Source organism: Amycolatopsis sp. NPDC102522, assembly GCF_055584485.1.
Genome location: NZ_JBVJLY010000012.1, coordinates 188,530 through 241,273 on the forward strand (window position 1 = coordinate 188,530; position 52,744 = coordinate 241,273).

The 52,744-nt window shown below is 69.7% G+C and carries 23 protein-coding genes; 16 read left to right on the forward strand and 7 right to left on the reverse strand.

Translation table 11 applies throughout. The annotated features are described in order from the left end of the window. Nucleotides 1-437 precede the first annotated feature (437 nt). Nucleotides 438-4,358 (reverse strand): type VII secretion protein EccCa, encoded by a 3,921-nt coding sequence (eccCa, locus tag ACZ6YV_RS26915; protein WP_465512245.1) that lies wholly within the window; start codon nucleotides 4,356-4,358, stop codon nucleotides 438-440. A 170-nt stretch (nucleotides 4,359-4,528) separates the two neighbouring features. Between eccCa and eccD the strand changes: the two genes are divergently transcribed. The 13 genes from eccD (at nucleotide 4,529) to ACZ6YV_RS26980 (ending at nucleotide 39,916) form a co-directional block, all read left to right on the forward strand. After that, on the forward strand, nucleotides 4,529-5,902 hold the full coding sequence (gene eccD, locus ACZ6YV_RS26920) for a type VII secretion integral membrane protein EccD (protein ID WP_465512246.1): 1,374 nt from the start codon (nucleotides 4,529-4,531) through the stop codon (nucleotides 5,900-5,902). Between the two features lie 5 nt (nucleotides 5,903-5,907). Further along, on the forward strand, nucleotides 5,908-7,314 hold the full coding sequence (gene eccB, locus ACZ6YV_RS26925; protein WP_465512247.1) for a type VII secretion protein EccB: 1,407 nt from the start codon (nucleotides 5,908-5,910) through the stop codon (nucleotides 7,312-7,314). Nucleotides 7,315-7,436: 122 nt separating this feature from the next. After that, nucleotides 7,437-7,775: a WXG100 family type VII secretion target gene (locus ACZ6YV_RS26930; protein WP_378240941.1), complete on the forward strand. Its 339-nt coding sequence runs from the start codon at nucleotides 7,437-7,439 to the stop codon at nucleotides 7,773-7,775. A gap of 32 nt (nucleotides 7,776-7,807) precedes the next feature. Continuing rightward, complete coding sequence (locus tag ACZ6YV_RS26935) at nucleotides 7,808-8,107, forward strand: WXG100 family type VII secretion target (protein ID WP_465512248.1); 300 nt, start codon at nucleotides 7,808-7,810, stop codon at nucleotides 8,105-8,107. Between the two features lie 33 nt (nucleotides 8,108-8,140). Further along, nucleotides 8,141-8,578, forward strand: a complete 438-nt coding sequence (locus ACZ6YV_RS26940; RefSeq protein WP_465512249.1) for a hypothetical protein — start codon at nucleotides 8,141-8,143, stop codon at nucleotides 8,576-8,578. Nucleotides 8,579-8,584: 6 nt separating this feature from the next. Then, on the forward strand, nucleotides 8,585-10,669 hold the full coding sequence (locus tag ACZ6YV_RS26945; protein WP_465512250.1) for a hypothetical protein: 2,085 nt from the start codon (nucleotides 8,585-8,587) through the stop codon (nucleotides 10,667-10,669). Further along, a complete protein-coding gene (locus tag ACZ6YV_RS26950; RefSeq protein ID WP_465512251.1) occupies nucleotides 10,644-11,018 on the forward strand; it encodes a YbaB/EbfC family nucleoid-associated protein in 375 nt (124 codons plus the stop codon). The genes ACZ6YV_RS26945 and ACZ6YV_RS26950 overlap by 26 nt, the downstream gene beginning before the upstream one ends. A gap of 6 nt (nucleotides 11,019-11,024) precedes the next feature. After that, nucleotides 11,025-13,004 carry a hypothetical protein gene (locus ACZ6YV_RS26955; protein WP_465512252.1) on the forward strand — a complete coding sequence of 660 codons (1,980 nt, stop codon included), beginning with the start codon at nucleotides 11,025-11,027 and terminating at the stop codon, nucleotides 13,002-13,004. Between the two features lie 10 nt (nucleotides 13,005-13,014). Further along, nucleotides 13,015-13,332, forward strand: a complete 318-nt coding sequence (locus tag ACZ6YV_RS26960; RefSeq protein ID WP_465512253.1) for a hypothetical protein — start codon at nucleotides 13,015-13,017, stop codon at nucleotides 13,330-13,332. 66 nt (nucleotides 13,333-13,398) lie between these two features. Beyond that, entirely contained in the window at nucleotides 13,399-14,511 is a 1,113-nt protein-coding gene (locus tag ACZ6YV_RS26965; RefSeq protein ID WP_465512254.1) for a hypothetical protein, read from the forward strand. A gap of 318 nt (nucleotides 14,512-14,829) precedes the next feature. Continuing rightward, nucleotides 14,830-39,030, forward strand: coding sequence for a WXG100-like domain-containing protein (locus ACZ6YV_RS26970; protein ID WP_465512255.1), 24,201 nt, complete (start codon nucleotides 14,830-14,832; stop codon nucleotides 39,028-39,030). A 97-nt stretch (nucleotides 39,031-39,127) separates the two neighbouring features. Continuing rightward, nucleotides 39,128-39,547: a hypothetical protein gene (locus ACZ6YV_RS26975; RefSeq protein ID WP_465512256.1), complete on the forward strand. Its 420-nt coding sequence runs from the start codon at nucleotides 39,128-39,130 to the stop codon at nucleotides 39,545-39,547. A gap of 114 nt (nucleotides 39,548-39,661) precedes the next feature. After that, on the forward strand, nucleotides 39,662-39,916 hold the full coding sequence (locus ACZ6YV_RS26980; protein ID WP_378246078.1) for a hypothetical protein: 255 nt from the start codon (nucleotides 39,662-39,664) through the stop codon (nucleotides 39,914-39,916). 6 nt (nucleotides 39,917-39,922) lie between these two features. Here the strand turns inward: ACZ6YV_RS26980 and ACZ6YV_RS26985 are convergent, their stop codons facing one another. Together ACZ6YV_RS26985 and ACZ6YV_RS26990 are read right to left on the reverse strand one after the other, a co-directional pair. Further along, nucleotides 39,923-42,361, reverse strand: coding sequence for an ATP-binding protein (locus ACZ6YV_RS26985; RefSeq protein WP_465512257.1), 2,439 nt, complete (start codon nucleotides 42,359-42,361; stop codon nucleotides 39,923-39,925). 274 nt (nucleotides 42,362-42,635) lie between these two features. Next, nucleotides 42,636-43,613 carry a helix-turn-helix transcriptional regulator gene (locus tag ACZ6YV_RS26990; RefSeq protein WP_465512258.1) on the reverse strand — a complete coding sequence of 326 codons (978 nt, stop codon included), beginning with the start codon at nucleotides 43,611-43,613 and terminating at the stop codon, nucleotides 42,636-42,638. Nucleotides 43,614-43,690: 77 nt separating this feature from the next. Here ACZ6YV_RS26990 and ACZ6YV_RS26995 point away from each other — a divergent pair, with 77 nt between their 5' ends. Next, on the forward strand, nucleotides 43,691-44,029 hold the full coding sequence (locus tag ACZ6YV_RS26995) for a YybH family protein (RefSeq protein ID WP_465512274.1): 339 nt from the start codon (nucleotides 43,691-43,693) through the stop codon (nucleotides 44,027-44,029). A gap of 49 nt (nucleotides 44,030-44,078) precedes the next feature. Here ACZ6YV_RS26995 and ACZ6YV_RS27000 read toward each other — a convergent pair whose 3' ends face one another. The 4 genes from ACZ6YV_RS27000 to ACZ6YV_RS27015 form a co-directional block, all read right to left on the reverse strand. Further along, on the reverse strand, nucleotides 44,079-44,831 hold the full coding sequence (locus ACZ6YV_RS27000) for a hypothetical protein (protein WP_465512259.1): 753 nt from the start codon (nucleotides 44,829-44,831) through the stop codon (nucleotides 44,079-44,081). Between the two features lie 279 nt (nucleotides 44,832-45,110). Then, the gene (locus tag ACZ6YV_RS27005; RefSeq protein WP_465512260.1) at nucleotides 45,111-46,535 is read right to left on the reverse strand and encodes an amino acid permease; all 1,425 of its coding nucleotides are present in this window, start codon (nucleotides 46,533-46,535) and stop codon (nucleotides 45,111-45,113) included. Between the two features lie 312 nt (nucleotides 46,536-46,847). After that, nucleotides 46,848-47,627: an isocitrate lyase/PEP mutase family protein gene (locus ACZ6YV_RS27010; RefSeq protein WP_465512261.1), complete on the reverse strand. Its 780-nt coding sequence runs from the start codon at nucleotides 47,625-47,627 to the stop codon at nucleotides 46,848-46,850. A gap of 45 nt (nucleotides 47,628-47,672) precedes the next feature. After that, the gene (locus ACZ6YV_RS27015; RefSeq protein ID WP_465512262.1) at nucleotides 47,673-49,490 is read right to left on the reverse strand and encodes a glycoside hydrolase family 76 protein; all 1,818 of its coding nucleotides are present in this window, start codon (nucleotides 49,488-49,490) and stop codon (nucleotides 47,673-47,675) included. A gap of 172 nt (nucleotides 49,491-49,662) precedes the next feature. On the opposite strand from ACZ6YV_RS27015, the gene ACZ6YV_RS27020 reads away from it, so the two are divergent. Both ACZ6YV_RS27020 and ACZ6YV_RS27025 read left to right on the forward strand, forming a co-directional pair. After that, nucleotides 49,663-49,995, forward strand: a complete 333-nt coding sequence (locus ACZ6YV_RS27020; protein ID WP_465512263.1) for an effector-associated constant component EACC1 — start codon at nucleotides 49,663-49,665, stop codon at nucleotides 49,993-49,995. After that, nucleotides 49,992-52,604, forward strand: coding sequence for a caspase, EACC1-associated type (locus tag ACZ6YV_RS27025; protein ID WP_465512264.1), 2,613 nt, complete (start codon nucleotides 49,992-49,994; stop codon nucleotides 52,602-52,604). The genes ACZ6YV_RS27020 and ACZ6YV_RS27025 overlap by 4 nt, the downstream gene beginning before the upstream one ends. The last annotated feature ends 140 nt before the right edge of the window (nucleotides 52,605-52,744 follow it).

Below are 52,744 nucleotides of genomic sequence, written 5' to 3' on the forward strand. Positions count from 1 at the left end.
GGGGGGGGGGGGGTGGTGGGCGGGGTTGTGTGTGTATTTGTGTAAAAAAACAAAACCCCCACCCCCCCACCACCCCAACCCACTCGCCACCGCCGCCCTGGTCGCCTGAGTACGTGAAGGCCCCCTTCATTGCGCTAGGCGCAATGAAGGGGGCCTTCACGTACCTCGGCAAGGGTGAAGGAGGCCTTCACGGACTTCAAGCGAGGCAAGGGGCCCGGACTGCCGTCCCTGGCCGTAGGCCGTGTCGCGAAAGCCACTTTCGGGACATCGGATGTCCCGAAAGTGGCTTTCGCGACATCCGGACTCGGTGCGTGGGCGGAGAAAAGGCGGAGCCCCGGACCTCGCAGCAGGTCCGGGGCTCCGTGGCGGCCTGGGGAGCCGCCGGGTAAGCCCTTCCGCCGCCGATGGGGGGAGCGACGGCGGAAGGGCGGGTCCGGTCATTTCGCGACGAGCGCCGCTTCGTGGGCCGAGAGCGCGGTCTGCACGACGGTCGTGCCGCGCCGCGTGGCGTACTGCGCCCGCCCGGGGATCAGGACGCGCGGCCGCACCTCGCCGAACACGATGCCTTCGGAAAGCGGGCACGAGAGCAGCATCATCGGGGTGTTGACCTCGACGAGCCGCCGCAGCAGCGGATCGTTCGCCCCGCGCCCGATCCCGTTGGCGCCGCGTGCGACGACCAGGTGCAGACCGAGCGCGTTGCCCTGCGCCAGCGGGTCGAACAGTTGCTGGAACAAGGAATTCGACGACGACGCCACCATGTCGTAGTCGTCGATGAGCACGAACACCTGCGGTCCGGTCCACCAGTCGCGCAACCGCAGGCGCGCCGGCGTGATGTCCGGGCCGGGCATCCGGGTCTGGACCGCCCGCGCGACACCATCGATCATGTCGTGCACCGAGTCCCCGGACACCGCGTAGCCCAGCTGGTACTCCTTGGGCACCGCGTCGTACAGGCCACGGCGGTAGTCGACGGTGATGATCCGGGCCTCCTGCGGGGTGTACCGCCGGGTGATGCCGTCGATCACCAGCCGCAGCAGGTTCGTCTTCCCGGATTCGACGTCGCCGACGACCATCAGGTGCGGGTTGTCCTCGAAGTCGTGCCACAGCGGTTCGAGACGCTGGTCGTCCAGGCCGAGGGCGACCCGCATGTCCGCGTCCGGATCGGGGAGTTCGAGCCGGTCCAGTACCGGCGGCAGCATCCGCACCGGGGGAGCGGACGGGCCGTGCCACGCCGCGACGATCCGGTCCACCAGAGCTTCGACGTGTTCGGCGACGTCGCGGTCCACCCCGTCGATGGACGGCAGCGCGGTGAGGAAGTGCAGTTCCTTGTCGGTGAGGCCGCGGCCGGGGAGTTTCGGCACGGTCGCCGCCGCGCGCATGTTGATCACCGAGTCCACCGGGTCGCCGAGCCGCAGTTCGAGCTGGGTGCCGACCAGGTCGCGGACGGCGCTGATGATCTCGCTCCACCGGCTCGACGCCACCATCAGGTGGATGCCGTAGTTGAGGCCGCGTGAAGCCAGCTCGACGAACGTCGGCAGCAGGTCCATGAAGTCCTGCCGGATAGTGGACCAGCCGTCCACCACCAGGAAGACGTCCCCGTGCCGCTGGTCGGCGAATTCGCCCGCCGCCCGCTTGCGCCGGTACGTGGCCATCGAGTCGATGTCGTTGTCGGTGAAGAACCGTTCCCGGCGGGTCAGCAGCGCGGTGATCTCGCCGATGGTGCGGTGGATGCGTTCGACGTCCAGCCGTCCGGTCACCCCGCCGACGTGCGGGAGTTTCCGCAGGCTGGTCAGCGTGCCGCCGCCGAAGTCGAGGCAGTAGAACTGGACCTCGGCCGGCGTGTGGGTCAGCGCCAGCGCGGTGATGAGCGTCCGCAGCGCCGTGCTCTTGCCGCTCTGCGGACCGCCGACGATCGCGACGTGCCCGTCGCTGCCCGCCAGGTCGACGAGCAGCGGATCCCTTGTCTGCTCGAACGGCCGGTCGATCAGTCCGATCGGGACGGTCAGCGCGCCGCGGCCGTGCCAGTCCCGAGCGGTGAGGCCGTGTTCCGCGGTTTCCTCCAGTGGCGGCAGCAGTTCGTCGAGGGAGCTGGGCGCGTCCAGCGGCGGCAGCCAGACCTGGTGCGCGGGCGGACCGGCGTCGCGGAGCCTGTCGACGGCGAGCTCCAGCAGGCTCGGCAACGAACCTTCGGGCTCGGGTTCGGCCGCGACAGGTTCGGGCACCGGTTCGGCGCGGGCGGCGAACTTCGAGGTGAACGGCACGATCTGCTGCGCCACCACCGCCTGTTCGACGTTGCGGCGGGTCACCCGGTGCGGGCCGGAGACGTAGGCCGCCTTGAACCGGTCCAGCGCGGCGGTGCCGCTCTTGAGGAAACCGTTCCCCGGGTCGGACGGCAGCTGGTAGGCGTCCGGCACGCCGAGCACACCGCGGCTTTCCATCGCCGAGAAGGTGCGCAGGCCGACCCGGTAGGACAGATGCGATTCCAGCTGGTGGATCCGGCTTTCGTCGAGCCGCTGCGAGGCGAGCAGCAGATGGACACCCAGCGAACGGCCCAGCCGTCCGATCATGATGAACAGGTCCATGAAGTCGCGATGCGCCGAAAGCAGCTCGCTGAACTCGTCCACCACCAGGAACAGCGTCGGCAGCGGAGCGAGCGGGGTCCCGTTCGCCCGCGCCCGTTCGTAGTCCAGCGCGGAACTGTAGTTGCCCGCCTTGCGCAGGAGTTCCTGACGCCGCACCAGTTCCCCGTTGAGCGCCTCGCGCATCCGGCCGACCAGCGCGGCCTCGTCGGCGAGGTTCGTGATCACCGCCGAGGTGTGCGGCAGCCCGTCCAGGCCGAGGAACGTCGCGCCGCCCTTGAAGTCCACCAGGACGAAGTTGAGGATCTCCGACGAATGCGTGAGCGCGAGCGCCAGCACGAGGGTGCGCAGCAGCTCCGACTTCCCGGAACCGGTCGCCCCGATCAGCATGCCGTGCGGGCCCATGCCGGACTGGGCGGATTCCTTGATGTCGAGATCGACCTTCTGGCCGCCCGGGCCGATGCCGAGCGGTACCCGGAGCCTGCCGCCGGGCCGTTTCGCCGCCCAGCCCGCAGCCACGTCGTAGGTCTGGATGTCGTTGATGCCCAGCATGGCCGTCAGATCGAAGTTCACGGCCATCGGTTCGGCCGACTTCCGCCGCGCGCCGACCCGATAGGGCGCCAGCCGCATCGCCAGCGCGGTCGCGGTGTTGAGGCCGATCCCGTCGGGGCGGCCGAGGTCGCCCGCGACCTCCTTGTTGTGCTGATCGACCGTGATCAGCTTCAGCATCCTGTTCTCGAGCCGGAGCCGCAGCGTCAGCGGATCGTCCTGAACGGACAGTGCCGTGGAGAGGTCCACGAGCGTCGTGTTGCGGTAGCCCTCACCGGCGAGCCGGGAGGTGGGCGGAAGGGTGACCCCGTCCACGAACAGCATCACGCAGGGCTCGTGGACATCGGGCAGGGCGTCCGGATCGAAGCCGGGCCGGATGGCGAATTCGTCGCCCATCGCGGTCTCCAGCTCCGCGATGGACTCCACCACCAGCCTGGCTTCCCCGGCGCCGTCGGTCTCGCTGGGGTGGAGGTTGTGCGGCAGCCACTTCACCCATTCCCAGGCCGTCCGGCGTTCCGGCGCGGCGAGGACGACGATCCGCAGTTCGGCGGGGGAGTGGAACACCGCGATATGCGCGATCATCGACCGCGCGAGCGCCCGGATCCGTTCGCCTTCCTCGGTTTCGGCCTGGATCAGGATCCGCGCGAACGACGGCAGGAACACCGCGACAGGCTGATCGGTCACCGTGCCGTAGGCGTGGATGAACCGGCGCAGCGCGTGCGCGGACAGCGGTTCGAGGTCGTCGACGGGCTTGGTGGACAACGGGTTCAGCCGCCACGCCAGGCGTTGCGGCCCCCGTGCGACGCGGATCTCGCCGAAGTCGTCGTCGTGGGCCTCCCGTTCCCACATCCGGGTCGTGCCGGGCAGCGACCACAGCGACGTCGGGTCGGGATGCCGCCAGGCCAGCGCCTGCCGCTGGCTGGTCACCACTTCCCGGACCTTGCGCCGAGACTGTGCCAGGTAACGGAGATAGTCGCGCCTGGCGTCGTTGGTCTTCTGTTTGCGTTCGCCCGCGCTGCGGCCGAGTTGCCCGACCAGCATGGCCATCGACGACACCGTCATCAGCCCGGCGGCCAGGTAGCTGAACGCGCCGTTCTCACCCGGCCGGACGAACAGCAGCACGGTCGCCGTCGACGACAGCGCCATCGGCAGGTACATCATGACCGCGCCGGCGCTGCGCTGGACTTCGGGCAGCGTGGGCGGTTCTTGGATACTCAGCTCGCCCTCGGGCATTTCCGGTCCTGGCCGTCGCGGCCCCTTGCGGAATGTGATTACACTCAAGCCCGGATTCCTTCCCTCTCGGACGCGCTGTGGTGGCGGCTCCACTAGAGGTGACGAAATCCGACCACGCGACGGTTCACTCACGATTCCGCGCGTCGGTCGCCCGATCGAAGGCGTGTGCCATGGCGACCACTTCAGGACTGTGCAAGCTCAGAGTCCGTGCTCCGGCGACCAGTTTCGCGCTGGCCGTCCCGGTGGACATCCCGTTGATCGACCTGATGCCGACGATCCTCGGCCACGCGGGTCAGGACCTGGCGGAAGACGGGGTGGACCACGACGGCTGGATCCTGCAACGGCTCGGCGATCCACCGTTGGACCAGGAGTCCACCGTCGACGTTCTCGAACTGCGTGACGGCGAGACCCTGCACCTGCGGCCGCGGCGGGAGCAACTGCCCGCCGTCCACTTCGACGACATCATCGACGGGCTGTCCACCGAGGCCCGCGCCCGGCCGGATTCGTGGAGCGCGCAGGCGACCCGGTGGACGATGCTCGGCGGCGTGCTGGCCGCGGTGGCGCTCGCGTTCTCGCTGCTGGTGACAGCGCCCGCCACCTGGCCGACGCTGCTTTCCGCCGGCGTGGCCGCCTTCTTCCTGCTGGTGTGCGCCGCCACCGCGGCCCGCGCGCTCGGTGACAGCGCGGCGGCCTTGGCGCTGGCGCTGGCCGCGGTCCCGTTCGTCGGACTGGCCGGTTCGCTCATCCCGCACGGACCCGAAGGCCCGGTGCTGACCGGCGCGCGGCTGCTGGCGGCCTGTGTCGCGGGTGCGGGGGCCGCCGCGCTCGGGATGGCGGCGGTGGCGGGTTCGGCGCCCGTGTTCATCTCGGTCGCGACGTTCGGGCTGCTGTGCGCGACAGGGGGCCTGGTGCTGATGCTCGGCGCCGAGTCCGTGTCCGCTTCGGCGACGATCATCGCGGTGATCGCCGTCCTGCTCGGCGCCTTCGTGCCGAGGATCGCCTTCCGGCTGTCCGGGCTGCGGCTGCCCGGCCTGCCCACCACCGCCCGGGAACTGCAGGAGGAACTCGATCCGCATCCCGGTGACGAGGTCGTCGGCAAGGGCCTGATCGCGGACGCCTTCGTGACCGCGCTGTTCGCCGCGATCGGCCTGGCCTGCCTGGTCACGCTCGAATTCGTGGTCCGCGACCGGTCTTGGCAGGCCGTCACGTTCGCCGCCGTGCTGAGTGTCCTGCTGCTGGTGCACGGCCGTGCGCTGGGCAGCGTGTGGCAGCGGCTGTCGGTGATCGTGCCGGGCGTGTACGGCGTGTTGCGGCTGCTGCTGGCTTCGCAGCTGGACTCGGCCACGCCGCTGCCGATGGTGGCGGGGGTGTTCGCGCTGGCCGCCGTGGTGCTGGTGGCGCGCTGGACGCTGCCAGGACGCCGGATGCTGCCGCAGTGGGGCAGGCTCGCGGACCTCGCGGAGACCCTCGCCGCCGTTTCGCTGCTGCCGCTCGCGCTGTGGCTGATCGGCGTGTTCGCGTTCGTGCGCGGATTCGGGGGCTGACGGCGATGAACGCCAAAACCGATCAGGTCCAGGCACACAAGTTCATGCTGGGCCGGTTGACCTCGGCGCTGCTGCGGGTCGATCCCGACGCGTCGGAGAGCCCGTTGCAGCGGACCTACCGGGGCAGTCTGATCGGCGTGCTGGTGGCCGTTCTCGCCTGCCTCGGCTTGCTGGTGTTCGGGCTGGTCTCCCCGGGCGGGAACAAGTCCTGGCGGGTCGAGGGCGCGCTGGTCGTGGCCGACTCGTCGGGGGCGCGGTTCCTCTACGCGGGCGGGAAGCTGTTGCCGGTGCTGAACTTCGCCTCGGCCAAACTGGTCGCGGGGAACCAGCTCGTGCTCAAGCACGTTTCCGAGGCCTCGCTGAAGGACGTGCCGCGCGGCGAACCGCTCGGGATCATCGGCGCGCCGGACTCGCTCCCGGCGCTCGCCGCCGATCCGTGGGAGGTGTGCGCCGGGGTGGGCCGCGATCAGGCCGGGCCGACGGCGCTGCGCGTCGGCGGCGTGACCTCGGATCCCCTCGGCGACGACGCCGCGGCCGTCGCGGTCACCCCGGACGGGGCGACCTTCCTGCTGTGGAAGGGCAAACGACATCGTGTGGCGACCGATCGCGGCGCGCTCGACGCGGTGGACGGGGTACTCCAGCCCGTCAAGGCGCCGGCGGCGTTGCTGGACGCGCTGCCCGCGGGCCCGGATTTCGCGCCGCCCACGCTCGACGGGCTCGGCGAGGCAGGCCCTGCCCTCGGCGGGACGGAATCGCGGATCGGCCGTCTCTACACCGTCTCGGGTGAACCCGCGCAGCGTTACGTGCTGACGAAGGCGGGGCTGACGCCGTTGTCCGAGCTGGACGCCCGGCTGCTGACGGCCGATCCGGAGGTCCGCCGGGCCGCGTACGGCGGCGGGGACGTCGCGGTGACCCCGCTGCCCGGACGGGTGGTCAGCGAGCGGCTGGCCGCGGCCGAGCAGCCGCCGCCCGCGAAGCCGCCGAAAGCGGCGACACTCCACAGTGGACAGAGCCTGTGCGCGCTCGTCACGCCGGACGGCGACGCGCCGCGCACCCAGGTGGCGGTGACCGACGGGTTCGTCCAGACCGGGCAGGTGCCGGCGCGCCGCCCCGGTGTCGCGGCGCCGTGCTCCCTGGTCGACCGGATCACCGTGCGACCCGGCGCGGGTGCCCTGGTCAGGGCCTCGGCCGCGTCGGGACGGGCCGGTGACGCCCTCTTCCTGGTGACCGACAGCGGGGTGAAGTACCCGGTTCCCCCTGAAGGCGCGAAGGCACTCGGCTTCGACTCGGCCGCCTCGAACGGGATGCCCACCACCCTGCTGAACCTGGTGCCGACCGGGGCCGCGCTGGACCCTTCGGCGCTGCGTGACGGCGGGACGGTCCTGCCGTCGGCCGCGACCTGCGGTTCCTGACCGGAGGAACCCGCGACGGCAACTTCTGCCGGTGGTTCCGCATGGTCTGCCGGGCGCGGACTTGGTGTCCTTGCAGTGGACCGGTGAAAGTCCGCGAGACCGTGAGGAAGGACGAGCGACTGATGAACATGCATTTCCAGAAGAGCGACGGTGGGATGAAGGGCGGTATCACCGCCATCGAGGATTGCGAATCCTCGTGCAAGACCATCCACTCGGGAGTGACCTCGGTCCGCAGCGATCTGCGGGCGGACTGGCAGGGCGCGGCGTCCCAGACCTTCCTCAACCAGCTCGAACTGTGGGAGGCGGACTACCTCCAGGTGCTCAAGATGCTCACCGAGATCAAGGACCTGGTGAGGGACAGCGACAACACCATGAACACCACCGAAGACGACATCAACCTGACCGCGGTGACCGCGTTCGGCGGCAACGAGGGCAACCGCATCTTCGACGCGCTGGCCTGACCAATCACCCCTGATTTCGAAAGGAAACGATCATGAGCGCTCCCACTGACGGTTTCTCGGTCAGCGGCAACGTCCCGCACCTCGCCGAGCGGATGGTCGGCCTCAGCAAACAGATCGACGCCGCGCTGGTCGATCTGGAGCAGGCCATCAAGCCGATGACCAGCACCTGGATCGGTCAGGGCGCCACGTCCTACGAAGACCTGCAGCGCCGCTGGCACGAAACGACCAAGGCCATGGAAAACCGGTTCGCGAAGGGCCACCAGGTCCTGGCCATGTCCTTCGAGAACTACCAGCGCACCGACAAGAACATCGGCGCGAAGTTCCAGATCTGATTCCGGGCCGCATTCGGGAAAGGGAGTAGGGGCGTGGCGGAGAAGCCGGACAGCGGCGATATCAAGATCACGGTCAGTTTTCTGCAGAAGTTCCAGAACGAGGTACTGCAGACCATGGTCGAAGAGCTGAACACGAACAAGGACATCGCGGAACTGGCCCTGACCGTGGGCAGCACGGCCGGGAAACGACGGCTGCTGGCCGGCTCCGAAGCGTGGGAGCCCGCCAGGCTGCTGATCGAGAAGTACGAGGCGCCCGGTACCGGCACCGGGCCGTCGCTGTACGCGCAGGTCGACTCGATCAAGAACCAGCTCATCACCTTGAACGACAACATCACCTACGTGGTGGGGATCGCGATGAAGGGTGAGGACGAGAACATCAAGCTGTCCACCGAACTGAACATGAGTCAGCTCGGGGAGATCTTGGCGACCGCTCCCGCACCCACCCCCGCTCCCGGCGGCGCGGGGGCCTGATCCGCGATGCCCGCCACAGATGCCAAGGTGTCGAAGGAGCCGTGGGAAGAGGCCCTCAAGATCTTCGCCGCTTCCGACGCGCCGGACACCCACGTACCGAGCCGGGAGACCATCACCGGGATCCAGTGGCTCAAATGGGACGTCTACGCCAAGAGCCGGGGTCTTCCCGACCCCAAGGGCTGGGATTTCTTCGCCTCCACCGAAACCTGGTGGATGGAGTACTGGGCGGTGGCCAGCGCCAACTACGAGGCGTTCACGCCGGTGATGACCAAGTTCTACGGCAACATGGACCACATCATCGAGTCCATGCAGGGCTACTACAACTCCAATCCGGTGGCGCAGCCCTGGACGTTCACCAGGGCCTTCGACGCGTTGAACGGCACGAAGACCTGGCTTTCCGACCAGGCGGGGAAGCTGGACACCCAGCGGAACAAGGTCGGGAAGAAAGGAGACGACTTCCAGGGGACCGGCGCCGGTGCGTTCCGCGACGTCCTGGACGGCCTGATCTTCAAGTGCAACGACCTGGTCCGGCAGCTGGACGCCCGGCCGGGCGCGCTGAACGACGCGGTGGAGCAGAAGGACGATCCGAAGACGGCGGACAAGGACGAGGGCAACGGGCTCAAGTGGGCCTTCGCGAAGCTTCAGGAAGCCCACGCCAGGTGGAAGTCCTCCGAGGAGTTCACCCGTGACACCGGCAAGTTCGGTCAGCTGACGCTGCCGGGCAGCCAGCTGGCCTGGCCTGGCGGGTGCCTGACGGCGGTCTGGACCTCCCCGGCGTTCAAGGAGGACCTGAGCAAGGCCCGGGACCACGACTGGAGCGGGACGGGCGGGGAGCGTTACCCCCGGAGCACCGCCCTCGGCGCGGACGCCAGGAACCCCGCTTTCTGGAACGGCATCATCGACGTGGCCCAGAAACTGTGGCTCGACCACATCAAGGACGTCCTGGATCCGGTGGCCACCACGGTGCTGACGAGCCTTCCGGCGCACTACAACGCCGCGAAGGTGCGCTTGCCGCAGATCAGGGAGCCGCGGCGGCTCAACCTCCACAAGGCGCCGCCCACCCCGCCTCCCGGATCGCAGGGACCGCCCCCGCCGACCCCGCCTCCCGGATCGGGCGGCCCCAAACCGCCGCCGGGTTCGAAGGACGGTCCGCCGAAGGTCCCGGATCCCAAGGACGTCAAGGGACCCGGAGGGGACAAGGACAAGAAGGGGCCCGGCGGCGCGCCCCCGCCGCCGGTGCCGGGGCCGCCGAAGGGCGGCATCAAACCGCCGCCGGCCCCGCCGAAGCCCGACGAGCCGTTGAAGGTGCCGTCCGGATCGTCCGTCGGACCGGACGGTGTCGTGCTCGGGCCGGACAAGAAGCCGCTGCTCGATCCGCTCGGACGGCCGATCGTCGTACCGCCCGGCTCCCGTGTCGGGCCCAACGGCGAGATCCTCGGGCCGAAGGGGGAGAAGCTCGCCGAGAAGGACCGGCTGGCCAGGCCGGAGCAGACCAAGAAGGACGAGTCGCAGCAGTCGGAGCTGGACAAGTACCTGAAGTCCCTGCGCGGCGGCGGCACGCCGTCGATGCCGACGTTGCTCGGGTCGCACTCGCCGCCGGCGTCGTTCTCCTCCGGTGGTTCGTCGAGTCTCCACAATGGACTCCCGGCACCGAAGACGTCCGTCGGGTCGATCGGTACACCGAGCGGGTTCGGCGCGCCGGGAGGGCACGAACTGCCCGCGCCGCCGGAAAAGCCGGTGACGACCGAGGGCGGACCCTCGCTGATCAAGAACCAACAGGGCAACGGAACATCGCAGAACGGCATGGGCGGCGTCCCGTTCTACCCGCCGACCGCGGGTGGCGGAGCGGGCGCGGGCGCCGGCGGGGAGAACAAGGGCGAACGCGACCGGACCACCTGGCTGACCGAGGACGAGGAGACCTGGGGCACCGATCCGAAGCTGCCGCCTTCGGTACTCGGCGGCCGCAGACGAGGCGGCCGGACCGCAGGCCGGACCGGCGGCAACCGCGACTACGGACAAGGAGGAAACGATGGCCGACTGGCTGGAGGAGCAACTTCACCAAACTATGGTCACGCTGAGGGATCAGCGTGACCGGATCGAGTCCGCGAAGGCGGATCTCGCTTCCCGGACGTCTTCGGTGACCTCGGCGGATCGCATGGTCACGGTGACCATGGACGCGCAGAACTCCGTGGTGGGACTGAAGTTCAACACCACGAAGTACCGCTCCATGCCGCCGGAACAACTGGCGCGGACCCTGCTCGACGTGCTCGAACGCGCCCGCCTGGAGATGGCGGACACCGCCGTGGAGGTCTTCGGCCCGCTCATGGACCAGCGCGACGACCTCCGTGCGGCCATGACCGGCGGCACCGAAGTCGACAAGGCGTTCTCGGCTCTGTGGAAAGAGGCGCCCTCGGACGTCTTCGGCAGGGGAAGGGACTGATCCTCCGTGGCGCTGGGCGGACCGGACACGACCAAATGGGTGTGGGAGGAAGCGCTCAACATCTTCACCCGCGACCCGGACATCCCCGAGGTGCCACCGCGTTCGACCATCCTCGGGGTGCCCTGGCTGACGTGGCGCGTCTACACCCACCTTCGTGGCCCCAGCAACAAAGTGCCGACGAACCTGATCCACGCGGAAGGCATGACGTTCTTCACGTCGTGGTACGCCGTGGCCGACCCGAGCAAGGAACTGGAGACCGCGGCGGGGACCTTCTTCACCACCGGGAACACGGTCGTCGACTCTTTGAAGGACGAGACGAACCAGGTCGGCAAGCACGCCACCTTCGAGCGGGCGTCGATCACCGTGGGCGGGGTGGCGAACTGGCTGACCGCGCAGGTCGCTCCGCTGGAGAGCTGGCGGGACAAGACCGGTCACCGTGGGGACGCCTTCCAGGGCACCGGTGCGGGCGCGTTCTGGAACGTGCTGGACGGGCTCGCCAACAAGTGCCAGGGCCTCGTCACCCAGCTGACGAAGGACCTCACGACCTGGCAAGCCCTTCACCTGGCTGGCGACTTGCTGAAACGCGCCGGTGAGGTGCTCGACGAGGGACGCGCGCGGTGGCAGGGCGGCGAAAGCTTCACCTACGACACCGGGCTCGGGTTTTCGGTCACCGCGCCGGGATCGGAGCTGTCCACACCGAGCGGTGTGGTGCGGGCGATCTGGCAGGCTCCCGCGCTGGCCGCGGACTTCGCGAGCCATCCGCCCCCCAAGTACACCAGGGAGAAGGACGGCTGGCCGAAGAGCACCTTTCTCGGTGGAGTCCTTGACGAAGGCAACACCACTCCGCGCGAGAAGCTGGAACTCGCCGCGCGAAGTGTCTGGAAGGAGCATCTGAAGGTCGCGGACGCCAATGGCACGGCCGTGGCCTGGCTGCTCGACCTGACCTATCGCCAGTCGCTCCAGTACCTGCCGACGCTCCGGACCCCGGTGCGCCTGAACCTTTCGGACGGCTCCGGTGGTCCGGAAGACGGCGGGGCGGGCCCGGGCGGCGACGGCGCCGGCCCCGGCGGGGGAGACGGAACGAACGGGGGCAACGGCCCGGGCGGCAACACCACCTCACTGCCACCGCCACCGCCGCCGGTCACCCGGGTCGGCGGCGACGGCGCCAAGGGGTTCCCTCCGCCGATCACCAAGGTCGGCGGGCCGGACACCCTGCTGAAAGTGCCCACCGGTTCCCACGTCGGCCCGGACGGCACCGTCATCGGTCCCGACGGCAAACCCGTCCTGGGATCCGACGGCAGGCCGATCATCGTCCCGCCGGGCTCCCGGGTGAACGGGAACGGCGAGATCATCGGACCGCGGGGCACCGGGAACCTCGAACAGAAGGACCGGCTGCGCAAGGCGTACCCGCCTCCGGGGACGACTACTCCCGGCACCAACGGAGATTCGTCGATGGAGCGGTACCTCAAGTCGCTGCGGCGCACCCCGCCGCCGCTCCCGCCGCTGCGCGCCCCCGACGTGCTGCCCATGACGATGTCGAAATTCGACCCGCAGGCCGGGTTCCACAGTGGACCCGGCTCGCTCGGCGGCGGCCGGATCGGGGTCTCACCGGACCTGCCGACCTCCTCGGTCCCGTCACCGGGAGGGAAGCCCGCGGCTACGGCCACCGGCGGTCCGACGGCGCTCGGCGGCCCCAAGGGAGCCACAGGGTCGGCGGGGACCGGGAACGGCGTGCCGTTCTACCCGCCGTCGGCCGGTGGGGCGGGCGGTGGCGGGCAGAACAAGGGCGAACGCGACCGGACGACCTGGCTCGCCGAAGACGAGGAGACCTGGGGCACCGACCCGACTGTCGCGCCGGGCGTGCTCGGCGGGCGCAAGCGCCGCCCCCGCGCCTCCGGCGGCACCCGGTTGAGCACGGACACGCGGCGCGATCACACGTTCGGCTTCGGCGAGACCGGGCAGAGCACCGGCACCACCACGGGATGAGGACGAGACGATGACGGATTTCAGGGCGGACCCGAACGCCATGCAGACGCTCGCCGAGGCGTACCGGGAGATCGGGGCCAAGATGCGCAAGATCAGCGAACTCGGCGGTGATCGGCGGGATCTGGTCTTCGAAGCCTGTGGTGACGACGAAATGGGCGAGGAGATCAAGGGCAACCTCGGCGAGCCGGTGACGAAGATCGAGGGCGCGTTCGTCTCGATCGGCGAAGTCGTCGCGAACCAGACCAACGTGACCAAGGGAATGGCGGCGAAGCTCGCCGTGGCGGAGAGCCAGAACGTCGAGGCCGTCCACAGAGGACTCAAACGCTAGTGATCTCCCGGCGGCCGTGTGGACGTCGCCGGTCAACCTGAGCCCAGAAAAGGAAGCGGGAACACCATGCCCTCGGACGCAGCAGAGTCCACCGGCGTCGCGGTCGCCACGGCGGAAACGGCGGCGCCCGACGTCCCCGACACCAAGGCGGAGAACGAAACCAAGCCGTCTTCGGAGGCCGAGACGGTCGCGGCCGGTGCCGTACCGCCGGTCGTGGACGCGAGCTCCGACGCCGCGTCTTCGCCGCCGCCGGGCCGGATGTCGAAACCGGTGATCGTCGCGGCGGCGGTCGCCGGTGTCGTACTGGTCGCCCTCCCGATGGCGCTCAGCGGACTGCTCGACGGCGGAAAGCCCGGCGAGGGACCGGAATCGGCCGGCTACGCGAAAGATCTCCCGCCGGGCGGCGGGTTCGTGCCGGGACTGGCCGCTCCGCCCGCCGACATCGGCGGTGTCCCCGCCGGACAGCCGGGCAACCAGCTGCCGGGGCAGGCGGCCGACGGGATCCCAGCGGGCCAGGCGGGCGCACCCGCCGATCCCGGAACCGCAGGCCTTCCCGGTGGAGCTCCTCCCGCCGCAGGTGGCGGCCCGGCTCCGGGGCCCGGGGCGGGGCAACACCAGGGCCCGCCGCCCGCCCAGCAGCCCCAGGGACCGCCCGCTCCGGCCGCCAAAACGGTGACCTACGACGGGACGGCGGGACGAGGCTGCGGCGGCGGTACCGGCTTCACCGGCGTCGGTGCCTACAGCGACGGCAAAGCGGGCTGGGTGAACCACGGCAACGGCGGCTGCGGCACGTCGTTCGTCTCCATTCCCATGTCCGGCGACGCGAACAAGGACGACTCCAGCGCGTACGGGCTGTGGACGTTCAACACCGGCCCCGTGACCACCGGTACGTGCGCGGTCTCGGTGTTCGTCCCCACCGGCGACGCGACCGAGGTGGGCGGCAGCCCGTCGGTCTACCGCGTGTTCGACCGGTTCGCGGTCGACAAGGGAACCCCGGTCGGAACGTTCCAGATCGACCAGATCGGCAACCGCGGCCGGTGGGTGAACGTCGGCACGTTCCGGATCAACGGCGCCAAACTGGCCGTCCAGCTGCTCAACCGGGGCCGTGACTGGTCGGGTTCCAGCAAGACCTACGCGCACCACGCCGCGGCGACGGTGAAGGCCAAGTGCCAGGCGTGACGACTGTTCTTGCCGGGGCTGATCGTGCTTGGGGCTGAAGGGGACTTTCCCTCGTCTCATGCGGTGAAGGGCGCTTTCGTCGCATCGGATGCGGGGAAAGTCCACTTCCGCCCCCGCTTGATTCGGGGGTGCGCTTTTGGCGCGGGTGGCGGTCGGGGATGTCGCGAAAGCCACTTTCGCGACGTCTGATGTCCCGAAAGTGGCTTTCGCGACGCCTCTGCCCGGGTGAACCGGTCGGTCACCGGGGCGCCTGAGTCCCGGTGAACCGTTCGGCCCCCGGGCCGCGTTGTCCTCGGTGAACCGGTCAGGAGGTGGTCCGTGCCCATCAAGGTCGATCGCAGCGATTTCGGCGACGTGCCGGAGTGGGCGCGGACCCTGCTCGAAGTCCTCGGCGTCTCCTGGCCCGCCGCCAACCAGCACAAGTTCCGGCGGGCGGCGCAGGAGTACGACACCGTCACGGGACTGCTGAACGAGCTTCCGGACGACATCGCCAGGGTCAAGCGCGCGATCGACGAGAAGCTGTCGATGCCCGAGGCGGGCGAGGCGTTCGACAAGAGCATGAAGCCGCTCACCGGCGGGTCACCGAACCTGCTGGGGGAGCTCGCCGAGGGCACAAAGGGGATCGCCGACGGCTGCCGCAAGGTCGCGCTGGACGTCGAGTACACGAAGTTCTCCGCGATCGGCCAGCTTTTCCTGCTCGCCTACGAGATCGCGATGGAGTACGCCCTCGCCTCGGTCACCGCGGGCGCGTCGCTCGCGAACCTCACTTGGCATTACGCCCTCACCCGCGGCTATCTGCTCGTCCTGTTCAAGATGCTCGTGCGGGCGATCGTGTTCGAGATGTTCATCGGTATCACCGGCGGGCTGATCATCGACGCCGCCGTGCAGCGCCTGCAACGGGAACGCACCGAATGGGACGACGAAAGCACCAAGCAGACGGCGATCTCGGGGGCGATCGGCGGACTGCTCGGCGGGGCCGTCGGCGAACTCGGCGAGAAGCTGGGCCGCAAGCTCGGCAGCCTGCTGGGCAAGGACTTCGGCAAGATCGCCACCGACGATCTGCTGAAACTGGTCAAGGATCTCAAACTGCCGGGCGGGGAGGCACTCGCCGACAACTGGGTACGCGACATCGGCCGGACGCTCACCGACCGGGCCGGTAAGCAGCTCAGCGACCCGGCGTCCGCGTTCACGAAGCGGGCGATCGACGGCTTCGGCGATGAAGTCGCCGACAGGTTCGGCACCGCGTTCGGCAAGACCCTCGGGGACGACGCGGCCCGGCAACTCGGCCGGGATTACGCGCGCACCTTCGTGGACAACTGGAGCAAGCACGGCTTGGACGGCAGCGGGGTGTTCGACGACAGCCTGCGCAAGGTGCTCGCACCGCACAGCGACAAGCTGGGCAAGGACGCGGTCGGCCTGCTCACCGACCACGTGCCGGACGTGCTGACCCGGAACGTGGCCGACCGGCTCGGCGGCAACATGCTCGCGAAGGCCGTCGAGTTCAGCACGACCTTCCTCTTCGAGGGCGTTTCCGGCGTGATGAGCCAGGCCGCGATGGCCGCCCTCAACGGCGAATCCGTGTCCGCCGCCGAATACGGGATGGGTTTCGCCGGTGGTGTGGTCGGCGGCGCTGTCAGCCACAAACTCGAAGGGATCGGGGAACGCGCCCTCGACTCGGCGGTCACGTCGCTCAAGGAGAAGTTCGGCGGTGTGGGTCCGCTCGGCGATGTTCCGACGGCCGCACCGAACATGGCGACCACGACGCCCACGACCCCCACCACCGACGTCAAGTCCACTTCGGACACCAAAACGGCTCCTGAAGCCAAGGCCGCCGACCCCAAAGCCACGGAAACCAAAACCTCCGACACCAAAACTTCCGAAGCCAAGACGGCGTCGAGTCCAAAGTCCACTTCGGACACCAAGCAGCCGTCGGACGTCAAGACGAGTTCCCCCGGTAAGAGGGACGTCAAAGAGACAGACTCCGCGCCCACCGCTGTACGGACCACCTCCGACGCGGGGACGGTCGAGGACGCGCCGCCCGCGTACGAGCAAACCCCGGCGCACGAAGGACAGCCGGAGGAAGAGGAACGGCCACGCACCCGTCCCGCTCCGCTGCGCACCACCTCGGACGAACAGGCCCCGGCAGTTCAGGCACCCGCGATCGAACTGGATCTCGGCGAACCGTTCGGGCAAGACCCTTTCGAGCATCATCAGGAAGACGCACGCGACGACGGCCCACTGAACCCGGCCACCACCGAAACAGTCACCGAAACAACCGAAGCAGCCGAGACAACCGTAACAACCGAAGCAGCCGAAACCACCGAGGCCGCCAAGAACGAGCAGGACATGACGCGCGCGGATCTGCCGCCGTTCCTCGCCGCCGGTCAGGCTCTCGGCTCGGCGCCGGTGCTCACACTCGAGGGGACCGCCGGGCTCCGCGACGAGCTGGCCCGGCTGCTCCCCAGCACCGGACCGGATCAGCTCGACGCGATCAGGAACGCCGTCCAAGACGATTTCGAATCCGCGCTCAGCGGCCTGTATTTCCCGGTCCGCACGGACAAAGGCTGGCGGGAGGTCCGGATCCGGGCCGCCCTCGGCGGCGACGTGGTGAGCGAACCGAGAGAGAAGACCAAGGCGGATCTCACGGTCCAGGGCGGTACTTCGAACGCGGAGAACCTCGCCGTCCTCCGCGCCGGTGACCTCGGGACGGCCGTGACCGTCCAGGCGCCGACAGGCCCGTATCTCACCGTCGGCGGCAAGGTCGCGCTGGCGGCACCCGGTGCGACCCAGACTGTTTCGGTGTCCACTTCGGACCAGCGGGCGATCCGCTCCGGGGAGGGCTCCCGGCGGGTGGGCCTGAACGTCGAATTCACCGTCAGCGTCCATGACGAAAGCGGCGCCGAAGTCACCGGTCAGGAGCGGGCGAGGCCGGTTCCCGGACAGGTCACCGTGCGGCTTCCGGACGACCTGGTCCGGATCACGCCGCCGACCGGGCTTGCCGCGAAAGAGCTGACCGCCGACGTCGGGGGCAAACTCCGGAATCCGGTGCCCGAGGCGGTCACCGACCTCGCCGAGGTGTTCACCGGGACGGCGAGGTTGCTGCCCCGGTCGGTCACCGCGTTCGGCGCCCCCGGCCGGGACGCGTTGCGCGCGTTCCTCGGCAACGCCGGGATCCGGGAGAACTTCGGTGCCATGCTGGAAGGCTGGGTCAGCTCTCCCGCCCTGCTCAGCGCGGACGGCGGCAAGGTCGGGGCGGTGCGGATGAAGGCCGTGCTGACCAGGGCCGAGTTCGTCGGCCCCACGACCGGGACCCAGCTCCGGCTGCACGAATCCGCGACCACCGGCGCGACCGTTTCCGCCTTCACCAAACGTGGGTTCGACGCCTCCGTCGCGTTCGGCGGTGGCGGCGGCGTCAACGGCGCGAAGATCGCGGCCGGGGCCGGCGGCGGATATTCGGCGCGCACGGTGGACACCGTCGTGTCCGGCCGGACGTCGACAGTGAAGTCGGGGGTCCAGCTCAAGGGCGACATCGGGCTCTACCGGTTCGAGACAGAGATCGTCGTACAGGCGCTGGACGGCGCGGAGACCACCACCACGGCGACGGTCTACGCCCGGGTGGGCCTGGCCGAAGCCGCCGAACAGGGCCTGCCGGTCCCGGACGGCACCGGCGACGGGATCACGCCGCCGTCGACGGAGAAGTTCCCGCCCGCGCATCTGGCCGCGGGGCTCGCGGCGGGCAATGTGCGGGTCGGCGGGTTCACCGGCGCCGACGCCGTGCTGACGGAGATCCGCGGCAAACTCCGGGAGGCGGGCCAGTACAAGGATCTGCTGCCCGACTGGGATGAGAAGGGCACCCGGACGAAACGCGCGGGGGCGGCGCGGACGTTGGAGATGCTGGCCAACGAACACCGCCTGCAGGCCGTGCTGTCGCCGCCGGCGTTGCGGAACCGGTTGGACGCGCTGCTGGGCACCGGGGTGTCGGTGACGCTCAAACGCCAGGGTGTCCTCTGGCAGGACAACATCACCGTCACGGTGCGGCTGGAATCGAAGTCCCCCAGGCATGTCGGGCGGGCGACCGGACGCGTGATCCGCAACGCCACGACCACCGGCCCGGCACTCGGCGCCTCCTCCGCGACGACCAAGGGCTGGACGGCCGGACCCGAGGGCAAGGTCACCTTCGGGGCGACAGCGACGGCTTCGGCGAAGTACGGCAGCAGCAGCGGCACCCGCACCGGGGCGGGCCCGGTCACCGAGTCGACGGACCTCGACATCGGCAGCGCCGATTCGGAGGGTTTCGAGCACGAGGGCCGGTTCGTCGTCTCGATCACCGGTTTCTCCCGGCTGAACGCGACGGTCCGGCAGATGCTGCCCGGACTCCCGGGTCTCCAGGTGCCGAACGTCCGCCAGATCTGGACCACCCCCGAGAAAAGCGAAGACGGGTCCGTCCCGCTCCCGGCGAACTTCACGCTCTGGATGTCGGACAGCCTGACCCTGCCCGCCGAAGCCGCCCAGATCGCGCCCGGCGCGCCGCGGGTCCGCGAGCTCGCCCCGCCGCGGTCGATCACCGGCCACTTCCAGGAACTCCCGGCGCCTGCGGTCGGCGACTGGATCGGGGTGGAGAGCATCGCCAACACCGGGCACGTCGGCTCGGCCGCGCTGTCGGCGCTGGTGGAGGCCTCGGACGGGGACAAGGCGCTCGCCCTGCCCGGCAGCGACGCCTGGACCAGCGTCCAGGCGATGCTGAGCACCGACAACATCAAGGCGGCGCTGCGGTCGTTCACCCACGGCGTGATGAGTATCGATCTCGTCCATTCCCGGCGCCTGGCGGACCGGGTGGGCAGGGTCGGCGTCCACGCGAAACTGAGCAAACCCACGCTGGTCCGGATGGCCGACGACGCGGCCGCCGAAAAGTCCACTTCGGGTGGGTTCCGGTTCGACGGTGGCACCAGCGTGAGCACGGGCCCGGTGGTCACCGCCGGCGTTGCGGTCACCGGCTCGGTGGCCGGCGATCCGACAGGTTCGGCGACCGGCGGCCTGTCCGGCAAACCGTGGTCGAAGACGACCACGAAGGCCGACGGTCTCGATATCTCCGCGGTCGTGGACCGCAACCTGACCACGGCGGCCGGTACCCCGCGGGTGCTGGCCCGGTTCGACGTCGACTTCACCGTGCTCGCCGAGGCGCGGCAGCAGACCGCGCTGATCCGCCCGGACGCCAGGGTCGCGGCCCGCTCGGTCCACCTTCCCGGCGCGGTTCAGGTGTGGCTCACCGAAGACCAGGCCCGGGAGCACGGTCTCCTGCCCGCCAAACCCGCCGGTCCCCGGGAGCGGGACGAGCGGCTCACGGCTCCTTCGACGCTGCCGACGGGGAAGCCGGGCTCGCTGGGGCTGGGCGCCGTCGAACGGCTGCCCGACCTGTCCGATCTCGTGCCGAAACTGTCCGCGGAGCTGGCCAAGGCCAAGATCCCGTTGCTGCCGGGCGTGTCCTTGAACGACGCGATGCACAACTGGGCGCGGCTGACCGGTCTCGTCTCGCCGGACGGCGTGCGCGGGCTGGTGGACAGCGCGCTGGACGGCGGGATCCCGCTGCACACGCATCTGCCGAAACTGTTCACCGACAGCGGTTACCAGGTCCTGCTCACCGCGAAAACGCTGGGGGATCCGGCTTTCCGCGAAGTGGTCAACGACGGCCGGGCCGTCGAACACAGCACCGTCCGCGCGGTGCGGACCATCCACACCGACAGTACGGCCAAAGCGTGGTCGGCGGCGGTGCGCGCGGGCGGGCAGAAGAAGTACCAGGAAGACGGCGGTGCCACGACGACGTCGGTCGGCGGCGCGGTCGCCAAGGGGATCGGCGCCGTCAAGGTCACCGGCACCACGGAGGTCCGCACCGAACAGGAAACGCAGCTGCGGACCGGGACAGGGCCCGCCGGGCTGTTCGACGTGCCGATCGAGTTCACCCTCGAAGTGCGGCGTGACGGCGAAACCGTCGCGTCGGCCGGCACCGGTGAACGGCTGCTCGGCATCCGGCTGCTGGCCGACAACCTCACCGTCGGTCCCGAAAGGAACCCGGGCACCGGCGAGGACACGGATCCGGTTCCGTTGTCCGTCGAGGACGCCACCCCCGCCGCACTGGAGAACTGGCGGCGGGGGAGTGTCACCAAGCTGCCGGACATGGCGTCGGTCGAATCCGTGCGCGCCGCCGCGCGGCTGCGGGACGTCGTGCGGGAAACCCTCACCAAAGCCGGGGCGGACAACGGGATCACCGGCTACGGCACCGCCCCGGTCAACGCGCTCTGGTCGAGCCTGAGTCCTCAGGTGCTGCAAGCGTTCCTGCCCGCCATGACCGGGAAAAGCCTGCCCGTGCCCGCTTTGCGCGAGGCGGCAGTCCTGCGGGGCAAGCGGGCGGACGTCGAGGTGCACGCGAGGCTCGGCAAACCGCGGACGATCGCGCTGAGCGACGGCGTCAACCTGGAGAACCCGAAGAACTCGACGACGGCCCGCTCGGCCGAACGGAAGGTCGCCGAGGCGGGCGAGATGGGCTTCACCGGACCGACGGTCACGCCGGTCAACGAGAACGACAACGTCGGCGGCCTGGTCACCGGTGTCGACGCGCGGTGGACCAGCGAGCCCGCCGACGCCACTGTCGACGGTACGACCGTGTCCGCCGTCGCGAACCTCAAACCGGTCGGACGGACCGCGCTCGTGCGCTTCGACGTGGACTACCGGATCGTGGTCAAGGTCGACGGCCGGACCGAGGTCGTGGACGTCTCGCTGCCCGGTTCGGCGGACGTGCGGATGCCGATCGGCGGACTGGCGGACGTCACCGGGCAGAAGACGCCGCGTGTTCTGAAGGCACGGCAGGGAAGGGTCACCAGGACCGCGAAGGCGTGGCGGGACGCCGAGGTCGGCGCGGAGGGACACCGCCGCCGGGCCGAAGAGCTCGTCAAGAAGTTCGGTGCCGTCGCCGACTGGAACGCCACGGTCGACGCTGCCCGGGTCCGTCGTCCCGGAACACTGGAGGAACGGCACCACAAGTACGCCCGCGAGACCGAGAATGCCTTGCGGGAAGCCGAAAACCTCGCCGAAGCCGCTCAGCTCCACCACGACCGGGTGGCCGTGGCCGCAGACGAGGTGCTGGCCGGGCTGGGGGCCAGGACAGTCGATCTCGACGACCTCGCCCGTGGCGCCGCCGACGCGGCCCGCGACTTCCAGGTCCGTTCCTCCGAACTGGCGGCGGCACGCGAGCGGGTGGATCTCGTCGAAGGTAACCAGGAGCTCGCCGAGGCACTGGACGACGTCCGGCGGCTGCGGAAGGAACGGGTCGACGCGAAGCTCCGGCGTGACCTGGTGCGTGAAGTACTTGCAGAGCAACGGGAAACCCTGGCCACCGCCGAGGCCACGGCTGTGGAAGCGCGGGAGCAACGGGCCGCCGCGGCGGAGCAGCTGATCCGCACCCAGGCCGTCCTGCAGGCCGCGTGGCTCGACTTCGTGGACGCCAAACAGGATGCCTGGTGGCTGGCGAAAGGCGCGCTGGACGCCGAATTCGCGCGGCTCACGGCACCGCCTGGCTCGCCCGAGGACGAGAAGTGGCGGCACAGCCGGGCCACCGACGCGCCCTGGTTCTCGGTGGCGAACCCGCTCGACCCGGCGCAGTGGGAGCCGCTGCGGGCGACCACGCCGAGGCGTTCGGTCGCCACCGAGACCGCCGACGTGCTCACCACGGTGCGGACCGGGAAGGACAAGCGCTACGACGGCGTGATCCGGTACGGCGTCAGCCGCTTCAAGGTCGACGGGCGCTCGGTCACCGAGTTCACCGTGCCGATCAACCTCGTCTCCGGCCGCGGCGTCACCGACGAGCAGCTCGCGCAGCTGCGCGAACGTGCCACGGCCGGTGTCGAGAAGCTGATCAACAAACGCCACGGCCTGCCGAACGGCGACCAGCTGCACGTCCGGATCGAGTTCACGAGCGACCGGCCGGTCAACTCCCGGTACCGCGCGTACGACGTCGTCGCCGGTGACGACGAACGCACGACCCAGACCACCTGGCGATCCGACGCCACCCCGGAGGAACTGGCCCACGAGCTGCTGCACTACCTCGGCGCGGCCGACGAGGAGCACGACAAGGACCGGGTGTTCCTCAGCCGTGAGGACGACGGCACGACCGGTGTCGTCACCGGCGACGGAAGCATCATGGGCCAGGACGTCGTCAAGACCGGCGTGACCCCGAAGCTGATGCCCCGCCACGCCTGGATGATCCAGCACGTCCTGCACAGCCAGCTGGGCCCGGGCGATCGCCTCACCGACCCCGGCCAGGACCCGCTGCCGGGTGCCCGGCCCGGTACCGGGCTGACGGACGCGCAGCGGACCACCCTCGGCCAGGAGCACCGGGAGGTCGTCCAGGTCGGCGGCGACACCCTGGGGGCGAACCTCGTCGAGGCGATCGCCCGGACGCTCGCGCCCGATTCCCCCGCGCGTCAAACGGAACTGCGGGAGCGGGGCGCCACACTGCGGGAACCCACCCCGGAAGAGGTCGCAGTCGCGCTCGACGTCCGGTTGGAGCTGCTGACCGAGGACGGCGGGACGGTCACGCTCGGTCCCGACGACGGTGAGCCGGTGCGCGTCGCGCTGTCGCCGTCGGCCGATTTCTTCGCCACAGCAAGCGTTCCGGTGCATCCGGGGCTGACAGAAGCACAGCAGGAAACCCTTTCCCGGCTGGACAAGACAGTGGTGCCGGTCGGGGGAGAACCCGTCACCGGGAACCTGCTCGCCGCGATCGCGGCGAGCATCGCGCCCGGATCGCCGTCACGCCAGGCGGAACTGCGGGAGCTGGGCGCGACACTGCGGAACACGACAGTGGCGAAGATCGCCGAGGCCTTCGGAGTCCGGCTGCACGTCGTCACCGAGACCGGGGACGACGTTGCTTACGGCCCCGCCGGGCCGCGGCCGGTCCGGATCGTCCGGACGGCGGGCGGGGAGTACCTGGCGACCCGGGACCTGGACACGAGGACGCCGACGAGGCCCGCGCCGGAGAGCTCCACCAGGGCGGCCGTCGTCGAGACCATGACCGGCGCCGGCGGCAAAACCGTCGGGATCGCGTTCCCCAGCAAGAAGAACGACGACGTGGTCGCCCGCATGTGGTCGGGCGCGACCGGCGCCCGGCCCGTCGTCGAGTACAGCAGCCTGAGCCCGAGACCGGAGAACCCGCCGGAATCGGCGCGGCCGGAGGCGCCCCGCTCGGTGAGCAGGCCCGCTCCGTGGGCCTCGAAAGAGCTCGTGAAGCAGCCGATCTTCCTCTACCTCCACGCCGGTCCGGACCGGTTCCGGATCAAGGTGGAGGGAAGTGTCTTCCCCCGGCGGATCACCGGCGCCGACCTCGCCACGCGAGCCCTCGATAATCCGGACTTCCGGCAGGCCCTCGAAACCCGGCCCGACGCACCGATCGTGTTGCTGGCGTGCGAATCCGGGCAGCGGAACGAGCCGGGTGGCGGCGGCTACGACTTCCGCCGCGAGCTCAAGACACTGGGCCACCACCGGACGGTGTACGCACCGACCCAGACGATCAACCTTGTCCAGGCGCTGGCAGGCGTCAATGTGGACAAGGACGGCGAATTCGTCGAGATCGCCGAGCATCCCGAAGACGTCACGGAAACGACCACGGAGACGGCCGCTCCGGTCGTCGACACCGCTGTCAGCTTCGCCAAGGGATCACGCGCGCTGGACGACGAAGCGCTCGCCGCGACAGGGCGGTTCGCCGCCTGGGCACCGGCGGCGGCCGGGGCGATGACGACGCGCGACCCGTCGCTGCCGTCGCCGTGGATCCAGGTCACCGGCCACGGCAACGCGATCGTCGGCCGCGCCGACACCGCGCTCGCCAGGGCGAACGCGGTGGCCGAGGCGCTGCGGTTGCAGCTGTCCGAGGCGTCCCTGGTGGTCAAACCGGTCGCCGCCGCCCGGAACAGCCTTCCGCCGCTGCTGTCGGACGACCCCTCGGCGCGGCGGCGCTCGGTGACCATGGCGCTCGTCCGGTCCGACGACGGCGACCTCCGCTCGGAACTCGGCCTCCTGCCGGACGAGACGGTGACGTCCTGGCTGTCCCGGACGGCAACGAAACTCGGCGAGGACCCGAACCTCTGGGCGTCGTCCCCGCTCCTCGCCTACCTCGATCAGCATCTGCCGCTGTCCACGGCACGGGACCGGGACACGGTGCTGCGCCTTTCGGTCGACCCTGGCACGCCCGCACCGCGGCTTTCCCCGCTCGTCGGCGCCCGTGGCCACGTGTGGGCCGAGTTCGTGCTGCCGACCGGCGACCGGGAAACGATCGGGTTCCACGCGGGCGGCGACGGCGGCCCGGCGGTGCGGCTCGGCGGCACCGGGCACACCGCGTCCGCGAGCTACGAGGTGTGGATCTCCGCCGAAGGCACGTTGCGGGCCCTCGACCACGCGCTGCGGAACCTGCGCACCCCGCACCAGACCTTGTCGTTCAACTCGCTGCATTTCGCCGGCGGGCTGTTCGAACGCGCCACCGGTACGCCCGCCCCGTCGGCCGGCTGGCTGGTGACCGGCCCCGGCGATCTCGGCAGGCAGTTGCGGGAGGCAGTCGGCGGCATCGCGGAGCTGGACGACGTCGAACTGCTCGACCCGCACGCCAAGATCTCGTTCCCCGGGGACTCGGACGCCGTCGACCCGGCCGCCTTCAAGGGGTTCGTGCGGTCCCTGGCCCAGGAACTGCTCACGCGACCGGTCGCGGGCCGCCGGATCGAGATCGTCGTGAAACGCGGTCAGGACGCGGCTCTGGCGGACCGGCGAAGGGCGAACCTGGAAACCGGGCTGCGCACCGCCCTGCGGACCGCGACGGTCGAGCACGGCGTCGTCCTCGAATACCGGCCGATCACGATCACCTATCAGCAGGACGACACGAGGGCAGATTCGGCGATCGTCGCGTTCGTCCAGGACGGACAGGGCGGGACCGTCCCGCCGGGACAGTCGGTCCAGAACTGGCTGACCGACCAGGCCACCCTCTCGCAGGTGGTCCAGCAGCGGACCGTCGCGCAGTACTTCATGCGGACCGGTCTCCCCGGCGCCCTCGACCGGATGCGGCTGCTGAACCCGGACCGGCCGGTGTTCAAGTTCCAGGTGAAGACCCGGCACCGGGACCTGAGCGCCCAGTACACCGGCCACGCGTGGATCGAGATCCACGACCCCCTCGGCGACGGAACGCTCATCGACTTCGCGCCGGAGAATCCTCCCTCGCCGCGATGGGCGACCGTGCCGGGCACGGTCCAGGTGGGCCCCGCCAGGGAGAAGCCCACCACGTACACCGCGGACCACCTGGTGAGCGCGAACGACGTCATCCGGGGGCTGGAGCGGGTACTCGCGCTTTCCGGCAGGCAGTACAAGGTGACGAGCCACAACTGCACGACCTTCGTGCAGGACGTGTACTCGGCGGTCCTGGGCGCGCCCGCGCCGAACGCCGGGCGCTGGGTCCAGGGACCGACCGACCTCGAGCGCACGCTGCGCGGCGGCGCGTCGCACATCACGGTCCGGCCGCCGGACGACGCGCCCTTCCCGATCGGCCCGGTCCCTGCGGCTCCGGTGCGCCGCACCGACCCCGTTCCGGCCGCGGACGTCGTGGCGGCCTACCGTGCGGCCACGGCGGGCCTCCCGCACTTCCGCTTGTCCGACAAGGACTTCGACACCGCTCTAGCCGAGTTCTCCCGGCTGGCGGGGACCGGCGAGCTCACACCGCGTCCCGAGCAAGACCTGGCCTTGGACCAGCTGAATGACGCGCTCGGGGAGCTGGAAACCCGGGCCGCCGAGTCGATCGAGGAGAGTTCACGGCTGCGGCTGCTCTCACGTCGGGTGCGAGCACTGGCCAACGACGCCGTGCTGCTGTCCGCCTTGGCGCCGACCCGCGACACGGTCCTGGAGCCGATCACGCCGCAACGGCTGCGGACCGTGCTGTCCGAGGTCGCCTCCATCGTCCACAGTGGACAAGATCCGTTCACCGCCGAGGGCTCGCCGTGGCGCGGTCTCGACTACGACCAGAACGCGCCGCTGCCGCGCAGGCTGGTCGAACTCGTGCTGATGGACACGCCGCCGGTCGTGGCCGAAACCCTGCGCGCGGATCCGCTCTTCCAGGACCTCATGCGTGATCCGGAGGCGATCGCGGACGCCCTGTTCGCCGCCTCCGGCCCGTACGAGCGGGCTTTCGCGGCGGCCGAGCAGGACCGGAACGCGGTCCGCCCGTCGGCGACGCTGAACCGGCTCCACCGCGAGATCGCCAAGCGGACGGACTCCCCGCCCGAGGAACTGACGGCGGCCGCCGACCGGGCCGTCGCCCTGCTGTTCGCCGCGCCGGTGCCCGCCGACCCGGTGGTGCGCCTCGCTGTCGGCGCGTCGCCGCTTTCGGTGACCCGTCCGGCGGGCAAGCCGTGGACACGTGAAGGCGCGACACGGGACTGGTGGCGGGCGGCGGATCCGGCGGTGGCCGTCGAGCACCGGGTCGCGAATCCGGTGACCCGCCTGGACGCCGGGCCTTCGCAGCGGGAGACGCCGCCGGTGACCGTCCGGTCCGAAGACGGCGGGCTGAGCCGTTCGGGGCGGCCGTGGCAGGCGACGATCGGGTACGACCTGCGCCGGTTCACGGTCGAACGCGAAGGCGACGAACCCGTGCCGGTGCGGCTGCACACCGTCCGGCTGCGACTGGACGGCGCCGGACAGTCCGAAGTGGACATCGCGGCTTTCAAGGCCCGGGTCAGGTCCGGGGTGAACGAGTACTACAACCAGGGCTACCGGCTGCCCGGCGGCGACCAGTTGATGGTCGAGGTCGACTTCACCGACCGCGACGACGCGCACGGCACGGTCTTCGTGACCGGCCCCGGCACCCCGGCCGACCAACGACACTGGCCCTCGGACGGGACAGAGGTCCAGTTCGCGCACGAGCTCGGGCACTTCCTCGGCCTGTACGACGAGTACTTCGTCGACTCGGCGGACGCGCCCGTCTTCCAGCACACCGACGGCGCGGGCCGGGTCGCGACCGGGCCCGGCCTGATGACCGCGGCCGCCGTCACCGGCGACGTCGTCCTCGAACCCCGCAACCTCCAGCTGCTCTCGGACCGTGCCCAAGCACTCGTCGGCGACGACCCTCGGCCGGACGAGCGGCCGCCCGGCGGCACCGAGCACGAACCGGGCTTCCTCGCCTCCGAAGCGGACGAACAGGAGTTCCTTTCCCAGCAGGAGATGGCGGACTACCTGCGTCAGGTTCCCCAGGTACTGAAGGACAACCCGCATCTGGCGTCGGTCGGTGAAGCGGAACTGGCCGCTGTTCGCGCGTACAGCCACTCGCATTCCCCGGCCATCGACAACTACCTGAAGAACGGGACAGGGCCTGGATACGCGGCGTCGCTGTCCCGGCTGCTGGCGTCCGCGGTCACCCGCTTCCCGGCCCGTCACACCGGGCAGGCGACCCGGGTCATGTACCTCTCCGTCGCGGAGGGCAAGGAACTGTTCAAGGAGGGGGAGCGGTTCACCGACCGGAGCTTCTTCCGCGCGATGCAGGACGACGGCATTTTCGGACAGGACCGGAAGGTGGTCGTCAGCGCGCTGGTCCACGACGCCGCCTTCATCCACTCGGCGTCCTACCGGTCCGGAGAACGTGAGGTGCTGCTCCCGCCGGGAACCACTTTCGACGTGCTCAAGGTCGAGGAGGTGGCCGGCAAGCTCCGCGTGCGGGTCCGCCAGATCGGCAGCACGCCCGCTCGTGTCGCGGCGCCGTTCACCGGTTTCCCCGGCGACGGCCCCGCGGCGGACAACTTCGAGGACCGGCTCACCCTGAGCAAGGTGGTCAGGGAGGCGCGCGAGCTGGCGCCGGACCTGGCGAGCCGCGACACCCGTGCGCATCGCGACAAGATCGTGTCCGCCCGGAGGCGAGCCCTGCGCGAGGCCGGGGACCGGACCCGGATCACGGTGAACACCTGGCGCTCGGCCGCGGAACTGGACGCCTTCCGGAAGGGCCGGTTCGTCACCGAACCGACGCTGCTGGTCGCCGGAGGCGAATCGGGCAACGTCGCGTTCGTCATCGACGACGCCTTCGCCGTGGCGGTGGACGGCACCCGGATCCTGCCGCCGGGCTCGACCTTCGAAGTCGTCGAGGTCAGCAGGGCGGCCGAATGGCACGAGCCGTCGGAGGTCCGGCTGCGCCAGGTCGACCCGCTTTCGGTCACCGACCAGATCGCGCCGGGCCTGTGGATCAGGACCGTCGGCGAACACGCCGAGAAGGTCGTCGAGGCCCTCACCCGCGGGCTGCGCGAGCGGAACGGTGACCTGCATCTGACCGCCGTCGAGGCGCTCGTACGGCAGCATCCGGACCCGGATCTGGTGTGGCACAAGGCGTTGAAGACCGTCGTCGACGACCCCGGCCTCGCGGACAAGGTCCGGACGATCACCTACCAGCGGCGGGACGGCGACGACGTCCGATCGGTCAGGCTGCCGGATTCGGTCTGGGAGCTGCTGGCGGAACCGGGCGACTCGTTCGAGCAGTCCCGTGACGAGATCACCACCCCCGTCGAGATCGTGCCGCCCCCGACGGCGGGCGCTCTTCTCGCCGAAGCCTGGCGGCGAGACGCGGCGAGCTGGAACGACATCCTCGACCGGGACGCGGACGGCCATCCCGGGCCGAAGCTGAAAGGCCCGGCCACCACGGGATTCCCGGCCACCCGGAGCGACGCGTGGGCGAATCTCCTCGGCGTGCGCCACAAGCTGAGCCGGGCGGAAGCGGCGCACGCCGAACTCCGGTCCCGTCTCGAACACGGCGGAAGCTCCCGGGACGCCGAGCGCTTCACGGACTCCGAAACCGTGCTCGAAGCGGCGCGGGACGGCGTCGCCAGGGCGACCGACGACCTCCGCGCCTGGGGTAACGATCCGGGCAGGCTGGACCAGGCGTTCCAGGACTGGCAAGAGACTTCGGTCCGGGACCGGCCGCGGCTGCCCGGCGGCGCCCGGCTTCCCGGCACCGGCGGATTCGCCGATCGCTACGACACGCTCTTCGACGGATTGCCGAACCTGGCGACCGAAGATCTCGGCCTCCGCCTGGACCAGCTGTCACAGCTGGCCGAGGGCGGCCGTCTGGAGAATTACCTCGACGCGGTCCTCGGTTCGGCCGAGATTTCGGCCGCGCTGAGCCGGATCGACCGGAATCTGGACAACCTCGCCGATCCGGTGACACGGGCGAACGTGCGGTCGCTGGTGAACGACGCGCTGCTGGTGACGTCCTTGGTGCCGTCGCGGGAGCAGGACGTCCCGGACAACTCCCGGTTCCGGTTGGCGACCGTGCGCGATCGCCGGGTGCTGCAGCCGCTGACGATCGACCGGCTCCAGCAGGTCCTCGTCGATCTCGCCGTGAACGTCGAGGCGGGGCGCGATCCGTTCACCGCCGACCGGTCGACCGTGCAAGGGATCGCCTACCGGTCCGAGGAGGAGCTGCCACGGCGGCTGGCGCGGCTGGGACTGACGAACCTCACCCTCGAAGGCCGCGAAACCCTGCAGGAGAACTCGCTGTTCCAGGCCTTGCTGGACAATCCCGTCGCGCTGACCGAAAGCCTGTTCGCGGTCACCGGGCACGACGAGCAGCACTTCATGAACACGTGCGCGGCGGCGGTCACGATCACCGAAGTCCGCGGTGTCGTCCCGACGATCGCGGGGCTGCTGGCTGTCGGGCAGGGTGTCGTCGACGCCGTCGAACACCAGCTGCGCACCACCCCGAAACCCCAGCTGGACAAGCTCGATCACCCGCTGGGCAGGACGATCGGCGACCTCGCCCGCAAACGCGTCGCCGAAGCCGTCGAACTGTTCACCGTTTTGGACACCCGTGCGCGCGAACTCCTCGCGGCGAACCGGACGGACGCCGCGGCACGCGCGGACTGGGCCCGGCTCACCACCGAATGGGGCCGTGTCGCGCAGAAGCTCGCCGGGGTGATCTGGCTCGCCCCCGGCGGGGACTCGGCGGTGCCGGTGCTCACGAAGAAGGTCGTTCCCGGCGCGTGGGAGCTGAACTACCCCTTCGTGCTCCCGCTCGCGTTCGACCGGCGGAGCCGCCGCGAAACGGGGATCGAGGACCTGCCGTTCCGGATGGCCATGTCCCGGCAGCTCGCGCTTCAACCGCGGGAGGAGACCAGAGGAGCACTGTGGTCCGATCGCGAGGTGGCGGTGTCTCCGCGCCTGCGGTCCGCCGAACAGGTCACGAGGTTCTGGGAGCGGGTCCGGTCCGGCACCGGGGTCCGGGTGTCCACTGTGGACCACGCCCTGTTCCTCAAAGCGGCCGAGGTCGACGGCGAACCCGTCTTCGTGCTGAGCGACCCGATCAAGGCGCAGTTCGACTACCTTTCGCTCGACGCCTTCGCCGCTTGGGCGGAACGCGAAGGGATCACGGCCGAGCAGACCACGTTCGACGACCACGCCGTCGTGGTGCCCAGCACTCCTGGTCCGGTTCGGTCCCGGCCCGAAGAAACGCCCGTCCCCGCCGAGCCGCCCGCGGCGCCGGCCGAGGCTGTCCTGGGTGGCGCGACCCGCTTCGGCGACGATTCCGGGATCTGGCTCGATGATCCCGCGACCGGACCGGCGGCGCGGGAGCGGCAGCGGCAGGCCGTCGAAAGCCTGCGCGAGGACCCGCGGTTCTACACGGTGGTCGCGCACACCGGACCGAGCGGGACGCCGGAATTCCAGGGGCGGCCGATCACCCCGGCGGTGATGGCCGAACTCCTCGCCACGCTTTCCCGCGAAGGTGCCTGGGCCGACGGGAAACCCCTGCGTTTCGTCGCTTGTGGACTCGGGTCGCCGGACGTCGAGGGCTATGTGTCCACCGTGCTGCACGGCCTCGCCGCCGAGGGCATCGTCGCCCGCGCGTACGCGGGGAACACCGCGGTGTGGTCCACCCCGGGACGGGACGGTCAGCCCGGCCGGAACGAACTGGTCGTGGCGAGCCGGATCGGTTTCCGGGCGGACGGCCTGCCCGCCGTCACCGGTGACGGCCGGTGGCTGGGCTTCCGGTTCGCCGCGGCGGGCGAGATCGAGGTGACCGAACACGGTTCGTACCTGGTCGTCGGCGACGACGACCCGCCGCTGTTCGAAAAGGCCCCCGGCGGCTTCGACGTCGTGCCGACGCCGGACGGGCTCCTGGTCGAACGGTCCATCCCCGATTCGATGCCGTTCGGTACGGGCCAGGAGGAAGAGGGCATCGGCGTGGCGGAGACCGTCGAAGCGAACCTGGACGAGATCGCCGGGGTGATCGCCGCGCAGCCGGCGCCGCCTCCGGTGGAGGTGCGCGGACGACGCGGTGACTCACGGCTGGCGACGGTCGTCCGGAGGCTGCGCACGGTCTTCACCAGGCACGGTGTGAGCGAGGACGCCCGCGTGCGGGTGATCGCCTCCGACACCGTGCCGGGTGTCCTCGTGTCCACGATCATCCCGGCGACGGTCTCCGGCGCGGACACGGAACCGGTCTCGCGGCGGATCGAGCGGGAGTTCGGGATCGGTCCGGAAGCGCAGGCCGGGCTTCAGCGGGCCGCGGACGCCGCGGGGGTGGCGTTCGAGCTGCGGCCGGTGAACCCGGAGACGATCCGCGCGCTGCTCCGGGGCGGGCGACCGGCGTCGCCAGGGCTCGCGGCGGGCACGGTCACGACGTGGGACGTCCACCTCGGCATGCCGGAGCAGGCGATCGGGCTGGCCGCTCGCTTCGAACCCCGGCTCCCGGAGCTGACCGGACTGCCGCCTCAGGTGCGGGAAAGGATCGAGCACCGCTACCGGCAACGGATGGCCGAGTTCACCACGCTGGCGGACTCCCTCCCCGCCGGGCACCGGGTCATCGGCGGCGTCGTGCACGAACAGACCGCGAACGGCTGGGCCCCGGTGATCGGTACCGACGCGCACCACCTCCGCCATCCGGACGGCACCGGCTCGGTCCTGACCGACGACGTGGAGCTGGACGCGCCACTGCTCGACCTCGTCACGCACACCCTGCCGCTCGGCGACACCGCCGGGCTCGGCAGGCACGGCAGCGAACCGCTGATCCGGTTCGCTCCGGGGAGCGAACCGCGGGTGGTCGCCCTCGACGACGCAGGCCCGGCCTCCGGCAGCACGCGTGAGTCCCTTGTGGACTACTCGGAGATCGACTGGGAAGGATTGCGCGCGCCCACGAAAGCCTCACAGGACAACGGGTTCTGGGACGACTTGAACGAATTGGACGGCTCGCAGACGGATTCCGTGTTCAACGCGCTCATGTCGGCCCATCAGGACGACGAGTCCTCGGTCGGCGACGAGTCCTCGGTCGAGGACGATCCGCACGAGTACGACGATCTCCTGGTGCCGGTCACGATCGACTTCGCCGGGGGTTCGGTCGATCTGACCGGCCCGCAGCTGGCCGGGCTGGGGCGGATCGCCCGGCAGATGGAGGACGTCGCCCATGCCTATCTGATTCGCCCGGAGATGTTCGTGCCGATGCCTTCGATCGAGGTGTCGGGCGGCAGCGGCGACGCGAGCCTCGACGCCGCCCGCAACGATGTCCTGGAAGAGACGTTGTGGCAGCTGCTCGAGGACCTGGTGGCCGCGCGAGCGGATCTGGACCACCAGGAGCGGGAGGACCTGCTGGGCAGCTTCCTCATCTCCGTCCGGCGTGACCCGGACGGGGAGCCGGGACGGCACGAGGTTCGCATCGACGGCTCCGACATCTCGACGGCGCACCGCCGGGCGCCCCGGAAACGGGTCGAAGAGACGACGGTGTTCCGGATAGAGCGGACCGGTCCGGCGACCGGGCCCGCCTTCACGTATCCCTCCGACGTGTCCTTGTCGGTCACCACTCGCTCGAGCCCGTTCGTCGTACCGCATCAGGAGAACGTCGAGTCGGAGCACATCCCCTTGAGGGTGGCCGACGACCTGTCGATCGCGGTGGGCGCGGCGGAGTCCTCGAAAGAATTCTTCGCCGTGCCCGACGTCGTCGCCGCGTCTCGGGCCGGGTTGCTGCAGGCGGACAGCAACGTCAGTCTCGAAGTACACGAAGACGTCGTCCTGGTGATCGAGCGAGGGGGAGTCGAGCACCGGCTGAACAAGGTGACCGTCAAATTCTGGGACAAGCCGTCCCATATCTGCCGTGACATGGCGCAAGAGGTCCTTGGCGCGCTGCCGGACATCGCGGTCTTCAGGAGCAGGGACGGAAGCGCCGCGGTCGGGAACGTCAGTACCACCAACGGTGTCGAGGTGACCGGGGTGCGTCACCTCGCCGAGGCGATGGCGGCACAGGCCGAAGAGGACCTGCCGGATCCGGTGGATCCGCGCTGGGCGGCGAAGCAGGTGGGCAAGGACGTCAGGCCGACCGGTGGCGGGCCGGGCGCGCCCCGCCCGGGGGAGGCCTACGGCAGCGCGATGAGTCACCAGCTGTCGAACGCCGCGCGCCGGGCGAAAATCGACCAGGCGGCCCAGGACAGTGGTGTCAACGAGCATGCCTGGCCATCGGTCGGGGAAGCGTACTGCGCCAATTCCATTCCCTTCGACGACGAGAACGGCCTGGTTTCGATGGGCCGCGATTTCGCGAAGGGAATCGAAAACGACGGCACTCCCTTCGGCTATCACTTCGCCGCTGTCGTCGCGACCAGCCTGGACGGCCGGTTCAACATCACCCTGGAGAATTCGCCGCAGGCGCGAATTCGCACGCCGAAGGTCGATGAAGCGATCCAGCAGGCACTGACCCACTACGACGGACTGTGGGACATGCTCGAAGCCGGGTTCGACACCGATCTGCAGCAGGCCAAGGCGAATTCGTCGCCCGCGGTCGCAGAGATCGAATTGAAGCTCTATGTGGTCAGGAAGCTCCGGGCCCTGGCGGAAATCGGCCAGCCTTACGATCCGGACGACCCGGCGATGCAACGCGCCTACAACGAGGCAGCCGGCGGCGTGTACAACCTCGCCACCTGGCCGAAAGAGCGGGACAACTGGCACTTCGTTTCGTACAGCAAGGAGCCCGGCGACTCGTTCCACGAGCATTGGGCGGTCTATGACGACCCGGACATGTTCATCATGCCGAACCTGATGACCTTCGTGGTCTCGGGCGGTCAGGGGGCCGCGACCGAATGGTCCGCGCAGGTCGCGTTCGACACGGGATCCAGTGAGCCGCGCGAGTCCGACGTGCAGACCTTCCGCTCGGTCGCGACACGGGTGGCGAGAGCGGCGATCTGGCGTAACGCCAACGGGTTGCCGATTCCGGCGGTGACCGTCACCGGATACGGCAACGGCGCGTTCGCCGTACCGGGCGGTGCGGTCAAGAAGGGGAAGGAGCGAGCCGACGCGGTCCGGGCCATGCTGGTCCACGAGATCGGGGAAGAGCTGAACCGGCTCCAGGGCGGCGATCAGGTGGTCAAGGTCGCCTCCGATCAGGAGCCCGTCGCCGAGGGTGTTCCGACGGTCCGGGTGGCGGCGTCGTCGAAGGGACGTGATCTCACCGAGGCCCCCGACGATCCGCGAGCGACGCCGGAGGAACGCCGACGGCGTGCCGTGATCACGGTGTTGCCGAACCCGATCGCCGCGAGTGACGTCCCGGCGATCCCGCTCGCGGGAAACCGCGGGATCCGGCTGGCCGACCCGCGACTGGACGGAGTCGTCGGCCGCTGGCCTTCGGACGACAGGTACTTCACCTTTCTCGCGCACGGGGACGCCAACGGTGCTCCGGTCCACAGCGCCCCGGAAACCGGGAGTACGCCGCTGAGCCCGTCCGACGTCGCCACACTGTTGGTGACCGCCAGGGACGAGGGCCGGTGGGACGGCGAGAAGCCGTTGATGTTCGCGTCGTGCGGCACCGGTACCGGCCGTGGCGAGTCGTTCGCGGCCAAGGTGCTGGCCGAGCTGCGGGCGCGGGGGATCGACGTGGAGGCCGTCGCACCCGACGGCCCGGTGTACTTCGTGCCCGACACGACCGATCCCGACGGACCGGGTCACCTCGTGGTGACCGGGAAGGTGGGGGTGGACGCGGCCGGTCGGCCGGTGGTCGCGCCGAAGGGCAACTGGGTGCGCATCACCGGCTCCGGCGGCCGAGCGGTCCCGATCGGTCCGCGTATCGTGACGGAGGAAACGGAGGCCCTGCCGGACGGCTACGCGTTCGGGAAGTCCGTGGACGGCCTCGACGGCGCGGTGCGGCTCGCCGACCAGCCGGCGGGCGAAATCCGCTTCGACAAGGGGAGCAAGGAACTTTCCCCGGCCGCTTTGTCCACAGTGGATCGGATAGCGCGGGAAGTGTCGGCGATGGCCGTACGCCGTCGCGTGGACGGACTGGCCGCACCGGCGGTGAACGTCGCGGGGTCCGGCAACGGAGCCGTGCTCGGGATCGGGCAGGCCGCGCGGACCGGCCACGCGCGAGCGGAAGCGACGGTCGCCGCGTTGCGCGCCGCCATCAGCCGCGAGCTGGGCGCACTGCGGGCCGAAGCGGGAGTGCTGCCCGCGCGCAACGTCCGCGTCGTTCCGGAGCCGGAGGCGCAAGGGAAAGGCCTGTCACCGGAGGCGCGAAGGCGAGCCGTGATCACGGTGGATCCCGATCCGGCGGCCGGGTCGCCGGAACCTCCGGTGACGCGGCCGCCGAAACGGGTTCTCGACTGGTCGAAACAACTTCCGCTGGTCGACCTGGTGCTGGCCGATCCCGGCGCCCGGATCCGGCAGAAGCAGACCGTCGGCGAGCACCTCGATCGGGTGCTCCGTGTCCTCAAACGGCGGGATTCGGACACCACGCACGACCGGTGGCAGCGTGACGCCGTGGCGTTGGCGTCCATTGTGGACAATGTGGCGCGCGAAGTGTCATCGTCGTTCAACGACCCTCTGCTCAAGCCGATCTTCGCCCAGTGGATCCTCGGCAGGAACACCGAGGGAAACACGGTCTCGGCGGAATCGATCGGCCTCGCCCGCGCCCTGGTTTCGGATGATCCGCTCGGCGCCTTGCTGCGCCGGGACATCGACGAGGTCACCGCCGCGGGGCGGATCGCCGCGATGGCCGAGCGGGCGGGGTTGCCGGATCGGGACCTGTTCGACCTGCTCTTTTCCCGATACGAAGCGGAAATGCTCTCCTACACGACGAGCGAGGTCCGGTACGGAAGACTGGGAGACGATCCCGGCGCCAACGGCAAGTTCGATCTGGGAGACCTCCCCGGGGAGATCTCCCCGTCCTATTACTCGCTGACCGTCGAATCCGAGAAGACCAAAGCGAAGCAGCTTCGCGACTTCCTCTCCGGTGACCCAGCCTCCCGTGAAGCGCCGAAATGGGCCGACTTGCAGCTCTCGCTCACGGCCGAGGCGAAGGATCGCCTGAACGCGCTGAGGTCTTCGCTCTCCGCGGAGCCGGTGTCCACGGAGGCCGTGACCGGCTCCGGCACGCCACCGTCCTCAGTGGACCAGACGGAGCCGCCGTCGCCCTTCCCCTTCGACGCTTCGGAGATCGAGACGGGCATCCAGAGCCTGCGGCGCCCGGACGCCGTCGCGCATGTGCCACCGCCGGGCACCGAAGCGGCGGCGGCCCTGACCGGCAAGCAGTACACGCATCTCCGGGACATCCGCACCGGACGGCTGGAGCCCGCCGACCGGACGCTGATCCGGGCCGAGGTGCTCGAGGGCGTCCAGCGGCTGACCGGGCTGGAGACCACCGACGAGGCGGAAGAGGTGCTGGGGCACATCGAGCGCTGGTTCGAGACCGCGCCGCTCACCATTTCGTTCAAAGGCGCGAACTTCTTCGGGGACGAGGAAACCGCGGCGAGGCTCATGCACCCGGACGCCGAGTACCTGACCGCCGCCGAACTCGGACTGCGGACCATCGACAGTTCGATCCTGCCGACCCTGGATCCCGTCGACGACGCCGAGATCGACAGCCTCCAGGCCACCGTGCGGCAGATCGAGAGCCGGGTGGAGGCCGCGTCGAAGGGCACCGCCCGGCAGTCGGCGGCGGAACTCATCGGACTGAGCAGGGACCACGCCGCCGCACAGGCCGGCCTGCGGGTGGCGCAAGCCGCCCGGGACCGGCACCGCTACCTGCGGCGTCTTTTCGACGAGGATCCGCGATTCGCCGTCTGGACGCTGTCCAACGAAGTGAACGCGGCCCGCGGCGAGAACTACACGAGATGGCGCCGGGAGAAAGACGACAAGGAGACCGGCCGTCGCGGTTTCGGCCCGCACGAACAGGCCGTGTTCGGCGCGGTCAACACGAACTACGCGAAGACGCTGGGATTCGAGGGCGCGAAATACTACGGCGAAACCCATCTCGTCCTGAAGCCGGAGGTGCGGCAGCGGTCCTACTTCACCGTCGGAGACACGGGTTCGGCCAGGTCGGACGTCGTCGGGATGATGTCCGACATGCTCAAGGTCGGGGACGAGACGGGAGCCCAGGCCGTGATCAACAACGCGCTGGGGATGACCGGGATGATCCCGTTGCGGCTGCTGCAGTGGGAGGTGCACGTCTACGGCGGGCTCCGGTTCGGCCGCGACGTCGAGGCCGTCTCGATTCCCGGTGAAGGGGTCGGGATCGACGACGACGGGATCAGCCCGGACGTCCGGCGGCGGGTCCTGGACTTCGCGCGGCAGCACGGCCTCACGGTCGTGACGTCGGATCCGGACGCGTACCCGGACCGGCGGACCGGGCTCGACCCGCGAGAGGTTCGCGACAGTCTCGCGAGCCTCAGGCAGACCGAGCCGCCGTCCGACGCTGCTCCTTCGGTGACCGCGCAGGTCTTCAAGGAAGTGGCGGACGGCCTCGGGGTGAACCTGTTCGAACTCGAGATGCGGACGATGGATCCGTTCGGGGTGCTGTGGCCGTCCTACGAAGCGGATCCGTTGGCTTCGGCGGCGGGGACCTATCGCGCGCTCGCGGACGGCGACCTCAAGAGTGCCTGCGGTGACACGGCCAATCTGTTGTTCGAGGTGGCCCACGAGCCGGTGGCCACGACGACGGAGACGTCCGTGGCCGGATTGGCGGCCGTGATCACCGGCGGCGAAGACGTCGGCGTGCGGGTGAGCGCGGGCTCGAACCACGCCTTCTATCTGGAGTTGCGCGGCGACCGCGCGACCATCCACCAGAGCTACTTGGGCAGGCTCGCCCTCTCCGGCAACTTCGGCGCCGGCCGGTCTTACCCGCGGACGGAACTGGCGGACCGGCTGGAGTCCCTGCTCGACGAGTATCAGAGCGGGAGCGTGCCGAGCGCGGAGGAGGAGGCGTTGTTCGGAGGGAGCCTGCTGGACCCCGCCCGGCGTGAGGAGTACGAGCAGAGCGGCTGGCAGGTGTTCCGGATCAAGTCCGGCCCGTTCCTCGACACCCGGCGGCAGGTGGAACGCCTGAGCGCGCTGGTGACCCCCCGGCACGAAGAGTGGAACGACATCAAGAACTCGCCGTGGACCGTCGGCCAGTGCCTGGGCTTCGATCCGATGCCGGAGCCTGCCGGGACGTCGGCGTCGAACACCATCTTCGACGCCTTGGTGCCGGACGCGGCCGAGCAGGAAACGGGGGACTGACCGCCGGTGGTTCTGCCGCCACTCCTGCGTGGTGCCCGGCGGCCTGGTGCGGTGTGCTGTGGTCGCGAAACCATGCTCGTCGACAGGAGGTATCCCGGTGACCACAGCGGAAGAGTTCACCCTGGCCAGGGTGTTCGACGTCGTCGACCCCGAAACGGGCCCGGGGTTCGCGCCCGAGCACCCGCGGGTCGAGGACCCGGAGGAACTGCGGGCGCTCGTCGCGTATCTGTCCGGCGGCACCCCGATCCTGGTCACGCCGTCCTTGCTGGACGACGTCCTCGCTCCGGAACGGACCGCGGTCGTGCCGACGAACTTCCTCACCGACGGCACGTGGATCTGGACCGACACCGTCACCTACTACCTCGAAAGCCACGGGATGGCACCGGAACCGGGCCTGCTCGGCCACATCCGGGCGCGGGGGACGGCGGTGCCGGTGCCGCCGGAGGTCGTCCAGCGCGCGGTCGGTTTCGTCCTGACGCCGCCCGCCGAGCGGACGGCGGTGTGGAGCGCGGGCTGATCCGGCGGGACTTTCCTTCCGGTTCTTCTGCTGGTGGTTGTTCATGGTGACCGGGGCACGCGTGGCGTTTACTGATTCCAGAGTCGCAGAACCGCTCGACACCAAGGAGTTGACGTGTCGCTACGAATCCAAGGTTTCGGTCGCCCCGCCCGGTCCGAAGAGGACATGGTGGCCGTCTACGTCTCCCGCGACGACATCCGCGACCTGGACGCGGGTGAACTCGGCGGCCGGATCGCCGCGGCCGCCGGGATGTCACGGGACGGCGCGGCCACGGCCATCGCCGAGTTCGAGCCCGGGCCCCGCTACACCATCCAGGACGTCCTGCTCGGGCACATCACCTGGGAGGAACTGACCCGCACCTCCGCCTGAAACGGCCTACGAGGCGTTGAGGCGGTCGGCCAGTTTCTCCCGGAGCTTGCCGCCTTCGGCCAGGCCGAGCCGGTCACAGAGGCCCAGCGCGCGTTCCCGGTCGTCGCGTGCCGACGCCGGATCGCCCATCTCCTCGGCCAGGGACGCCCGGTCGCAGAGCGTGTCGATCTGAGACTGCGTCAGCCCGATGCGTTCGTAGATCTCCTCGGCCTCGGTCAAGCGGCGGCGCGCGTTCGCGTGGTCGCCCTGGCGGCGCATGAGTGTGCCGGAGGTCTGGAGCGCGCGGGCCTGGCCCATGGCCGCGCCGTGGCGGCGGAACAGGGCGAGCGCCGTTTCGCAGTGCGCCAGTGCCCGATCGGAGGCGTTGAGCGCGGCCAGGTTCTGCACCGAGCGCAGCAGCAGGTACGCGTAGTTGGTGTCGTCCACGGGAGTGCGCGAGCCGCCGCGTTCCTGCGCGAAGTAGGCGATACACGTGTCGAACTCTTCGGCGGCGTCGTCGAAGCGGCCGTTCCGGTACCAGTACGAAGCCCGCATCGCCCGTGCCACATGGACGCCGAGCGGATAGCCCGCCTCTTCGAACAGGCGCGTCGCCTCGTCGAACAGCTTGGGCGACGTGGTGAGGCTGGTGTCGTGGGCATGGGCGCTCGTCAGGTAGATCCGCGCCCAGCCCTGTTCGCGGCGGTCGCCCGCCTCCACCGCGGCGTCCCAGGCCTGCTGGGCCATCTTGACGGATTCTTCCGCCTGGTCGCACAGCGAAGCCTGCACCCAGGCCAGGTAGTTCAGATGGACGGCCTCGTCCCGTTTGCTGCCGATCGCGACGGCCGAGGTCACGGCGAGGTGGAACACGTCGCGCCAGGTGCTCGCGGTCCCGCCGATCTCCGAGTACCAGTGCATGGACTCGGCCAGGTCGAGGACCGGCTGGTGGTCGCCGCGGGCGGCGACGCTCTTGACCGCGGCGAGCCAGTTCTTCAACTCGACCTCGAGCCACCTGCCCGCTCTGGCGTGATCGTCGAACGACGGCGTCGCGACCGGGGAAGGGCTCACCCCGTCGGTCGGGTGGAAGTAGCGGCCCGCCGCCGTCGCGGTGTGCACCAGCCAGTCGGCCAGCCGGTCTTTCGCGGCCTCGACGGCTTCCGGGGGTTCCTCCCGGGAGAGCCGTTCGGTCGCGAAGACCCGCAGGAGGTCGTGGAACTGGTACCGGCCGTTTTCCGGCGAGGTCTGCAGCAGGCTCGCGTCGGCCAGTTCCTCCAGGAAGATGGCGGCGTCGTCCTCGTCGGAGGCTTCGATGAGGGTCATCGCGGCCCCGACGGAGAAGTCCGCCGCCGGGACGAGCGAGAGCCGCCGGAACACCGCGGCGGCGTTCGGGGAGAGCTGGCGGTACGACAGTTCGAACACGCTGCGCACGTCGAGATCGCCGGCGGTCAGCGTGGTCAGCCGCCTGCTGCGGTCCCGGAGCTGATCCACCAGGCGCGTCAGCGGCCACGTGGGACGGCTCGCCAGCCGGTTGCCCGCGATCCGCAGCGCCAGCGGCAGCCGCCCGCACAGTTCGACCAGTTCGAGCGCCGCCTGCCGCTCCCGCGTGACCCGGCCCGCCCCGATGATGGTCGACAGCAGGGTGACCGCGTCGTCCTCGCCGAACACGTCGAGGGGGAGCCTGCTCGCCCCTTCGAGTCCCACCAGCATCTGACGGCTGGTGATCAGGGTGAGACACCGCGGCCCGCCGACCAGGAGCGGGCGGACCTGCGCTTCGTCGGCCGCGTCGTCGAGGACGATCAGGGTGGCCCGGTCCTGCAGGAGGGAGCGGCACAGGCTGATCCGGTCCTCCGGGTCGGCCGGGATGCGGACGGCGTCTATCCCGAGCGAGCGCAGGATCAGGTGCAGCACGTCCGCCGGGTTCGTCGGCTCGGACGACATCCCGCGCAGCTTCAGGAAGAGCCTGCCGTCGGGGAAGTCCTCGGCGAGGTTGTGCGCCACGCGCACCGCGAGGGTGGTCTTGCCGGTACCGGGAGGTCCGCTCAGGATCGCGACCCGGCCCGACCGGCGGCGCCCGCCGCTCAAGTCGGCCGAAAGGGCGCGCAACGCGTCGAGGTCACGTTCGCGTCCGGTGAGGTCGTCGACGTCGGTCGGCAGGACACCGATCAGCGGCGAGTCGTAGATGCCCGCCGCCGCGGGCTCGGGTACGGCGGCAGGCTGGACGCGCCCCTGCCTCGCGACCTTCTGCAGGGCGGTCAGCTCTTCGTCGGTCAAGGTCAGCGAGGCGGCGAGCGCTTCGATCGTCCGGCGCTGAGGGCTCTTGGCGATACCCCGTTCCATGTCGCTGATGGCCCGGACGCTCACCCCGGATCCCTCGGCGAGCTCCTCCTGCGTGAGACCGGCGCGAACGCGGTAACCCTTCAGCTGCGTCTTGAAAGTCGTGGCTGCCTTTCCCAAGGCCGCGTTCGTCATGGGCCGAATTATCCATATCCACCCCGGCGGCTCAACTCGTCCTCGGTGTCGGAAAGCGCGGCTTCACCACACTGTGTCGCGTCGTCCGTGACGGCCGGGAGTGACCGCTCCGGGGCTCCCGCGACCGTGATCAGGAAGAACGCCGCGGGGACATGGCCGCGGAGAGAACACGATGTTGCCAACGATTGCGTGGCGCGAAGGCTGGGACGGGCTGCCGTGACCGAGCGTAGTCCCTGTAACCATCGTCACGGAGGGCATCGACCGATCGACATGGTCACTGCGGCCCGGCTTCGTAGCGGGCGGTGATCGCCGTGGCGCGGTCGCGCAGGGAAGTGCGCAACCACGGCGGGGACAGTGCTTCCGCGTTCGTGGAGAGCTGCCACAACGCCCATTCCGCGTGGCGCGCGTCCTGAAAGGTCACCTCCAGCCGCAGCCAGCCGTCCGCGTCGGTCTCCTCGGTGAGGACGGCCAGCGTGGTGCCCGCCAGCTGCTCCCGCTGCGCCGGACGCACCCGCACCAGCACGGCGACCAGGTCGCCGCCGGTCCGGAACCGGGTGCTGCGTTCCTGCCAGGCCCGGTCCAGATCGACCAGGTCCGCTCGTCGCGCGGGTTCGGGGAGTTCCTCGGCGGCCCGCAGTCGCGACAGCCGGTAGGTGCGGTCCTCACCGTCTCGCGTGGCCAGCAGATAGCCCTGGTCGCGGACGGTGACCAGGCCGATCGGGTCCACCGTGCGCCACTGCGGCTTCCGGCCCGCGGCCGCGTAGTGGATGCGCAGCCGGTGACCGGCGAACACCGCGCGCCTGACCTCGGCGACGATGGCGTCGGGCACCTCCTCCGCGACCACCCGGCGCGAGAGGAGGTCGGTCTCCGGGTCGATGAGCAACCGCCGGGCCGCGCCCGCCGCGGTGTCACGCTGGCCTTCGGGCAGCGCGTCGACCACCTTGAGCATGGCGGAAGCGAGCGCCGAGCCGAGGCCGAACGCCTGCGCGCCGCGCCGCGACCCGGCGATCAGCAGGGCGAGCGCCTCGTCGTGGTTCAGCCCGGTGAGCTCGGTCTGGAAACCGGGCAGCAACGCGAACCCGCCGTTCCGGCCGCGTTCGGCGTAGACCGGGACACCCGCCGTGGACAGCGCCTCGATGTCGCGCAGCACGGTGCGGGTGGAGACCTCCAGCTCACGCGCCAGCGTGGCCGCGGACAGGCGGCCGCGGTGGCGCAGCAGCAACACCAGGGAGACCAGCCGGTCGGCGCGCATGCGAAAACCCTAACGGAATACACGACACAGGATGTCGTGTATCCGGTGCGAGGCTGCTCCCCATGACAAGCAGGACTGTGGCCACCGAGCCGAACGATCTGGGCAGGTTCTTCATCGAACGCGGCAACGCGGGCGATGTCGAGGGGCTGGTGGCGTTGTACGAACCGGACGCCGTGCTGGCGTTCCCGCCGGGCAACCTCGCGACAGGGCACGCGGAGATCCGCAAAGTGTACGAGGAGTTCGTCGCGGCCGCGCCGGAGCTCCTGCCGGGCAGGCAGCATCCGGCGCTGGTGAGCGGGGATCTGGCACTCACCGCGTCCACGCTGACCACCGGCGAGATGACCGTCGAGGTCGCCCGCCGTCAGCCGGACGGGTCCTGGCTCTGGACGCTGGACCAGCCGGTGTTCGTGCCGTAACGGGGCGGTTCGCCGGTGACGGATTGACGTCCGTCACCGGCGAACGGCGTCACACCGTGCAGTTCCTGGCCGAACCGGTGTTCACCTTGGCCCCGGTGAACTCCTCGATGATCGCGAGGTTCTCCGGGGCGTAGTTCTTCTCGACGATCTTGGCCACGTCCGCGCTGCCGAGTTTGGCGGCATAAGGCGCGGATTGATCCAGCCAGTACGCCGCGCGGAGAAACTCGACGAGCACGAATTCGCGCAGTTCCGGCTGGGCCTTGATCTTGGCCCAGTAATCGGGATACTTGGCTTTGGCGACGCGCAGGTAGAGCTGAAGGTAGCGAATGTTGGTGGCGACGATGTCCCGGGAATTACTGGCGCCCACTCCCTGGATGTACTCGGCGACGACCGTCGCCGCGGGCAATCCCATGAGTCCGGCGTTGAGTTCCGCGATGACTCCCTGAATGCGATACGACCCCTGCTGCTGGTCGCGCAGGTAGATGTCGTCCATCGAAGAAGTCAGTTTGTCCGTGATCAGCGGCAGTATTTCGCGACGGGCGAATCCGCCGTGGATGGGGACCTTCATCGCCTTGCGGGAAGCGTTGATCCACGCGGAGACGTACACGTCCCACGAGGTTCTCGAAGGATCCAGGTCCCACATGTGGGTTTCTTCGTGGATCGCCACCATGAGTGACTCGGCGAGCCCGTTGAAGCTGGTCTTGGTGACGAACTGGCTGAAGTACTTGTCCTTGGCCTGGGCGATCGCGAGGCCCTCGCCGCTGGGCCACCGGCGTTTGTAGACGGCCTGGATCGTCTGCAACCACTTCGAGGACTGGAAACCGGCCTTTATGTCACTTACGTCGGCCTTTGGTTGCACGGGTTCTTCGTAACAGAAGGGGGCTCTCGCGCCTGCTGCCTCTTGAGCGGCGGTGGCGACGGGGAATTGAGTGAGGGAGAGGGTGAGGCATGCGGCCAGTACGGTAATACGATTGCGCATTGGGACCTCGGTTCACGGTAGGGATTTCCGTGGGTCGGAACGCAGTGTCCCCTACCGGTCACTGATTCTTCAATGATCTAGAGCAGACTACGGCTGGACAGGCTAGGAATTATGGCGGCGAACGGCCGAACCGGTTCCGGCCAGCCGGGATCGGCGCATGCTGTAGCCGAAGTAGATCAGCAGGCCGAGCGCCATCCAGCCGCCGAAGACGACCCACGTGGCGCCGTCGAGGCTGAGCATCATGTAGCCGCAGCACAGCACCCCGAGGATCGGCGTGACCGGGGCGAACGGCACGCGGAACGAGCGAGATGCCTCCGGTTGCCGTCGCCGAAGCAGCAGGACGGCGATGTTCACCAGCCCGAAGGCGAAGAGCGTGCCGATACTGGTGGCGTCGGCCAGCTTCCCGAGCGGGATGAACGCGGCCAGCGCCGCGACGAAGCCGGAGACCACCAGGGTGTTGATCCGCGGCGTACCGGTCTTGGCGTCCACTTTGGACAACGATGCCGGGACGAGGCCGTCTCGGGACATCGAGAACAGGATGCGCGTCTGGCCATAGAGGACGGTCAGCACCACGCTGGAGATCGCCACGATCGCGCCGATCGCGAGCAGCGCGGCCCACAGCGGGTTGTCGGACACGGCGCCGAGCACGTGCGAGAGCGCGGCTTCCTGGCCGTCGAACTCCTGCCACGGCAACGCGCCGACGGCGGCCACGGCGACGAGGCAGTACAGCACGGTGACGATGGCGAGCGAGAGCAGGATCGCCCGCGGCAGATCCCGCTGCGGGTTCTTCGCCTCCTCACCCGCCGTGGACGCCGCGTCGAAACCGATGTAGGAGAAGAACAGTTTCGCGCCGCCGGCGCTCAGCCCGGCCAGGCCGAGCGGCAGGAACGGCGTGAAGTTCGCCGCCCGGACGGCGGAGAACGCGATCGCGCAGAACAGCACCAGCGTGCCGATCTTGATCACGACCATGATCGCGTTGGCCCGCGCGCTCTCCTTCGCGCCGGACAGCAGCAGCATCATGGCGAGCAGCACGACGACGATGGCCGGGACGTTCACGATCCCGCCCGAGCCCGGCGGCTGGCTCAGCGCGTCCGGGATGGCGAACCCGAACGTCAGTCGCAGGAGTTCGTTGAGGTACTGCCCCCAGCCGACGGCGACCGACGCCACCGAGACGCCGTATTCGAGTACCAGGCACCAGCCGCAGACCCAGGCGACCAGCTCGCCGAGCGTGGCGTAAGCGTAGGAGTAGGACGAACCGGACACCGGGATCATCCCGGCGAGCTCGGCGTAGGAGAGCGCCGAGAACAGCGCGGTGACCCCGGCGAGCACGAACGACAGCACGACCGCGGGGCCCGCCACGGGCACCGCTTCGCCGAGTACGACGAAGATCCCGCTGCCCAGCGTCGCGCCGATGCTGAGCATGGTCAGCTGGCTGAGGCCGAGGGAGCGCTTCAGCGTGCCGTGATCACTTTCGGTGATCAGGTCGGCGACCGGTTTCCGCCGCATCGCCGCGGCTCGCAGAGTCATGCCGACGACCGTATCTTCCGCCTCGAACGGCTCCGGGCCCGGTTCGGTCCAGCGTCCCGTCCGGTGTCGCGAAAGCCACTTTCGGGACATCAGACGTCTCGAAAGTGGCTTTCGCGACACCTTCGGTGCGCGAGGGGAGGGAGCCGGACCGCGTTGTCTGCGCGGCGTGGAGAACTCGGATCCGTTCGGACTGCCTTCGTCATTTCTGTGATCCTGCTGGAAAACCGTTGGCAGAGCAGGAAAAGCGGCCCGAGAGGACAAGGATCTCTGTGCGAACAGGCGCCAGAGCAAGTCAGCTTGGCAAGGCTCGGGTCAGTTCAGCTTGCGCATGTCGGCGGGCAGGCCACCGCCGGCGTAGACGTCCTCGGCGAGCTTCGCCAGCGCGGTGAGCGCGACGTTCTGGCTGAACGGCCCATAGGAGACCCGGGAGACGCCCAGTTTCTGCGCGGTCGCCAGCGGGATCGAGCCCGGAACGCCGATCAGGTTCACCTTGCGCTCGCCCAGCGCCTCGACCAGCCTGCCGACCTGCGTCTCGTCGAGCTTGCCGGGCACGAAGAAGTTCGACGCGCCGGCGTCCAGGTACGCGCGGCCCCGGGTGATCGCCTCGGCCAGCACCTCCTCGGGGTCGCGCTCGCCCGCCCGGAGGAACGCGTCCGTGCGGGCGTTGAGCACGAAGTCGATCCCGGCGGACTGAGCGGCGGCGACGGCGGCCTCGACGGCTTTGACCGACTCGTCCAGCGGCTTCATCTGGTCTTCGAGGTTGCAGCCGACAGCGCCGACCTCGATCGCGCGGGCGACTGTGCCGCCCGGGTCGCCGTAGCCCGCTTCCAGGTCGGCGGTGACCGGCAGGTCGCCCGCCGTCCGGACGATCAGGGCGACCTCGGCGATCATCTCGTCGCGGGGGATCTTCTCGCCGTCGGGGTAGCCGCGGGAGGCGGCGATGCCGTGGCTCGGGGTGGCGAGCGCCTGCGTACCGGGCGTCTCGGCGACGACCTTCGCGGTGATCGCGTCCCAGACGTTGACGACGAGCAGCAGTTCGGGGGCGGCGTGCAGCTCTTGCAGCCGGGTGGCCTTTTCGGCGGTGGAAACCATGCCTTCAATCTAGAGGTTGTGGACGGCCCCGCAAGGCAAGCGCGGTCACGACCCGGCGGTGAGGGCGCCGAGTCCGCTCGCCTGGGTCCGCCAGTCGGCCTGATTCGGCGCCCCACCGGCCCAGCGCTGCCCGATCCGGTTCAGCGGATCGCGATCCGACGCCCACAGCGAGTCGGCCTGCCGCTTCGCGTAGTCGCGGTACGCCGTCGAATTCGTCGCGGCGGCCAGATCGGCGAGGAAGCGCATGAAGATATCCTTGAACTGCTTTTGGTTGTCGTCACAGGAGTTCTGGCCGACGTCGCAGGATTCGGTGAGGACGCCGTTCTTGGTCAGCACCGGGCCGGTCACCGCCGCGTCGGCCAGTCGCCGGGCCGCGTCGAGCCAGCGGGTTTCGCCGGTGGCCCGCCAGACCTCGACCAGGCCACCGATGCCCAGGCCCTGGTTGTAGGTCCAGACCGTCTGGCCGTTGTTGCGGCAGTCTCCGGTGAGACCGTCGTTGACCAGCCCGGACGCGTTGACCATCCCGCTGGCCAGGTACCAGCCCGCCGCGGTCCGGGAGCGCTGCAGCCACCCGGTGTCGCCCGGTGTCCGGCGGTGGACGGAAGCCGCGAGCCGCAGGTACAGACCACTGGTGACGGCGTTCTTGTAGGTCCGTTCCCGGTCCCACCAGACCCCGCCGCCGCAGGATCCCGTGTCCCAGTACTGATGCACGTAGGCGGCGATCGTCGTCGCCATGGAGAGGTACCGCGGATCGCCGGTGTGGTCGTAGGCGGCCACCCAGGCCAGGCCCCACCAGGCGCTGTCGTCGATGGCCCGGCTGGCGAAATTCCCTTCGATGGCGTCGGAACCGCGCTCACCGGCGGGGAAGACGCCGCGGTTCCGCTCGAAGGTGCGCGCGATGACCCAGTCGTAGCGGCGGTCCCCGGTGGCCTCGGCGTGGTCGATGACCGCCGCCAGCGTCGCCGCCGAGTTCCACCAACTGCTCGGCCACCAGCCCGGATACGGGTCGTAGGAGTACAGCAGCGCATCGGCCACCGCCCGCGCGCGGGCAGGTGCCGGACGGGCCCACGCCGTACAGGATCCTTCCTGGTGCCCGGCTTCACGGCCGCAAGCGCGAACGGCGCCGCCATAGTGGCGGCCCCGGGGATCGCGCGTCGCGAACAACACCGTCCCGCCGGTACTCGCCCCCGCGGCGACCGATGTGCGGCCGAGCGACGAACCGCCCGCCCAGCTCGCCCCCGCGTCCCACGAGCGATCCAGCCAGATCTCGTCGCCCCGCGCGCCGGATTCGAGGGTGCCCCAGGCCATCGCGTTCCCGTCGACGTGCAGGCGGATCGTGCGCCCGGACAAGGTCGTCGGCGGAACCGGCTGGGTGTCCCCACTCGGCTGGGTGGCGCCGTCGCAGGCGACATCGCAGACCTTCGGGTGAATCCACTCCGTACAGGTGACCCCGGCGGCGTCCCCGCACGCGCGGATCAGGCCGCGCCGGTGCTTTCCGGGATCGGTCACGTTGTACATCAAGGTTCTCGTCCCGGTCCAGGTGCCGGGAATGCTCGCTTTGCCCAGTAACCCTTCCCAAGTCGCGCCGCCGTCCCAAGAGCGGTCGAGCCAGACCGAATCGCCGGTCACGCCGCGATCGATGCTGCCCCAGGCCATACCGTCGGCGTCGGACACGTGCAGCCGAAGCTGTCGTCCGTTGAACACCTTGTCCGGAACCGGAAAGGTGTCCTGCTGGGCCTGTGAAGGGTCTAGAGTGTCGCAGGACAGCACACAGACCACCGCCGCGGCGGTCACCGGTTTCCCCGTCGGTACCGGAATCGCCGTCAGAATCAGGCAAAGCGCGAGATGGATCAGCGATGACATCGTTGTCCGCCCTCGGGGTCGGCCACGCACCGGATCTGGGATGCCTTTCATGATCCGGGTTTCGTCACCGGCAGGTCAACGGGAACCACCGGTCAGATCTCGGGACAGGATTCTTGTTACGCCGCAAGCCCTGGCCGCGATCTGTAGGGATATCACTTTCGTGGGAGGTCTCGTGGAGCTGACGATCAACGCGGCGGGCGACGAACAGGCGCTGAACGAGTTCTACAGCTGGCTCCGAGACGACGTCGACGTGGCGCGGTCCGCGACGATCAGCACCGCGGGGTCCCGTGGCTCGGGGGAGATGGGGGTCTTCGAGGTCATCTGCATGTCCATCGGCTCCCTGACCGGGCTGGCGAACCTGGGGATCGCGTGGGGCAACTTTCTGCGCTCCCGCAAGGAAACGCCGCCGTTCACCATCACGATCCAGGGCGAGCTGACAGCCGAGCAGCGTGCCATGCTCCGGAACCTGGATCTCCCGCTGAGCAGGCCGGAGGACGTCGAGTGACCGCACCCCGGGCAGGGTTGCCCGATCCGCGGAAGTCCCGGGCCGTGCTGGTCGGGGTCTCGGAGTACGCGACGCTGGAGGAACTGCCGGGCGTCGCGAACAACATCGAGGCCCTGCACCGGGCGATGACCGACCCGGAACTGTGGGGGCTGCCGGAGGAACACTGCGTCCCGCTGCTCAATCCCGAGTCTCCCGACGAGGTGATGGACGCCGTCCATCGGGCCGCGTCGGAGGCGACCGACGCGCTGCTGTTCTATTACGCGGGCCACGGTCTGCTCGACAACCGGTTCGAGTTGTACCTGGCGATGCCGGGTTCGGACAACGAACGACTCTACCGTTCCGTCCGATACGACGACATCCGGCGTGAGGTCGTCGGCACCGCGCTGTCCTGCTACGGCAAAGTGGTGCTGTTGGACTGTTGTTACAGCGGCCGCGCCCTTCAAGGCGGTATGGGCGGTTCGGTCGACGACCTGGCCGACCAGGCGCGGGTCGACGGCACCTACGTCATGACGGCGACGGCAGAGACACGCAAGGCGTTGGCGCCGCCAGGGGAGCACTACACCGCGTTCACCGGCACCCTCGTCGACAAGTTGACACGCGGACTTCCCGATGGTCCGGAGCTCCTCGACATGGAGACGCTGTTCCACCATATGAAGGCCGATCTGCAGGCCCGGCACTTTCCCGTGCCACAGCAACGCAGCCGCAACGACGGCGCCGCGATCACGTTGGTGCGCAACCGATGGAGTGCCGGGCGGGCGACGGTGGAGCGGCCGGCACCCCCTGCTCGCGTGCTTCCCCGGCCGCCCGCCGGTTTCGAGGCGTTCCTCCGGCGACGTCCCAGCGACGTGTACGCCGAGATGCAGACGTTGCGGGCGCACGAGCAGGACGAGATCGCCGAACAGCTCCTCGTCGCGTGCGCCGTCCTGCGGCCGGACCAGGAGGTCGCGGCGATCGTCGGGCTGCTCGGCCGCTCGGGCGCGACCGCGGACGTGGTGAAAGTGCTCGCGGCCGCGTCCCGGCGTCCCCCGGACGAAGTGCTGCGGATCCTGGACGCGCTGTACGACACGGAGCTTTCCGGGGAAGCGGCTCTGCTGTTGCATGAGGCCGGACACGGGTCCGTCCGCGATGCCGCGGCCTTGGCACACCTGCTTCAGGACGGCGGTCGCGCCGGTGAACTCGTGCGGCTCCTCGACGCCGCGCTCGATTCCGCCCAGGCCAGTTCCTCACTGATCGATCTCGTCAACGCCCTATGGGTGGCAGGACTGCGAGAAGAGGTCGACAGCCTGATCGGGCGCACGGTGACCAGATTGCCCGCCCCGGCGGTGCTCGGGCTGGCCGACGAACTGCGGTCCGTCGGCAGGGAAGGGGCGGCGTTCGGTCTCTACGCGGCTTCCGCGGAGGCGATGGTGTCGCGTCCGCCGGACGTCGTCGCCCAGCTCTGTCACGCGATGGCCGAGGCAGGCCGTCCGGAGGACGGCGACAAGGTGGCCAAGGCGGTCATCGACAGCACCACCGAGTCCGGCGACTTGCTCAAGATCGCGCTCGCCTTCTGGGAAACCGGCCAGGAACAGCACGCCGAGCGGGTGCTGACCCGCGCGGCGAAAGTCCTGCGGAACGACGATGTCATCGCCCTAGTGGCCGAGCTACGGGCACACGGCCACGACGACGCCGCACACCGGTTCTGCTCGCGAGCCATGCTGAACCGCTCCGCCCAGTCCATTCAGGAGATCATCGCGGAGCTTCGGGAAGAAGGCTGGCCGGTCCTGGCGAACAAGCTGCTCGACGAGGTGACAGCCCAGGCTTCGGTGACCACGGTCGCCGAGCTTCTCGCACTCTGTTCGGCGGCGGACCGGCACCGGGTCCTGAGCTTGGCTGGCGAACGCGGACAGCACGAGGTGGCCGAGTTGCTGAAAAGACTTGCGCCCGCCCATCCCGCCCTCGCCCGGGAATTCGCCGATCGGATCACGGCGAAGGTCGAGACCAGGACCGAATTGGTCCCGGTCGTGATCGAGGGCCTCGGTCCCTGGCACAAGGAACAACTGCTCGAGAGGATCATCGAGAACAACGGTGGTCCTGGTCTCGTCACGGTGCTGAACGCGTTGCCCGCCTCCGAAGCGAAGTACCTGATGTTCCTCATCGTCCGAGCCGGACAGGCGAAGTTCCTGTCGGTGGTGAGCAGCCTGCCGGGTCGTGACCCGCACCGGTTCCTTCGTGATCAGCCGGTGGAGAGACTTCCCGTACTGGTCAAAATGCTGCTCACCGTCCCCCACGGCAAGCGTTACACGGACGCCTTGCTCGACGAGCTGGCCGCGCCCGAACGAGGATTCCCTGCCATCACACAGGAATTGTCCTATCTCTTCGACGAGAACGAGACGCTCGCCGGACGGCTCCTGCTGGGCAAGACGCTGGCCGGAAGATCCTCCAACGATCTCGCGAACTTCGTCCAAGCCCTCCGGATCGAGAACAGGCCGAAGGTGCTGGCCGCCACTGCGGACTGGGTGAAGGAGCACTACGAGGAGGTCGGGGCGACGGACGGCATCCTCCGCCGGATCGGCCTCCCCGAGTACGCGAGCCGGCGCTCTCTCTTCGGCAAGCGATCCCAAGGCTGACGCGGTCGACCCCTCCGGTTCGGCACCGGGGGAGGGGCTGGGGCAGTGGCGGGTCCAGGTGGTGGGGGGGGGGGGGGGGGGGGTGTTAGAAAAAAAGCCACCACACACACCCCCCCCCCCCCCAGCCCCCCCACCCAAAC

Coding starts and splice junctions, on each gene's coding strand:
- eccCa (WP_465512245.1), bottom strand. CDS start 4,358: ATGCCCGAGGGCGAGCTGAGTATCCAAGAACCGCCCACGCTGCCCGAA.
- eccD (WP_465512246.1), top strand. CDS start 4,529: ATGGCGACCACTTCAGGACTGTGCAAGCTCAGAGTCCGTGCTCCGGCG.
- eccB (WP_465512247.1), top strand. CDS start 5,908: ATGAACGCCAAAACCGATCAGGTCCAGGCACACAAGTTCATGCTGGGC.
- ACZ6YV_RS26930 (WP_378240941.1), top strand. CDS start 7,437: ATGAACATGCATTTCCAGAAGAGCGACGGTGGGATGAAGGGCGGTATC.
- ACZ6YV_RS26935 (WP_465512248.1), top strand. CDS start 7,808: ATGAGCGCTCCCACTGACGGTTTCTCGGTCAGCGGCAACGTCCCGCAC.
- ACZ6YV_RS26945 (WP_465512250.1), top strand. CDS start 8,585: ATGCCCGCCACAGATGCCAAGGTGTCGAAGGAGCCGTGGGAAGAGGCC.
- ACZ6YV_RS26950 (WP_465512251.1), top strand. CDS start 10,644: ATGGTCACGCTGAGGGATCAGCGTGACCGGATCGAGTCCGCGAAGGCG.
- ACZ6YV_RS26960 (WP_465512253.1), top strand. CDS start 13,015: ATGACGGATTTCAGGGCGGACCCGAACGCCATGCAGACGCTCGCCGAG.
- ACZ6YV_RS26965 (WP_465512254.1), top strand. CDS start 13,399: ATGCCCTCGGACGCAGCAGAGTCCACCGGCGTCGCGGTCGCCACGGCG.
- ACZ6YV_RS26985 (WP_465512257.1), bottom strand. CDS start 42,361: ATGACGAACGCGGCCTTGGGAAAGGCAGCCACGACTTTCAAGACGCAG.
- ACZ6YV_RS26990 (WP_465512258.1), bottom strand. CDS start 43,613: ATGCGCGCCGACCGGCTGGTCTCCCTGGTGTTGCTGCTGCGCCACCGC.
- ACZ6YV_RS27005 (WP_465512260.1), bottom strand. CDS start 46,535: ATGACTCTGCGAGCCGCGGCGATGCGGCGGAAACCGGTCGCCGACCTG.
- ACZ6YV_RS27010 (WP_465512261.1), bottom strand. CDS start 47,627: ATGGTTTCCACCGCCGAAAAGGCCACCCGGCTGCAAGAGCTGCACGCC.
- ACZ6YV_RS27015 (WP_465512262.1), bottom strand. CDS start 49,490: ATGTCATCGCTGATCCATCTCGCGCTTTGCCTGATTCTGACGGCGATT.